The sequence below is a fragment of the Solibacillus sp. FSL R7-0682 genome, assembly GCF_038005985.1.
GTDB lineage: Bacteria > Bacillota > Bacilli > Bacillales_A > Planococcaceae > Solibacillus.
This window is the reverse complement of the sequence record NZ_JBBOUI010000001.1, coordinates 222,844-280,514: the sequence shown is the minus strand read 5'-3', so window position 1 is coordinate 280,514 and position 57,671 is coordinate 222,844. Positions and strand designations below refer to the sequence as shown.

At 36.3% G+C, this 57,671-nt stretch carries 57 protein-coding genes (2 of these 57 only partly in view); 14 read left to right on the top strand and 43 right to left on the bottom strand.

Features of this window, described 5'->3' with window-relative positions; translation table 11 throughout:
• From MKZ17_RS01440 to MKZ17_RS01415, 6 genes are all read right to left on the bottom strand, one after another.
• Nucleotides 1-219: the start of a heavy metal translocating P-type ATPase gene (locus tag MKZ17_RS01440; RefSeq protein WP_340722047.1), read on the bottom strand. It extends 1,899 nt beyond the left edge of the window; only the first 219 of its 2,118 coding nucleotides appear in the window; the start codon lies at nucleotides 217-219; the stop codon falls past the left edge of the window.
• Nucleotides 220-224: 5 nt separating this feature from the next.
• On the bottom strand, nucleotides 225-587 hold the full coding sequence (locus tag MKZ17_RS01435; protein ID WP_340722046.1) for an ArsR/SmtB family transcription factor: 363 nt from the start codon (nucleotides 585-587) through the stop codon (nucleotides 225-227).
• Nucleotides 588-703: 116 nt separating this feature from the next.
• Nucleotides 704-3,091, bottom strand: coding sequence for a penicillin acylase family protein (locus MKZ17_RS01430; protein WP_340722045.1), 2,388 nt, complete (start codon nucleotides 3,089-3,091; stop codon nucleotides 704-706).
• 90 nt (nucleotides 3,092-3,181) lie between these two features.
• On the bottom strand, nucleotides 3,182-3,937 hold the full coding sequence (locus MKZ17_RS01425; RefSeq protein ID WP_340722044.1) for an exodeoxyribonuclease III: 756 nt from the start codon (nucleotides 3,935-3,937) through the stop codon (nucleotides 3,182-3,184).
• An 85-nt stretch (nucleotides 3,938-4,022) separates the two neighbouring features.
• Nucleotides 4,023-4,934: a UDP-N-acetylmuramate dehydrogenase gene (gene murB, locus MKZ17_RS01420; protein WP_340722043.1), complete on the bottom strand. Its 912-nt coding sequence runs from the start codon at nucleotides 4,932-4,934 to the stop codon at nucleotides 4,023-4,025.
• Nucleotides 4,935-5,016: 82 nt separating this feature from the next.
• Entirely contained in the window at nucleotides 5,017-5,322 is a 306-nt protein-coding gene (locus MKZ17_RS01415; RefSeq protein WP_340722042.1) for a winged helix-turn-helix transcriptional regulator, read from the bottom strand.
• Between the two features lie 180 nt (nucleotides 5,323-5,502).
• Between MKZ17_RS01415 and MKZ17_RS01410 the strand changes: the two genes are divergently transcribed.
• Complete coding sequence (locus tag MKZ17_RS01410; protein WP_340722041.1) at nucleotides 5,503-6,027, top strand: YceI family protein; 525 nt, start codon at nucleotides 5,503-5,505, stop codon at nucleotides 6,025-6,027.
• Nucleotides 6,028-6,095: 68 nt separating this feature from the next.
• Here MKZ17_RS01410 and MKZ17_RS01405 read toward each other — a convergent pair whose 3' ends face one another.
• A complete protein-coding gene (locus MKZ17_RS01405) occupies nucleotides 6,096-6,734 on the bottom strand; it encodes an FMN-dependent NADH-azoreductase (RefSeq protein WP_340722040.1) in 639 nt (212 codons plus the stop codon).
• A gap of 147 nt (nucleotides 6,735-6,881) precedes the next feature.
• Entirely contained in the window at nucleotides 6,882-7,586 is a 705-nt protein-coding gene (locus MKZ17_RS01400; protein WP_340722039.1) for a DsbA family oxidoreductase, read from the bottom strand.
• Between the two features lie 164 nt (nucleotides 7,587-7,750).
• Here MKZ17_RS01400 and MKZ17_RS01395 point away from each other — a divergent pair, with 164 nt between their 5' ends.
• Complete coding sequence (locus MKZ17_RS01395) at nucleotides 7,751-9,130, top strand: FAD-dependent oxidoreductase (RefSeq protein WP_340722038.1); 1,380 nt, start codon at nucleotides 7,751-7,753, stop codon at nucleotides 9,128-9,130.
• Nucleotides 9,131-9,145: 15 nt separating this feature from the next.
• On the opposite strand, the gene MKZ17_RS01390 is transcribed toward MKZ17_RS01395, so the two are convergent.
• Nucleotides 9,146-10,072 (bottom strand): manganese-dependent inorganic pyrophosphatase, encoded by a 927-nt coding sequence (locus MKZ17_RS01390; RefSeq protein WP_340722037.1) that lies wholly within the window; start codon nucleotides 10,070-10,072, stop codon nucleotides 9,146-9,148.
• Nucleotides 10,073-10,338: 266 nt separating this feature from the next.
• On the opposite strand from MKZ17_RS01390, the gene MKZ17_RS01385 reads away from it, so the two are divergent.
• Complete coding sequence (locus MKZ17_RS01385; RefSeq protein WP_340722036.1) at nucleotides 10,339-11,127, top strand: GNAT family N-acetyltransferase; 789 nt, start codon at nucleotides 10,339-10,341, stop codon at nucleotides 11,125-11,127.
• Nucleotides 11,128-11,173: 46 nt separating this feature from the next.
• On the opposite strand, the gene MKZ17_RS01380 is transcribed toward MKZ17_RS01385, so the two are convergent.
• Entirely contained in the window at nucleotides 11,174-12,022 is an 849-nt protein-coding gene (locus tag MKZ17_RS01380) for a MurR/RpiR family transcriptional regulator (RefSeq protein WP_340722035.1), read from the bottom strand.
• A 423-nt stretch (nucleotides 12,023-12,445) separates the two neighbouring features.
• Nucleotides 12,446-13,606, bottom strand: a complete 1,161-nt coding sequence (locus tag MKZ17_RS01375; protein ID WP_340725483.1) for an MFS transporter — start codon at nucleotides 13,604-13,606, stop codon at nucleotides 12,446-12,448.
• A gap of 282 nt (nucleotides 13,607-13,888) precedes the next feature.
• Here MKZ17_RS01375 and thrC point away from each other — a divergent pair, with 282 nt between their 5' ends.
• The 3 genes from thrC to MKZ17_RS01360 all read left to right on the top strand — a co-directional run bounded on the left by thrC (nucleotide 13,889) and on the right by MKZ17_RS01360 (nucleotide 16,635).
• Nucleotides 13,889-14,947: a threonine synthase gene (thrC, locus tag MKZ17_RS01370; protein ID WP_340722034.1), complete on the top strand. Its 1,059-nt coding sequence runs from the start codon at nucleotides 13,889-13,891 to the stop codon at nucleotides 14,945-14,947.
• The gene (gene thrB / locus MKZ17_RS01365; protein ID WP_340722033.1) at nucleotides 14,944-15,843 is read left to right on the top strand and encodes a homoserine kinase; all 900 of its coding nucleotides are present in this window, start codon (nucleotides 14,944-14,946) and stop codon (nucleotides 15,841-15,843) included. The genes thrC and thrB overlap by 4 nt, the downstream gene beginning before the upstream one ends.
• A gap of 144 nt (nucleotides 15,844-15,987) precedes the next feature.
• Nucleotides 15,988-16,635, top strand: a complete 648-nt coding sequence (locus MKZ17_RS01360; RefSeq protein WP_340722032.1) for an NAD(P)-dependent oxidoreductase — start codon at nucleotides 15,988-15,990, stop codon at nucleotides 16,633-16,635.
• Between the two features lie 51 nt (nucleotides 16,636-16,686).
• Here the strand turns inward: MKZ17_RS01360 and zupT are convergent, their stop codons facing one another.
• The 11 genes from zupT to hflX all read right to left on the bottom strand — a co-directional run bounded on the left by zupT (nucleotide 16,687) and on the right by hflX (nucleotide 28,350).
• The gene (gene zupT / locus MKZ17_RS01355; protein ID WP_340722031.1) at nucleotides 16,687-17,508 is read right to left on the bottom strand and encodes a zinc transporter ZupT; all 822 of its coding nucleotides are present in this window, start codon (nucleotides 17,506-17,508) and stop codon (nucleotides 16,687-16,689) included.
• A gap of 132 nt (nucleotides 17,509-17,640) precedes the next feature.
• Nucleotides 17,641-18,252, bottom strand: coding sequence for a phosphatase PAP2 family protein (locus MKZ17_RS01350; RefSeq protein ID WP_340722030.1), 612 nt, complete (start codon nucleotides 18,250-18,252; stop codon nucleotides 17,641-17,643).
• Between the two features lie 157 nt (nucleotides 18,253-18,409).
• Complete coding sequence (locus MKZ17_RS01345; RefSeq protein ID WP_340722029.1) at nucleotides 18,410-18,742, bottom strand: antibiotic biosynthesis monooxygenase family protein; 333 nt, start codon at nucleotides 18,740-18,742, stop codon at nucleotides 18,410-18,412.
• Nucleotides 18,743-18,806: 64 nt separating this feature from the next.
• Nucleotides 18,807-19,850, bottom strand: coding sequence for a siderophore ABC transporter substrate-binding protein (locus MKZ17_RS01340; protein WP_340722028.1), 1,044 nt, complete (start codon nucleotides 19,848-19,850; stop codon nucleotides 18,807-18,809).
• Nucleotides 19,851-20,033: 183 nt separating this feature from the next.
• Nucleotides 20,034-20,801 (bottom strand): iron ABC transporter ATP-binding protein, encoded by a 768-nt coding sequence (locus MKZ17_RS01335; RefSeq protein ID WP_340722027.1) that lies wholly within the window; start codon nucleotides 20,799-20,801, stop codon nucleotides 20,034-20,036.
• On the bottom strand, nucleotides 20,798-21,754 hold the full coding sequence (locus tag MKZ17_RS01330) for an iron chelate uptake ABC transporter family permease subunit (protein ID WP_340722026.1): 957 nt from the start codon (nucleotides 21,752-21,754) through the stop codon (nucleotides 20,798-20,800). The genes MKZ17_RS01335 and MKZ17_RS01330 overlap by 4 nt, the downstream gene beginning before the upstream one ends.
• Nucleotides 21,741-22,697: an ABC transporter permease gene (locus MKZ17_RS01325; protein WP_340722025.1), complete on the bottom strand. Its 957-nt coding sequence runs from the start codon at nucleotides 22,695-22,697 to the stop codon at nucleotides 21,741-21,743. Before MKZ17_RS01325 ends, MKZ17_RS01330 begins: the two co-directional genes overlap by 14 nt.
• Nucleotides 22,698-22,986: 289 nt before the next feature.
• A complete protein-coding gene (gene menC / locus MKZ17_RS01320) occupies nucleotides 22,987-24,099 on the bottom strand; it encodes an o-succinylbenzoate synthase (RefSeq protein WP_340722024.1) in 1,113 nt (370 codons plus the stop codon).
• Nucleotides 24,100-24,119: 20 nt separating this feature from the next.
• Complete coding sequence (locus MKZ17_RS01315; protein WP_340722023.1) at nucleotides 24,120-24,953, bottom strand: GNAT family N-acetyltransferase; 834 nt, start codon at nucleotides 24,951-24,953, stop codon at nucleotides 24,120-24,122.
• A gap of 363 nt (nucleotides 24,954-25,316) precedes the next feature.
• Nucleotides 25,317-26,801: a peptide MFS transporter gene (locus MKZ17_RS01310; RefSeq protein WP_340722022.1), complete on the bottom strand. Its 1,485-nt coding sequence runs from the start codon at nucleotides 26,799-26,801 to the stop codon at nucleotides 25,317-25,319.
• A gap of 271 nt (nucleotides 26,802-27,072) precedes the next feature.
• Nucleotides 27,073-28,350, bottom strand: coding sequence for a GTPase HflX (gene hflX / locus MKZ17_RS01305; protein WP_340725482.1), 1,278 nt, complete (start codon nucleotides 28,348-28,350; stop codon nucleotides 27,073-27,075).
• Between the two features lie 151 nt (nucleotides 28,351-28,501).
• On the opposite strand from hflX, the gene MKZ17_RS01300 reads away from it, so the two are divergent.
• The 4 genes from MKZ17_RS01300 to MKZ17_RS01285 all read left to right on the top strand — a co-directional run bounded on the left by MKZ17_RS01300 (nucleotide 28,502) and on the right by MKZ17_RS01285 (nucleotide 33,737).
• The gene (locus MKZ17_RS01300) at nucleotides 28,502-29,665 is read left to right on the top strand and encodes a class I SAM-dependent methyltransferase (RefSeq protein WP_340722021.1); all 1,164 of its coding nucleotides are present in this window, start codon (nucleotides 28,502-28,504) and stop codon (nucleotides 29,663-29,665) included.
• A 202-nt stretch (nucleotides 29,666-29,867) separates the two neighbouring features.
• On the top strand, nucleotides 29,868-30,488 hold the full coding sequence (locus MKZ17_RS01295) for a DUF47 domain-containing protein (protein WP_340722020.1): 621 nt from the start codon (nucleotides 29,868-29,870) through the stop codon (nucleotides 30,486-30,488).
• Nucleotides 30,489-30,505: 17 nt separating this feature from the next.
• A complete protein-coding gene (locus tag MKZ17_RS01290) occupies nucleotides 30,506-31,522 on the top strand; it encodes an inorganic phosphate transporter (RefSeq protein WP_340722019.1) in 1,017 nt (338 codons plus the stop codon).
• Nucleotides 31,523-31,625: 103 nt separating this feature from the next.
• Complete coding sequence (locus tag MKZ17_RS01285; protein ID WP_340722018.1) at nucleotides 31,626-33,737, top strand: MMPL family transporter; 2,112 nt, start codon at nucleotides 31,626-31,628, stop codon at nucleotides 33,735-33,737.
• 140 nt (nucleotides 33,738-33,877) lie between these two features.
• On the opposite strand, the gene MKZ17_RS01280 is transcribed toward MKZ17_RS01285, so the two are convergent.
• The 7 genes from MKZ17_RS01280 to ypfJ all read right to left on the bottom strand — a co-directional run bounded on the left by MKZ17_RS01280 (nucleotide 33,878) and on the right by ypfJ (nucleotide 41,523).
• Nucleotides 33,878-34,102, bottom strand: a complete 225-nt coding sequence (locus tag MKZ17_RS01280; protein WP_340722017.1) for a hypothetical protein — start codon at nucleotides 34,100-34,102, stop codon at nucleotides 33,878-33,880.
• Nucleotides 34,103-34,121: 19 nt separating this feature from the next.
• The gene (locus MKZ17_RS01275; RefSeq protein ID WP_340722016.1) at nucleotides 34,122-34,583 is read right to left on the bottom strand and encodes a hypothetical protein; all 462 of its coding nucleotides are present in this window, start codon (nucleotides 34,581-34,583) and stop codon (nucleotides 34,122-34,124) included.
• Nucleotides 34,584-34,684: 101 nt separating this feature from the next.
• The gene (locus MKZ17_RS01270; protein ID WP_340722015.1) at nucleotides 34,685-35,764 is read right to left on the bottom strand and encodes an AI-2E family transporter; all 1,080 of its coding nucleotides are present in this window, start codon (nucleotides 35,762-35,764) and stop codon (nucleotides 34,685-34,687) included.
• 189 nt (nucleotides 35,765-35,953) lie between these two features.
• The gene (locus MKZ17_RS01265; RefSeq protein WP_340722014.1) at nucleotides 35,954-37,651 is read right to left on the bottom strand and encodes a M3 family oligoendopeptidase; all 1,698 of its coding nucleotides are present in this window, start codon (nucleotides 37,649-37,651) and stop codon (nucleotides 35,954-35,956) included.
• Nucleotides 37,652-37,821: 170 nt separating this feature from the next.
• On the bottom strand, nucleotides 37,822-39,570 hold the full coding sequence (locus MKZ17_RS01260; protein ID WP_340722013.1) for a methyl-accepting chemotaxis protein: 1,749 nt from the start codon (nucleotides 39,568-39,570) through the stop codon (nucleotides 37,822-37,824).
• 211 nt (nucleotides 39,571-39,781) lie between these two features.
• Nucleotides 39,782-40,501: a YebC/PmpR family DNA-binding transcriptional regulator gene (locus MKZ17_RS01255; protein ID WP_340722012.1), complete on the bottom strand. Its 720-nt coding sequence runs from the start codon at nucleotides 40,499-40,501 to the stop codon at nucleotides 39,782-39,784.
• Nucleotides 40,502-40,665: 164 nt separating this feature from the next.
• Nucleotides 40,666-41,523 carry a KPN_02809 family neutral zinc metallopeptidase gene (ypfJ, locus tag MKZ17_RS01250; RefSeq protein ID WP_340722011.1) on the bottom strand — a complete coding sequence of 286 codons (858 nt, stop codon included), beginning with the start codon at nucleotides 41,521-41,523 and terminating at the stop codon, nucleotides 40,666-40,668.
• 214 nt (nucleotides 41,524-41,737) lie between these two features.
• On the opposite strand from ypfJ, the gene MKZ17_RS01245 reads away from it, so the two are divergent.
• Both MKZ17_RS01245 and MKZ17_RS01240 read left to right on the top strand, forming a co-directional pair.
• A complete protein-coding gene (locus tag MKZ17_RS01245; protein WP_340722010.1) occupies nucleotides 41,738-42,256 on the top strand; it encodes a sigma-70 family RNA polymerase sigma factor in 519 nt (172 codons plus the stop codon).
• Nucleotides 42,249-43,619, top strand: coding sequence for a hypothetical protein (locus MKZ17_RS01240; protein ID WP_340722009.1), 1,371 nt, complete (start codon nucleotides 42,249-42,251; stop codon nucleotides 43,617-43,619). Before MKZ17_RS01245 ends, MKZ17_RS01240 begins: the two co-directional genes overlap by 8 nt.
• Before the next feature lie 64 nt (nucleotides 43,620-43,683).
• Here the strand turns inward: MKZ17_RS01240 and MKZ17_RS01235 are convergent, their stop codons facing one another.
• The 7 genes from MKZ17_RS01235 to MKZ17_RS01205 form a co-directional block, all read right to left on the bottom strand.
• Entirely contained in the window at nucleotides 43,684-44,145 is a 462-nt protein-coding gene (locus tag MKZ17_RS01235; protein ID WP_340722008.1) for a low molecular weight protein-tyrosine-phosphatase, read from the bottom strand.
• Between the two features lie 105 nt (nucleotides 44,146-44,250).
• Nucleotides 44,251-44,853 carry a lysophospholipid acyltransferase family protein gene (locus MKZ17_RS01230; protein WP_340722007.1) on the bottom strand — a complete coding sequence of 201 codons (603 nt, stop codon included), beginning with the start codon at nucleotides 44,851-44,853 and terminating at the stop codon, nucleotides 44,251-44,253.
• A 68-nt stretch (nucleotides 44,854-44,921) separates the two neighbouring features.
• Nucleotides 44,922-45,806 carry an NAD-dependent epimerase/dehydratase family protein gene (locus tag MKZ17_RS01225; RefSeq protein WP_340722006.1) on the bottom strand — a complete coding sequence of 295 codons (885 nt, stop codon included), beginning with the start codon at nucleotides 45,804-45,806 and terminating at the stop codon, nucleotides 44,922-44,924.
• A 3-nt stretch (nucleotides 45,807-45,809) separates the two neighbouring features.
• Nucleotides 45,810-46,649 (bottom strand): putative RNA methyltransferase, encoded by an 840-nt coding sequence (locus MKZ17_RS01220; protein ID WP_340722005.1) that lies wholly within the window; start codon nucleotides 46,647-46,649, stop codon nucleotides 45,810-45,812.
• Between the two features lie 98 nt (nucleotides 46,650-46,747).
• Entirely contained in the window at nucleotides 46,748-47,707 is a 960-nt protein-coding gene (locus tag MKZ17_RS01215; RefSeq protein ID WP_340722004.1) for a polysaccharide deacetylase family protein, read from the bottom strand.
• A gap of 192 nt (nucleotides 47,708-47,899) precedes the next feature.
• Nucleotides 47,900-48,562: a nuclease-related domain-containing protein gene (locus MKZ17_RS01210; RefSeq protein ID WP_340722003.1), complete on the bottom strand. Its 663-nt coding sequence runs from the start codon at nucleotides 48,560-48,562 to the stop codon at nucleotides 47,900-47,902.
• 138 nt (nucleotides 48,563-48,700) lie between these two features.
• Nucleotides 48,701-49,411 carry a YjjG family noncanonical pyrimidine nucleotidase gene (locus MKZ17_RS01205; protein ID WP_340722002.1) on the bottom strand — a complete coding sequence of 237 codons (711 nt, stop codon included), beginning with the start codon at nucleotides 49,409-49,411 and terminating at the stop codon, nucleotides 48,701-48,703.
• 300 nt (nucleotides 49,412-49,711) lie between these two features.
• Here MKZ17_RS01205 and MKZ17_RS01200 point away from each other — a divergent pair, with 300 nt between their 5' ends.
• Nucleotides 49,712-50,479 carry a TSUP family transporter gene (locus MKZ17_RS01200; RefSeq protein ID WP_340722001.1) on the top strand — a complete coding sequence of 256 codons (768 nt, stop codon included), beginning with the start codon at nucleotides 49,712-49,714 and terminating at the stop codon, nucleotides 50,477-50,479.
• A gap of 38 nt (nucleotides 50,480-50,517) precedes the next feature.
• Here the strand turns inward: MKZ17_RS01200 and MKZ17_RS01195 are convergent, their stop codons facing one another.
• The 7 genes from MKZ17_RS01195 to MKZ17_RS01165 form a co-directional block, all read right to left on the bottom strand.
• A complete protein-coding gene (locus tag MKZ17_RS01195; RefSeq protein WP_340722000.1) occupies nucleotides 50,518-51,189 on the bottom strand; it encodes a DUF554 domain-containing protein in 672 nt (223 codons plus the stop codon).
• Between the two features lie 74 nt (nucleotides 51,190-51,263).
• Complete coding sequence (locus MKZ17_RS01190; RefSeq protein ID WP_340721999.1) at nucleotides 51,264-51,734, bottom strand: DinB family protein; 471 nt, start codon at nucleotides 51,732-51,734, stop codon at nucleotides 51,264-51,266.
• Between the two features lie 77 nt (nucleotides 51,735-51,811).
• Nucleotides 51,812-52,312 (bottom strand): DNA-deoxyinosine glycosylase, encoded by a 501-nt coding sequence (locus tag MKZ17_RS01185; RefSeq protein ID WP_340725481.1) that lies wholly within the window; start codon nucleotides 52,310-52,312, stop codon nucleotides 51,812-51,814.
• 113 nt (nucleotides 52,313-52,425) lie between these two features.
• On the bottom strand, nucleotides 52,426-54,021 hold the full coding sequence (locus MKZ17_RS01180) for a glutathione ABC transporter substrate-binding protein (RefSeq protein WP_340721998.1): 1,596 nt from the start codon (nucleotides 54,019-54,021) through the stop codon (nucleotides 52,426-52,428).
• Between the two features lie 180 nt (nucleotides 54,022-54,201).
• Nucleotides 54,202-55,782, bottom strand: coding sequence for an amidohydrolase (locus tag MKZ17_RS01175; protein ID WP_340721997.1), 1,581 nt, complete (start codon nucleotides 55,780-55,782; stop codon nucleotides 54,202-54,204).
• A gap of 18 nt (nucleotides 55,783-55,800) precedes the next feature.
• Nucleotides 55,801-56,271, bottom strand: a complete 471-nt coding sequence (locus MKZ17_RS01170; protein WP_340721996.1) for a fructose-2,6-bisphosphatase — start codon at nucleotides 56,269-56,271, stop codon at nucleotides 55,801-55,803.
• Between the two features lie 114 nt (nucleotides 56,272-56,385).
• Entirely contained in the window at nucleotides 56,386-56,955 is a 570-nt protein-coding gene (locus MKZ17_RS01165; protein ID WP_340721995.1) for a hypothetical protein, read from the bottom strand.
• Nucleotides 56,956-57,510: 555 nt separating this feature from the next.
• Here MKZ17_RS01165 and MKZ17_RS01160 point away from each other — a divergent pair.
• On the top strand, nucleotides 57,511-57,671 hold the 5' portion of the coding sequence (locus MKZ17_RS01160; RefSeq protein WP_340721994.1) for an ABC transporter ATP-binding protein. 1,582 nt of this gene lie beyond the right edge of the window; only the first 161 of its 1,743 coding nucleotides appear in the window; it begins with the start codon at nucleotides 57,511-57,513; its stop codon lies beyond the right edge, outside the window.

Sequence of the window (57,671 nt, the reverse complement as noted above, 5' to 3'; positions counted from 1 at the left end):
TTTTCTTTCAGAAGCTAATGACACTTTAATGCCGTCAAAAGCACCTGCCTCTTCAAGCTGATTTACAGTAACTTGCCCTTTAACAGTTAATTTGGCCGCACCAAAATTTAATTGCACATCTTCTACTGTCTCTATTTCACGTATATTTCGCTCAAATTTAGCTGCGCAATTTGCGCAAGAAAGATTTTCAAGCCGGTATTGCTCTGTGTTTTGTGCCATCCTACTCACTCCCTTGAATGTTCATACGCTATCTTCACAATTTGATAAACATGATCATCTGCTAATGAATAATACATTAGCTTCCCTTCACGCGTAGATTTTGCCAAGCCGTGCTCCTTCAAATATCGTAAATGATGGGAAGCAGTCGCGGTACTTGACCCAATAATTGCTGCAACATCACAAACGCATAGCTTTTCTTCAATTGTTAATGCATACGTAATTTTCAAACGGGTCTCATCAGCTAATGCCTTTAAAAATTGGGCAACTTTTGAAAGATCAGGCATTTGACTTTTTACATGCTCCACTGCTTCTTCATTTACCTTTATAACATCACAAGTATCCTTTTCCTTCACTTCAACCCACCTCATTCAAATATTCATTTGAATGTATTATATCTTATGCAGACTAATCATTCAAATGATTGTTTGAATGAACTAAAAAAATAAAACTACTTCAATTTGACACGAAGTAGTTTTATCCAAATTTAATTCGCTTTTAACAGTAATTCATGTTCGGTATCAATTTCACCTTTAATTTTTGTCTTACTATAACTTCCCGATACCCAGTTCGTTACTTGATTTTTATACCACTTAGATTTTACATGTCCACTTTGCCCTGGACCAACAATATGCAATGCGCTAGAAAGGTCATTTAAATCTGCAACAAAACGCCACGAAGCGCCATGGTTTACATTTCCATCTCCTCTTTCTGCTGCCGCTTGCACTGTGACACTCGAGCCACCAACTGGTACTTGTTTTGGATTTAAATAATAAGCTAAAATGTTTGAGGCACTTGATAATGAATGTTTGAATGTTAGCTGATTATAGTTACCCCATAGCCATTTGGCTACGTTTGATCCGTATTGATCCTCCAGTTTTTCAACAGTATCTTCAAAAGCTTTAAACACAAACAGTTCTAATCCGCCTTCTTCTTCAATCCAAATTCCTTGATGCCCTGCATACGCATCTCGTAGCATTTGATCGGTAATTTGTGATTTCCCTGGCATTAATTTATAAATATCTTCTGGCATCGCATCTTCAAACAAAGCCTTTTCCATATTTTCAATTAAAAAATGGTAAACAAGGGGGGCAGCCTGATCTTGATCGTCAAAGTAATTCCATTCTTCTAAAAGGGCTATAGTTTTTTCATATTTCCCTTCTGAATCCCTTAATCTAATTGTTTGTAGAAGACTTGGCAAAAATTCTTGCGCATGCAAATTTTTCTTATCCATTTGAATCATTTTCATATCTTCTACACTTAATTTATTGTCTGCTGTTTCTATCAATTCGGCAATCCGTTCATAACGATATGGTTGTGCCCATAAGTTGGATAGGTGGTATGGATACTCCTCGCCTATAATTTGATTGTTTGCAGTAGCAATATAGCCTTCTTGTGGATTGATGACTATCGGTAATTCATCAAAAGGAATATAGCTGTCCCATCCATAATCCGAAGAGTCTCCTGGGACTGGGAGGGCTCCTGTACCTTGTTTACGAATTGGCACTAACCCATTTGCCTTATAAACAATTGTTCCATCTACAGACGCAAATACAAAGTTTTGAGCAGGTGCTTTGAAATCTTTTAATGCCAAATCAAATTCTTCCCAATTTTTCGCCTTGTTAAAGCCAAGTATCGCTTTTAACTCTTGTGTTGATTGTAACGCTGTCCATTGCATAGCAAACTTCTCTTTCACTATTGTATCTTTCGTCATGATGTCCGAGATAATTGGACCATGCCGTGTTTCTACAACTTCAAACTCAATTGTGTTACCGCCCTTTACCTTAATTGGCTCCTTACGCACGGTAGCATCTTCCCATTGTCCGTCATATTTAAATTGATATGGATCTTCAGGGTTTGGTATTTCAATATATAAATCCTGTACATCTGGGTTGACATTTGTCACACCCCATGCAATTTCCTCGTTATGCCCTAATATAATGCCAGGAATCCCAGCAAAAATAACTCCACTTACATTTTGTTCTGGTGATTGTAAGTGCATTTGATACCACACAGATGGCGTACTCAGTCCGAGATGTGGGTCATCTGCAAGAAGTGGTTTCCCTGACTGTGTTAAATCACCACTTAGTACCCAGTTATTACTACCATTGAACTCAGATGGTAAATAATTTGGCGTAACTAACGTAGCAACATCCGTTTCCAACTTTAAATTGGCTTCAATAATTGACTTTGCATTATCTGGATATTCGATAAATAACTCTGCTGCCTGCTGCTTTGTATAATTTTGTAATGCCCAGGAACGGAATGCTTGCTGGTTCCAGTTACCGCCTAAATCGTAGGCCATGTATTTCCCTATTGATAAGGAATCAATTGGCGTCCAGCGCTCTGGTACGTAACCGAGTAACTTGAATTCATAAGAAAGCTTACTTGTCCCCTTTACTTCATCGATGAATGCGTTCACGCCTTCAGCATACCACTCTAATATTTGCCTTGACTGTGCATCATAGTCTTCCCAAGATAACTCTGCTGCATGGCGTAAACTAAATGTACGGAAATATTTATCTGTCTCAACTGCTGCTTCTCCAATTACTTCTGCTAACATGCCGCCCGCTTGGCGACGTGCTAAATCCATTTGAAACAAACGGTCTTGAGCTTGGACATACCCTTGTGCGCGATACAAATCTGCATCCGATTTTGCATTAATGTGGGGTACACCTGAGTCATCTCGAATGACTTGTACATCATCTTCTAAAATTGATACTACTACCTCACCTTTAATTAAAGGTTTCGAATTTGCAAGATATAAATTAACACCTACTAATGCTATCACTACTAAAATAATAAGTATCCCTATTACCCATGCAGTTGCTTTTAAAATTGTACGCTTTTTTGATTTTGTTTGATGCTTTGTCATTGTTTCGCCCCATTTCTTTACAGATACATGTCAAATCAGATTGGTTTAATATATCTATATGAAATTTTACAGGCGCATAGTATTTTATAATTAAATATTAATAACCAATTCAATCGGACAATGATCACTACCTAATACGTGGGAATGAATGTTGGCCTTTTCTATATGATCTAGCAGGCGGTTGGATACGATAAAGTAATCAATACGCCAACCAATATTACGCTCACGTACTTTACTCATGTACGACCACCACGTAAAATGATCCGGTTCATTAGGATGAGTATAACGGAATGTATCGGTAAAGCCACTTGCGAGAAAATCCGTCATCTTCCTTCGTTCTTCCGCTGTGAAACCAGAGTTACCTTTATTAGATTTCGCATTTTTTAAATCCAGCTCTTCATGAGCGACGTTAAGGTCCCCACAAAAAATAACCGGCTTTTTCTTATCAAGCTCTTTCAAATAAAGAAGCATACGGTCTTCCCATTCTAGTCGCTCAGATAATCGGGAAAGATCACGTTTAGCATTTGGTGTATATACATTCACTAAATAAAAATTTGCATATTCTAAAGTAATAATTCGACCTTCATTTTCCTCTAATTCTTCACCGACACCGTAATGAACTGCTAATGGTTTATGCTTTGTAAAAATAGCGGTACCAGAATAGCCTTTTTTCAGAGCATCATTCCAAAATTGAGTATAGCCGTCTAGTTGAAGGTCAATTTGTCCAGTTTGACATTTCGTTTCCTGAATACAGAAAAAATCGGCATCCATTTCTCGAAAATATTCTAAAAACCCTTTGTTCACACACGCCCGGATGCCATTGACATTCCATGAAATAAACTTCATTTACTTTCTCCTAACTATCTATGTATTTTTTCTTTTTAAAATGGAAATAAGTGCCCCTCGCATAAACGAAGGACACTTAAATTATTTAGTCTTCACCGACAATTTTTACTTCCATTTCTAAATCTACATCAAACTTTTCTTTCACAACTTTTTGTACCATTTGAATCGTCTCGATATAGTCTTTTGCCGTCGCATTGTCTTTATTTACGATAAAACCTGCGTGTTTCTTTGAAACTTCCGCACCACCGACACCTTTCCCCTGCAAATCACTATCTTGAATAAGCTTACCAGCAAAATGACCTGGAGGACGCTTGAAAACACTACCTGCCGAAGGGTATTCAAGTGGTTGTTTTGATTCACGTTGGAATGTTAAGTCTGCAATTTTAGCATCGATTTGCTGTTGATCGCCTTTTGTTAATTCAAAAGTTGCTGATAGAACATAATACCCCTTTTTTGTAATAATACTTTTACGGTACGAGAGTTCTAATTGTTCATTAGATAGCACAAGTTTTTCACCCTCTGGTGTCAATACCGTACAAGATGTTACGATATCTTTAATTTCTCCACCATAAGCTCCTGCATTCATCGCCATGGCACCACCAATCGATCCTGGTATACCACAAGCAAATTCAAATCCTGACAAGCTTTGCTCCGCTACTCGCTTTGACACATCTTTAATTAAAGCACCCGCCTGTGCATAGGCTGTAGTACCTTCGATACGAATCGCATTTAATAATGCAAAGTGTAATACAATACCGCGCACCCCACCATCACGTACAACCATATTTGAACCGTTACCTAGCATTAATAATGGTATTTGATTGTGAGCTGCATATTTTACTACTGCTACAGCTTGCTCCTCTGTTTCAGGTAGTACAAGCACATCTGCCTGCCCCCCAAGTTTTGTCATCGTATATTTTTTTAATGATTCATTTAATTTTACATTATGTGAAGGAATCCACTGTGAAAGATCCTTTTCCCATTTTTGAATTGTCATAAATGTCCGTTCCTTTCTTGTAAAGCTCAGTACCTCTTTAGTATCTGTTTTTACCGTGCTTTTTACAAGTAAAACACAACTGCTACAGCCAGGTTTTGGCCCAAACTTCGATTTCTCTTACGACTTTTTCAAGGGAAAGACCCTTTTCTGTTAAATGATACTCTACACGGATTGGTACTTCAGAATAAACTTTTCTTTCAACAATCCCTTCTTTTTCTAATTCCTTTAGACGTTCCGAAAGTAGTCGGCCACTTATTGGTAATGCTGCCTCTATCGCGTTAAAACGTTGAGGCCCCTCTAGCAACTGATAAATAATCAACGCTGTCCAACGTTTTCCTACTAATTCCATCGCTTTTGATAAACGAGGACATAATGCTGTTTCCTTCAATTTTTTCACCTCTATATTAAAATTCATAAAAATCTATTCTTCGTAAAAATTACTCTCTTCTATTTTACCATCGTAAACAAATTACGAAAAGTAAGTAGCTTACTTACAGGCGTTGTAATAATTATCCATATAATTTATGATGGAAATATAGATTTATTTACTCTTGCAGGAGGGGGTAACATGACAACATACGTAGTAGATATACTACACTCATCCATTAACTTTTCAATTAAGCATATGATGATTACAAAAGTTAATGGTGTATTTAATTCGTTCTCTGCACAAATTGAAGCAGAACAAATTGAAAGCTTCAAAAATTCTGCTATCCGATTCGACCTTGATGTTGCAAGTGTTAATACACATGATAACTCACGAGATCAACATTTAATTTCTGCTGATTTCTTTAATGCGGATCGTTATCCAAAAATTACATTTATTAAAAAAGCGGTCGAAGGTAGCTGTAATTCATTCAAGCTTTTTGGGGATTTAACAATCAAGGGGATTACAAACCCGGTAGTTTTTGATGTTGTTTATACAGGTCATGTAACAAATCCTTGGAATGTAGATACATACGGTTTCTCTTGCACTACTTTCATTAACCGAAAAGACTTTAATTTAACATACAATGCTATCCTCGAAAAAGGTGGGTTTTTAATCGACGAAAATGTCCAAATAAATGTCGAACTACAACTAAATCCAATTTAAATAAAAATGAGTCCCGTACACAATTTGCACGGGACTCATTAACGTTCTAATACTATAAAGTTTTACGATTAAGCTGTTACTGTAGCTAATTTTTGAGCTACATCTTTCACTTGCTCTAAACCAGCAGCGATAATATTTGCAGCTTCAGTTTGGTTCGCATTGTGACCTTCGATTACTACTTCAGCCACTTTTTCCATACCGTATACGCCACCAATTACATTGTTGATATAGTTTACAGCCATTTCTAATGGCGCCATTTGTGGATTTGAGTAAATACCACCACGAGCGTTTAATACTACATATTTTTTATCAGTCATTAAGCTCACTAATTGTCCATTTTCATCGTATTTGAATGAATAACCTGCTCCGTAAGTGTAATCAATGAATGATTGTAATGCAGCTGGAATAGTTTGGTTCCATAATGGGAACGCAAATACTACTACTTCTGCAGCAGTTAATGCTTCACGAGATTTATTGAATGATTCGATTGAAGCTTGCTCAAGATCTGTTAATGCTTCACCATTTTGCATTTTACCGAAAGCATTGAATAACTCTTGACCGAAGTATGCTAAATTTTCTTCAAATACATCAAAAGTTGAAACATTTAATCCTTCCACTTTTGCAACTTCAGCCATGAAAGTTTCGTACATTTTTGTTGATACGCCGTCTGGACGGTTATTTGCTTTTACTACTAATACGTTTGTCATATTATAAAAACTCCTTCGTTAAATGTTTAATTTTATTGTTTGGAAGATGTATCCCAATTTCATATATCTCAAATTCAAAATACTTTTATATAATAAAAGAGTTATCGTAAAAAATCAATACGATAGCTCTCATACTTTAGGCTGAAATTAAATTTCGCAGGAGTCGTCCGTACATACAACTCCACTATCCCCCTGCATTTTTAAAGGTTTACGTAGTCCTGCTTCCTGTGCGGCTTTTTCAATTGCTTGCTCAAAAACTTGTTGTGGTTGCGCTCCTGAAATACCATATTTATTATCAATAACAAAGAAAGGTACACCACGTACCCCTAACTGCTGAGCAATAGAGATATCTTGTTGCACATTTTCCATATATTGATTGTTTTCTAATACTTCTTTTGCACCTTCACTAGATAAGCCCACTTCTTCAGCAAGTGTTTGTAAGACATTTGACTGCCCGATTGCTTGCCCTTCCAAAAAGTAGGCCTTTAAAACGCGCTCTGTAAATTCTTTCTCTTTGCCTTTAGTTTCAGCCCATTTCGCTAAACGATGTGCTTTTACTGTATTAGCAGTTTTCATATCATCAAAATTGTAATCTAATCCGACTTCCTTCGCACGTGACGCAACATTCGCAGTCATACCCTTTGCTTCTTCTAAGGACATATTATATTTTTGCTTCAAACTATCAATCACAGGACCTGTCGCATCTTCTGGAGTTGTTGGATCTAATAAATAGCTTTTGAACTCTACTTCAATTGCCTCTTTGTAACCGGTTTGCTGTAACGCAAGTTCTAATTGTCTTTTCCCAATATAACAAAATGGACATACATAATCTGACCATACTTCAATTTTCAATTCAAACACTCCCCCTTTCTTGTATTGTAGCGAGCATTTATAAAAATGTATACTTGGAGCAATCGAATAGCCAGTATATGTAAATACTTCCCCTTTATAATTCTAACTATTTTGTATAAAATTCGTTTTACAATCCCATTCTGAAAAATAAAAAGGTGATATTTTTGAAGAAATCGCTTTGGCAAAATGACGTTCAGTCTATTTCCGCTCCTACGTTACAACAATCTATGAAAAGTGATATTTGTATTATTGGTGGTGGTTTAAGTGGGGTTTATACAGCCTACTTATTAGCAAAGGAAGGCTATAAAGTTGTATTAGTAGAAGCACTTCATGATTTTGCAGAAGGGACTACCGCCTACTCTACTGGAAAATTGACTGTACAGCATAATTTAATTTACACTAGTTTGTCGACCGAACAAGGAAGAGCGTATTACGAAGCCAATCGAGGGGCAATTGAGCGAGCTCTATCTACCAATCCTCCTAGTGTTTCTCGTGCTACATCCTATTTATATACGGCGTCTGATGATGGAAGAGAGCAATTACTTCAAGAAGCTGAATGCTATAAAAAAATAGGCATTCCATTTATCGCAACAAATGAAATTGAAATCGCAACCCCAGTCAAATTAGCAATCGGAATTGAAAATGAAGTGCAAATTAATCCGGTAGAATTTACTCGCCACTTCGCACAGCTTGCCAAAAAAATGGACGCACAGCTCTTTTTAAATACTCGTATTACAAATATTCAACCTTCTGATAATGTAATCACAACAAGCAGAGGTCATAAGATTCATTATAAAAAGCTCATCTTATGTACGCATTACCCAATAGAATCGATTAAAAACTTATACAGTGTCAAACTTCAGGTCAACCGCTCATACTTATCTGCTACGAAGTGTACACAACTTTTAGATGGGCAATATTTAAGCATCGATCCACAAAGTCGAACAATACGAACAGCACTTATCAATAATCAGCCATACTTCGTTTATGGAGGATTCGCCCATTCAGCTGGTACTGTCGAACAAACAGACCTTTATTATGATTCCATTGAATCGGAGCTACAAAGTCAATTTGAACTTCCCAAACCAGAATTTAACTGGAGCGCACAAGATGTTATGACTGCCGATCAAATACCTTACATTGGGCAGTTAAATTCACGAGATGAAACATTATATATTGCTACTGGCTTTAATAAATGGGGACTTTCTTCTTCATTAGTTGCAGGGGAAATTCTTCTCGATTCAATTAAAAAAATAGCTAGTCCTGCATTAGAATTGTATTCACCTAATCGTTCAAGCTTCGGGCGACAAGTTTATTTCATGCTTCAAACAGGTGGCTTCATTGGTAAAGAATTTATTAAAGGCTATGTTACACGAACATCCGCACCTCGTTGTACACATTTAGGCTGTAAAACGAGATGGAATGAGTCTGACCACACTTGGGATTGCCCATGCCATGGTTCTCGCTATAATGAAAAAGGCGAAGTAATTGAAGGTCCTGCAGTTTATCCATTACAATTTAAAAAATCCGATGCCTCTCCATGAGCATCGGATTTTTAATTATTTTAGACCTTCTGTTAAAACCGGTACAATTTGCTTTTTACGAGATACAACACCCGGTAAGTTAATGCGTCCGTTAATGATTTCCGCTCCGAAACTTCGAGCTGCTTCTTCCGCTACTTGACCAGCTGCAACTGCTGTTGAATCATTATTTAAAATATCTGTTACAACAAAGAAGAATAAATCTAACCCGTTGTCTGCAACATTCTTATTTAATAAGTTTTCAAGTTCTTCTTGGCGACCTAATACGTCTTCGACATCTACTGCATTTACTTGAGCAACTGTAGCTTTATACTCACCGAACTCGAAACCTTTTGCATCTAACGATAATAAATCTTCTAATGATTTATCTGAAAGATCTGCACCTGCTTTTAACATCGCTAAGCCGTACTCAGCTGCGTCAACGCCCGCAATTCCAGCTAACTCTGCACCTGCTTGTACGTCTTGCTCTGTGCAAGTTGGTGATTTGAATAGTAAAGTATCTGAAACAATTGCTGACAGCATTAACCCTGCAATATTTGCGGGTACTTCAACGTTATTTTCTTTGAAGATTTTATTTAAAATTGTCGCCGTACAACCAACTGGCTCTGCACGGAAGTAAAGCGGATCTGCTGTTTGGAAGTTTGCAATACGGTGGTGATCAATTACTTCAGAAATTTGTACTTCATCAATACCATCTGCGGATTGTTGGAATTCATTGTGGTCAACAAGAATTACCCGCGCTGCTTCATCCTTTACATTGGCAATAAGACGTGGTGCTTCAAAACCAAATTTGTCTAAAGCGAATTGCGTTTCATTATTTACATCCCCAAGGCGTACTGCCTCAGCATCTACACCTAATTGTTGTTTTAAGAATGCATATACAATTGCTGAAGTGATTGTATCTGTATCAGGGTTTTTATGTCCAAAAACTAAAGTTTTACTCATACGAGAGCCTCCTATATTAAATGCTTTTCGTTCTTCATTTTAACATACCGATGTCGGAGAGAAAAATAGAAGATTTCTTGTAAAATTCTTTCAAAAAACGTATAAATTTTATTAATTTTATGCTATTTTTGATAGATACGCACTATATTTAACCTTTAATCAACGGAATATCATAAATTAGTTGTCTCACTTACAACAACTAATTGATACACCTTCCACATTTAGGAAAATTAGACGTTTGAAATGATAGAAATGAGGATTATGAAATGAAAAAGATGGAAAAGAAATATATTCCATTAGCCCAATTTTTTGAGCTTTGTACACAGAATACTTTTACCCTAACATACGATGAAATTCAAAATATTATGGGGCATGAGCTTCCAAACGCTGCTTATTTAAATTTAAGTTGGTGGAAAAAAACAAAAGCTCCTTCTACCCATTATTTTGCTTGGACAAATTCTAACTACCAAGTCGTCCATGTAAATTTAGGACACTCTGTAACATTTTCGTGTGCACAGTTAGAAGAGTCAATTGATCAAAAGGCTAAAAATACTTTTATAACAAGACAAATTGAAGCCAATGATGCTCGTGCATTTATTAATTTACAAGAAGAAATTTTTTCACAATCCGAATTTGGATATTATGCGCCAGAGGAACAAGGTTTAACCGTGCAGCATGTTCGTAAAAAGATTGCCGAATGGCGAAAGCAAAAAACAAGCACGATTCTTTTATGTATTTATGATGGTAAGTTCGCAGGCTATTCAAAAATTATAGGGAATGAGGCTTCTCGTACAAAGCATATTGCCTCTGTACGAATTGCAATTCTCGATGCATTTAAACAAAAAGGACTTGCAGAAGCGCTACTAAAAGAAACTGAAAAATGGGCACGTGCAAATAATATTTCAAGACTTGAAGCAAATATTATGGCGCATAATGAAGCAGCCGTGAAATTATTTAACAAAATGAACTATCAAACAGAAGGTACACGCAAAAACGCCGTTCTACTTAACGATGAATTTATCGATGAAATACACTGCAGTAAAATTATTAAATAAATTTAATGTTAAAAAACGTAAAGGCCAAATTGACCTTTACGTTTTTTTACCCTAATGCACTAATGTTTTCTATATTAATTACTTCTCTTTTTTTTTGACGAAATTTTTCATACTGCTGTGGGTTTTGCTGTACCATCGACTCTACTAATACATGTAGTAATGCATAGATCGCAATCGTACGAGTAGCGCCACCTTCTAGCGCTGACTGAACAATTAACACTTCATTGGCTGGTTCTTTCATTGACACTAGTTTCTTATCTCGGATTGCTACAATCTTCACGTTTTTCCGTTTTGCAATCTCAACTGTCGTTACAATGTCTTCATATTCATCATTTAATGAAATCACAAATAACAGGGAGTCTTCATCCATAATTGCAAGCTGTTGTGCAATTTTATCTGCCTCATGCTGAATGAAAAATACTTGGTCTCGTAATGCAGAGAGATTGTTATAAATCCATAATGCCGCTGGAGCAGATTGTCTAAATCCTAAAAAATGAACTCTTTTTGCTTTATGTAATTGTTGAATTACTTCCTCTAAACTTTGTTCATTTAATTCATTAAATGTTTTGGTAATTCCTGTGATGTCTTGTTTGACAATGTCTGCACCAAGGGAATTTTTACCTTTTTTAGAAGGCGCTATTTTTTTGGTTTCCGCTATTTCCCCCTTATTAATCAAATACCCTCTTATTTTCTCTTGTAATTCACTAAATCCCGATAAATCCATTGCATAGCAGAAACGAATTACAGTTGACTCACTTACATCTGCAAGTCTCCCTACTTCAGAAGCAATATGTGTCGCAACTACGTTCGGATTATCAACCACAAATTGAGCTACTTTTCGTTGCCCCTTTGATAAACGAATATACTTTCTTTTTATCTCCTCACAAATACACACTTACCTACTACTCCCCTTCTCATATCAAATTTTTACAATTGAACTATTTCTCTTTTTTTTGCATTAAAAAATGGCCACAAAAAAAGAGCGACAAAATCATTCGCTGTCTTATCCGAGCAGTAAATTCTAATAATTAAAAAATACATTATCATGAATATAAATTGAATTCAATGAGTTTTCAGAAAAAACTTTAGTATACTAAAGAACTTCTACTTTTATGTAGAAAAATGACATGGTTTCGTAATATTTATGAGTAAAAGAAAAAAGTTTACCAAAAAATTTACTATACCCATTATATTAATAAGGATTAATTTAATGCATATTAACATAGTAGAGGTTCCTATAACTTATTAGTTCTAAAGCATTCTTTTACACAATAAAAGTAACCCTTTGCATAAGACAAAGGATTACTTTTTTGATTGTTTATTGTAATTCTGTTTGTTTTGTTTCTTTTCCTAAAAAGATAACAGCAGTTACTCCTATAACAATTGCTACACAGAATACTGTGAATACAACGCTAATATCATAACCTTTTGTTAACATCGTACCAACTAAGAGTGGACCAAAAATCCCTCCAACCCGACCAACAGCAGCAGCCATTCCTGCACCCGTCCCGCGTACAATTGCCGGGTATTGCTCTGGTGTATAGGCGTATAAGGCACCCCAAGCCCCTAAATTAAAGAACGACAAAAGCATCCCTGACACTAATAAAACAGCCATTGTTTCTGCACTACCAAATACGAAGGCACTTGCTGCAGTTCCTAATAAATACGTTACTAATACAAATTTACGTCCAAATTTCTCAATAAACCAAGCTGCTGTGAAATAACCTGGTAATTGTGCAAGGGTCATGATTAAAACATATTTAAAACTTGTAATTAGGTCGAATCCTTTTCCAACCATTACACTTGGTAGCCATAAGAACATTCCATAATATGAAAATACTACCGCAAACCATAAAACCCAAAGCATGAACGTGGAGCGCGCATATTTTTTCGACCAAACTTCCTTTATATTTTGAAAAACTGAACGCTGTTTTGACTCCGCTTTCACTGCAAATTGTGGGGAATCTGGTAATTTCATTCGAATATAGATCGCATAAAATGCGGGAATTGCTGTAATAATTAATGCCACACGCCACCCTTCAATTGGCCAGAAATCCGCCGGTATAACAAAGTACGAAATAATTGCTGCAATTAACCAACCAGCTGCCCAAAAGCTTTCAAGTAAAACAACGACGCGACCGCGTTCTTCTGCTTTTACACTCTCTGATACTAATGTAGATGCGACAGGTAGCTCACCACCAAGTCCCATACCGATGAAGAAGCGCAATATTAAAAACGCAGCTAAAGTGGTTGTTAATGCAGATAATCCACTTGCTACTGAAAATAAAATTAACGTCCACATGAAAATTTGTTTTCGACCAACTTTATCTGCAAGTACGCCAAATAGTAATGCCCCTACTGCCATACCAATCGAGTTTACACTACCGATCCATCCCATTTGACTACTATTTAATCCCCAATCAACGGCTAACGCGGCAATGACAAAAGAAAGAATTCCGACATCCATTGCATCAAACATCCAACCTACACCGGCTACGCCTAATAATTTATTACGTGAAATCGGTTGATTTTCACTTTTACCTTGACCCACTTTACCCCTCCGCCTTCCATCTGTCTTTACACCTGACTTAACGTTAATTATCATACATTTGTTTTTTAACTGTGACAACTACAATTTTATTTATCTAATAGTTTAGACAATTTACCTTTCCCTATTGAAATAGATGGCACATAGGTTTAAAATGTCTTGTATATAAAAACAACTGTTCATCTAGCGAGAACAAAAGGAGCTAAATTGTCTATGTGGAAAGGTCTCATCGAAGAATATAAACAATATTTACCTGTAACAGAAAATACACCTGCATTATCTTTAAATGAAGGGAACACACCGTTAATTCCTTTAGTGAATTTATCAAAGGAGCTTGGCATTGAATTATACGGCAAAATTGAAGGCGCAAACCCAACTGGTTCATTTAAAGACCGTGGGATGGTTTTTGCTGTAGCAAAAGCGATTGAAGATGGCTCAAAAGTCGTTATCTGCGCTTCTACAGGAAACACATCGGCAGCGGCTGCAGCCTATGCGACACGTGCTGGTATTCAATCCATCGTTGTAATTCCAAAAGGCAAAGTTGCTCTTGGAAAGTTAGCACAAGCTTGCATGTATGGCGCTAAAATTATCGAGATCGACGGCAACTTTGATGACGCCTTAAATATTGTTCGTAAAATTGGTGAAACTACGCCTATTGCTCTTGTAAATTCAGTCAACCCTTACCGTATTGAAGGTCAAAAAACTGCGGCATTTGAAATTGTAGATCAACTTGGTCATGCACCTGATTATTTATGCATCCCTGTAGGTAATGCCGGAAATATTACTGCATATTGGAAAGGTTTTAAAGAATATAATGATGTTAAGCAATGTGGTCTACCAAAAATGTATGGCTTTGAAGCAGAAGGTGCTGCTGCTATCGTAAAAGGCGAACCAATTGCGAATCCAGAAACAGTAGCAACAGCAATCCGAATCGGTAACCCAGCAAGTTGGAAATTTGCTGAGGCAGCTCGTGACGAGTCCGGCGGTATTATTGATTCAGTAACAGATGAAGAAATTTTAGCAGCCTACCAATTAATTGCTGGTAAAGAGGGCATTTTCGTAGAGCCTGGATCAGCTGCATCATTAGCTGGTGTAATTAAATCTGTTAAAGCAGGAAAAATTGCTCCAGGTAGCCGAGTTGTAACAGTATTTACAGGTAACGGTCTTAAAGATCCTGACACTGCAATGAACGTATCTACTGTTGATCTTGTCTCATTAAAAAATGATGAAGAAGAAATTCGCAACTATATCGAAGGCGTTTTCAATCTATGAGCAGTAAATGGCAAATCAAAGTCCCTGGAAGTACGGCAAATTTAGGACCTGGATTTGACTCGATCGGACTTGGACTTTCACTTTATTTAACGTTAGACATATCTTTGCAAAATGAGTGGGAATTTATTCATCTTGGAGAAAATGTCCCAGCAGATACAACGGTAGAAACTCATTTAATTTATAAAATTGCCCAACAAGTTGGCGAAAAATTTAATGTCACATTACGTCCTTGTAAAGTAGAAATGACAAGTGAACTACCGCTAGCTCGTGGTCTTGGAAGCAGTGCAGCTGCAATTGTTGCAGCAATTGAATTAGCGAATATTTTAGGTGATTTAAACTTATCGACACAAGATAAGCTGAATATTTCCTCTCAAATTGAAGGACATCCTGATAACGCGACTGCCTCTGTATTAGGAGGATTAACTGTATCTTCAATGGATGAAGAAGGTATTGTTGATACAATCCATATTGCAGAAGTCGAAGCGGCATTCGTAGTATTTATTCCAAATGTAGAACTGAAAACAGCAGAATCTCGTAGTGTATTACCTGCCCAATTTGAGCGAGGCTATGCTGTTCGAGCAAGTGCTCATGCCAATATGCTTGCAGCATCATTAATTGCTAAAGACTTTGAGCGAATTGGTCGTTATATGGAAGCAGATCTTTTCCATGAGCCTTATCGTTCTCAACTTATTCCTGATTATAAAGAAATTCATGAAGCAGCTAAAAAAGCGGGTGCATTTGGAACTGCCTTAAGTGGAGCTGGTCCAACTTTAATTTCAATTGTACCGAATGACATCGCTGAACAATTTGTAGTTTCAATGAAAAATCAGTTTCCTGCACATCAAATCGTATTAACAAAAGCCGATCCAATTGGCTCCACTGTAACTGTTATTTAATTTATCCTGCCCGACGAAAGTGTTTCCTCATACTTTCATCGGGTGTTTTTTTCCTCATCTTTTTTCTTCTCCACTTTCAACACGCATACTTTAGTCAATTTAAGGGTATATTATATTTTCTACTGTTAGAAAGGGGTAATATTTATGAAACTTGCAGTAATTGGAGCTGCTGGGAAAGCAGGTACACATATTTTAAGAGAGGCCATAATGCGCAACTTAGATGTAACAGCTATAGTGAAAAATAAATCAATTCTACAAATTTCGGACATTCCCGTCATTGAATCGGATTTATTTACTTTGACAAAAGATCAGCTTACGCCATTTGATATTATTATTAATGCCTTTGCTCCTCCAACAGGGGAGGAACACTTACACATATCCGCAGGGCAACATTTCATTTCTTTATTAGAAAACACCTCCAAAAAAATAATTGGTATTGGGAGCCCAGGATGCCTTTATTTAGATAAGGAGCAAACGAAACGATTAATGGATCACAAAGACTACCCAAAAGAACTAATCCCAAATGCAAAAGCACAGCTTCAATGTTTAGAAGACCTCGAAAACTCATCTATTCATTGGACATATATGATTCCGTCTGCAATGTTTGATTCAGATGGTCCTCGTACTGGACATTATCTTAAAGGTGAAGGTCGACTTTTAGTAAATTCTCAATTTAATAGTTATATTAGTTATGCTGACTTTGCAGTTGCATTACTTGATGAAATCGAAAACAATGAACATCATAATCAAAGCTTTACGGTTGCTTCTGAAAATGTAACGACCGCTTCATAATTGAAATTCATAACAAAAGGAGCCTCCCGATGGAAAGCTCCTTTTTAATCATTAAATTAATAACACTAGACTAATTGCCATCACGGCCATACCAGCAACTAAACCATATATTGAAGAGTGCGCCTCATCGTATTTTTTAGCTGCCGGCAACAGTTCATCAATAGAAATAAAGACCATAATACCTGCTACCCCTGCAAAAACAACACCAAACAGGGTATCTGTCATAAATTGCATTAATATTAAATAAGCAATTAGTGCACCTAGAGGTTCTGATAATCCAGAAGCGAATGACCATTTAAAAGCCTTCATACGCTTCCCTGTTGCGTAGAAAATTGGAATAGCTACTGCAATACCTTCAGGGATATTGTGAATTGCTACAGCAATTGCTATAGCGATACCAACGCTTGGATCTTGTATAACAGACATAAAGGTCGCGATACCTTCCGGGAAGTTGTGTATAGCAATAGCTAATGCAGTAAATAATCCCATCTTCATCAAACGATCCGCTTCTATCTCATCGTTGCTTTGCATTTGTGCCTTCTGAACATCCTCTACAGACTTTACTTCATGAGGATTATTGCCCTTTGGAATGAAACGATCAATTAGAGCAATCAACAACATCCCTCCAAAGAAGCCAGCCAATGTTAACCAATATCCTTTTGTTTCACCATGAACATTTGTCAAAGCATCCTTTGCTTTCACAAAAATCTCTATTAATGACACATATATCATGACACCCGCTGAAAAGCCTAATGCAATTGACAAAAACTTTTTATTTGTACGAGTTGTGAAAAAGGCAATTAAACTACCAATCCCTGTAGCAAGCCCTGCAAATAATGTAAGGCCAAGTGCTAATAAAACATTTTCATCCATACAATTCTCCCTTTTTCTTATAACTATTACTCTGATTATAAATCATTTGTTTCCCTTGGACAAATTTTTTTAGTCAAGTAACATCTTATGTCAGAAACCAACTTTTAGCTTAAAAAATGAACTCCTTCCTATTTAGGAGCTCATATTATTAAACGCTCGTTTTCTTGATTCATACCATAAAATACAAATGATAAACCATGTATAGCCTATGCTCCACCCTGCAATTACGTCCGTAGCAAAGTGACGATCACCTGCTATGCGTGACAAGCCTATAAAGCAAACTAACAAAATGGCGGCAATCCAGAGGATTCTAATTTTCTTCTTGTTTGATAGCATTTCAGAAAATAAATACGCTAGCGTCAGCAAGTAAAGTATGCTCATTTGTGAATGTCCGGAGGGGAAACTAAAGGATGTTAATTGATCAATTATTTCTGGTCTTGGTCGTGCAAAATATAGTTTTAATGATTGATTCAGTGAATTCCCTACAGCAAATGTTAAAATGATGAGTAGCATCCCTCGGTAATTTCTTTTTCGAACCCATAAATAGATCGACATCACAATTGCTACAGCTACGATAAATTTGGGCTCCCCAAGATGATGAAAAACAAGGAAAAATGAGTTGCCCCTTAAAAGAGATGCCATCTTATCATCAAATGAAAGAAACGACGGATTGTTAATGTTCAATGCGATACCTATAAAAATAAAAAAGGTAGCTAGAGCTAACGGATATGCCCATTTTTTCATTTACATTTCTCCTCACATATACTCTTTTTCATCTTATTATCACTTATATATGAAAAAGGGAGCTTTTTTAAACATAAAAAAGTTGTTCCTTTAACTAGATGGTTAAGTGAACAACTTTATTATTTATCTACCTTTTCTTACCCTACTATACACGAGCTCATTCTACTACTGTATAATTTCCATGTTCCATTGAAATGACGAACTCTGGTTTTGGTGGCTTTCCACCATGCTCTTTAATTTTAGCTTTATGACCAGCAATATGCTCAGGGCTTTTTTCCCAAGCTTTCCATGCCTCCTCAGAGTCCCAGCGGATGATCATTATAACTTCTTCTTCACCACGGCGGACATTTTTTACTAGTAGCTCACGACTAATAAATCCTTCACGTTGTTCTAATAAAGATGGTCCTTGATCTGGCTTTTTGCTAAAGCGCTCAATAATTTTTTGTGAATTGCCTTCAGTTACAATCCATTTACGAATTTGTACGAACATATAACCAGCTCCTTTTATTAAAAAAGAGCATGCCTCCCGTGAGACATGCTCCATATTCATTGAATTATTTTAATTCGTTTAGAATCTCATCTAATTTATCCGCTTCAGTTGTTACACCGTTTGAAGAGAAGTACCAGTTAACTCCGTCTAAGTATACGATTTTACCTTCTTTGTAAGCGCGAGTTTTTTTGATGATATCGTTTTCGATGTCAGCTTTGATTGTCTCTACGTCAGAAGCTGTACGGTCGATTACTAATAATACTTCTGGGTCTACAGAAAGGATCGACTCATAAGAGAAGTCTGAACCGTGAGCTGAAGCTTTGATATCAGTTGTTGCTGGTTTGAAGCCAAAGTCATTGTATACATATGCAAAGCGAGAATCTGCACCGTTATCAAATCCAGAGATTTTTTTGTCGTTATACATTGCTACTAAAGCGTTCTCGTAGTTACCTGCTTTTGCTTTTACTTCGTCAACTTTAGCTTGTAAGTTTGCTTTTAACTCTTCCGCTTTTTCTTGTTTACCGAAGATATCAGCCGCTAAATCAACTGTTTCATAAACAGCATCAATGTAATTTTGGTTATCAGAACCGATGAAAACTACATTTGGTGTAATTTCTTTTAATTCTTCATAGAATTGAGTTTGGCGTCCAGAAATAAAGATTGCATCTGGATTTGCAGCTGCTACTTTTTCAAAGTCGATTGCTTTTAATGTACCAACGTCAGCTACTGAGTCAGTTAAATATTTTTCTTTTAAGTGCTCTGGGAAGTTACCTTTACCGCCGTTTGCAGCGATACCTACAATCCCTTCAACACCTAATGCATCTAATGTATCTAAGAAACCATAATCGAATACAACAATATTCTCTGGCATTTTATCGAAAGTTACATCTTCAAATACTTGTTTTTTTCCATCTTCGCCTTCACGCTCAGCAGATAATGAAGAAACTGTCATAGGGAATACTGGCGCTTCTGCTACTTCTGATCCTGTTGTTTGCTCTGTTTCAGCAGGTTCATTTGTGTCACCTGCAGTTGATGTTTCTTCATCTGAACCACACGCCGCTAACATTAATGTTAAAGCTGCAGCAGTTAAAAATTTCCACTTTTTCATTATTTCTTTCTCCTCCTAATTTGCATCACTCTAAACGAGAGTGATAATCGTTTTCATTAAGCTAACGTTATTCTAATCTAACTGTTTAATGTTGTCAATTAATTTCACGAAATTAATTTTCATTCTCATTTAAATTAAGGAAAGAAATGTATATGTAATAACTAGTTATACATTTCCTAACCATTATGTGTGAGAGTTAAAATACACACAAATTCGACAACCATCCTGCTCTTGAACTGGTATATGCATATCGTATACATCACGTAAAGCTTCTGAATTAATAATTTCATTCGTTGGGCCATCTTTTACTAGACGGCCATCTTTTAAAGCAACAATTCGATCTGAGTATACTGAAGCAAAGTTAATATCATGTAGCACAATTACAACCGTTTTCCCTAACTCATCCACAAGCTTGCGCAAAATTTTCATAATTTGAACCGAGTGTTTCATATCTAAGTTGTTTAATGGCTCATCTAACAAAATATATTCTGTATCCTGTGCGATGACCATAGAAATAAACGCACGCTGCTTTTGACCGCCTGATAGCTCATCTAAAAACTTATCTTGCATGTCCTCTAAGTTCATATATTCTAAAGCTTGATCGACAATTTTTTCATCCTCTGCATTTAAACGACCTTTTGAATACGGATAACGACCAAATGATACAAGTTCACGAACTGTTAAACGTATATTTAAATGATTTGCCTGTTTTAAAATTGCAACACGTTTTGCAAATGCATCGGATTTCATTTTTTTAACGTCCGTTTGATCTAAAAAAACTTCGCCAGTATCTGCATCTAATAGACGACTCACCATCGATAATAACGTAGATTTACCTGCACCATTAGGACCGATGAATGAAGTAATGGCTTTTGGCTGAATTTGTAACGTGACATTTTCAACAACTGGTTTTTTCCCAAAGCTTTTAGAAAGTCCTTTTATTTCAATCATCCTGCTCTCCTACTTTCTTTTAGTAATAAGTAAATAAAGTAAATACCACCCACAAAATTAATCACGACACTAATTGTTGTATTTAAATGGAAGATATGCTGTACAAGGAACTGTCCACCGACTAATGCAATAATACTAATTAAACTCGCACCAATAATTAAAACTGAATGCTTGTACGTAGCTAAATATTGATACGCTAAATTTGATACTATTAACCCTAAAAACGTTACTGGTCCAACAAGTGCAGTTGAAACAGCAATTAAAACAGAAGATAAAATTAATACTTTTAGCACAATTTTATCATAATTCACACCTAAATTAATGGCGTTATCGCGTCCAAGTGACATTACATCTAAATCACGTAATAAACGATAGCCGTAAATAAACGCTAGCCCTAAGATTACGACTGCAATAAGCAATAGTTCCGTTTTTACGTTCATAAAGCTTGCAAATAGACGCCCTTGTAAACTTTCGTACTCGACTGGATCAATTAAAACTTGCATAAAGGTTACTAAACTTCCTAAAAGTGTACCAATAATCATTCCCGCTAATAATAAGAGGAAGATTGGGTATTTATCTGCTCGGAATAGGAATCGATAAAGTAATAAGGCGAATAAAACCATTGCAAAAATGGCTGTTCCGAAGTTTAAATAACGACTCACTACAAAAATCGAGGCTGAACCAGCTGTAAAATAAATAACAGTTTGTACGACCTCATACATTGAGTCTACACCCATCATAGAAGGGGTTAATAAGCGATTGTGTGTAACTGTTTGGAATATGACAGTTGCAAATGCAATGGCTGTACCTGTAATAACCATCGCAAATAGTCGTTCCAATCGTTTTGGAAAGGCATAACTGAAGCCACCTTGAATGTTATAAAAGGCAAATAACGCCATAAAAATCAATGCAATAACTGCTAGTATTATTAGCTTTGTACTATTTTTTCGCATATGCTTTCCCCCTAAATAACATAATTAAGAAGATTGCACTACCTATTACAGCTACCGTTGTATTCACTGGAATTTCAAACGGATGTACAATTACTCGGCTAATAATATCACAAGCTAATAAAAATGCTGAACCCATGAAAATCGTATGAGGAATTGTTTTTCTTAAATTATCTCCTAAATAAAGTGATACAAGATTCGGTACAATTAAACCTAAGAAAGGAATAATCCCTACTGTTAAAACAACTGTTGTTGATATGATTGTAACGATAACTAATCCAATATTTAAAACTGTACGATAACTTAAGCCTAAGTTTTTGGCAAAGTCCTCCCCCATACCTGCTACAGTAAACTTATTCGCATAAATATAAGCAAGTATAATGGCTGGGACCGCTACATATAGCAGCTCATAACGACCCGATACAACTAAAGTAAAGCTACCTAGGAAGAATGAGTCAACATTTTGTAAAACATCTGCTTCATACCCTAAAAAGGTAGAAATAGCTCCAATAATATTACCGTACATAATACCGATAAGTGGAACGAAGATGACATCCTTAAATTTAATTCGCTCTAATAGCTGCATAAAGATAAATGTTCCGATTAAAGCAAAAGTAAAACTAAATATGATTTGTCCCATATAAGACATACTTGTAAAGAAAATCATTGATACAATTACACCAAGTTTTGCTGCATCAAGAGTACCCGCTGTTGTTGGTGATACGAACTTGTTGCGACTTAAGCTTTGCATAATTAAACCAGCAATACCCATCCCTGCCCCTGCAAGTATAATCGCCATTAATCGAGGTAGACGGCTCATTAGAAAAATCTGCGTTTTATCAGAGTCCCAATCAAGTAAATCCGTCGGCTTAATATCAATTGCCCCGATAAATAGTGATATAAAGGATAAGATGATGGTTGCTGTCACTAGCATCCAAAGTCTCATTTCATTCTCCTACTATTATATATATTTTTAATTCTCATTGAAAATGATTATCACTTTTTCCTATTCAATTATAGCGAGCTAGTGGATGAAAATCAAACCGCCATTCAATACCTATAAAAATATTTATCTATCTTTCTAACATTCATGTAATTTCGAGATTATTTTCATTTATCCGAGATTCTATGTACCATCAACATATTGTCGAAAGAAAAAGGTTGTATAAAAAGGAGTACCCCTTTTTATACAACCTTCCCTATGCTGTAACACCTTTTATAACACTTGATACCACTCAAACGGCACGTATTGTTTTTTTATAAATCGTATGTTTTTGCAATACTTGACGATTTATTTCATGTCCGAACCCCACTTCTGATGGAACCGTAATATAACCATCTTGAACTGTCACTTCGGGTGTAATAATATCCTCATACCAATAGCGTGAAGAGGCAGCGGTATCACCAGGCAATGTAAAATTCGATAAACTTGTTAGCGCTACATTATGTGCCCTTCCAATTCCTGCTTCTAGCATACCACCGCACCAAACTGGTATTTGATGCAATGCACAGAAATCATGAATGCGTTTTGCTTCACTAATGCCACCTACTCTTGCAATTTTAATATTTATAACACCACAGCTCCCAAGCTGGATCGCTTTACGTGCATCTTCTAATGAAGTGATACTTTCATCTAAGCAAATTGGCGTTTTGATTTGTTTTTGCAATGTCGCATGATCGATTAAATCATCATGAGCAAGCGGCTGTTCAATCATCAATAAGTTAAATTGATCAAGTTGCCTTAATAAATCAATCTGTTCTAACGTGTAAGCTGAATTTGCATCTGCCATTAATGGAACATGAGGAAACGCTCGACGAATCGTACGTAAAAGGTCGATATCTTTACCTGGCTTAATTTTTACTTTAATCCGTTTATAACCTTGCTCTAAAAAGCTGTGGATTGTTTCAATAAGCTGCTCATCCGAGGGTTGTAGCCCAATACTAATTCCAACCTCAATTTGTTTTTGCACACCTCCAATTGCTTCAGCTAATGACTGCTTTGTCAGCTGTGAGTAAATATCCCAAACTGCCCCTTCTATCGCTGCTTTAGCCATGTTATTACGTCGAATCGGGCGAAATCGTTCATATACCTCATCCGGATGCGTTAGCTCAACTTGAAGAAGCTGTGGAATTAAAAAATCTTCTAACAGATGAAGCGATGTTTTGAACGTTTCCTCCGTATAAGTTGGCTCCTCAAAAGCCACGCCTTCTCCCCATCCTACTATGCCTGTCTCGTCTGTTGCTTCCAATACAATAAAACGTTTATTTTGCATCGTTCCAAGGCTCGTAGTGAACGGAGTTTTCATTTTCATTTCTACTTGATAAATTGTTACCTCTACTAGCTTCATTAAATACAATCGCTCCTATTTTATAGAGCAAATAAAGAACGCTTTACAAGCACGTATTCACAAATATGCTCATTTTGTTTTGATAAATGAATGATTTTATAGTCTTGCTCAAATAATGACTGTAAAATATGGCGTGTTTTGTATCGCCAATCTTCTGCAAGCGCCGGGCTTTCAACCTTGATTTTTTGGAAATTAGCTGGAATAGGTAATATATAGGCATCGTTAATAAATGACTCGTCTTTGTCAAAACGTTTTTCCTCATCTAATAATGGTAAGCCTTGTTTCGTTAAAGACCAATTTACAATCGGCTTTGCTTCGTCGAGAATTTCTTCTACTTTCGCATTCCATCGTAAGTAATCATTATCGACAAGCTGCCATTCTACACAAAGTCTGTCCGTTGGCAAATCACGGTTAAACGGATCTTCCATTTCCCCATAGCAGTTTGGAATGTACGTATCACTATAGCTACGTAGTTTAGAGAAATTTATAAATCCACTGCGGGCCTCTAATGGATCAAATGTCCATCGGCAATTTCGATATCCACGTTCAGTTGCAATGTCTTTTAAATAAATTTTCATGAGTTCGCCAATACCCTGCTCACGATAATGTCGTTTTACACCGAGCATATGGGAATATAAATAAACTTCTTCATTCATATATCCCGGGCAACTATAATTAAAACCAACAAGTTCATCATTCAAATAAGCACCTAAAACAATTCCACCATTGCGAATTGTTGCAATCGTCTGGTGCACAGGAATACTACCTACCGCCCAAATATCATGTTCTAGCTTTCTTGCTTCTTCAATTTGCTCAATTGTAGTCAATTCCTTTACTGTCACTGATTCTAACATAGTTTCCGTCCTCTCCTAAAGGTACTTTTTGTAAGGCTAAGCTCACTACTCTTAAAAATATTTCAGCTCCAATAATAAGTCGTTCTTAAATGAACGACCTAGTTGGATGGTGTAACCGTGACAATAATCTTCATCCAAAATTAAGCATGGATGCCGTTATATCGGGAGTGCTTTTTTGTATATAGTGTAAATCTTCCCCACTTGAAGTATGAATAGCCGGTTTTAAATATGCTTTCCCCCGACGGTTTTATCCCATTATATACCACTTTCATAACTTTAAAGTAGTTATCTTTTATTATTCCTTTTTTCACCCAATAAAAAACCCCCTATTTATAGAAACAACTATAAATCAGGGGTCAAAAACTATTTAATACCGCGCATTGCTTTTGAAATAATCGGTGAAATAAATAAGATGATAATACCTAAAACAATCGATAAACCACCTAATACACCAAAGTACATTGTTTCTGAAACAACTTCGTAAACACGTACTAATTGTGCGTTAATTGCTTGTGCAGCCGCAGCAGCTAAGAACCATAGCGCCATTGTTTGACCAGCAAATGCTGCCGGTGCAAGTTTCGTTGTGGCAGATAATCCAACTGGTGAAAGTAATAATTCGCCTAATACTACTAGGAAGATTGAGAAGACAACCCATAAAGGATTAACTAATGTATCTTCCGGTGTTAAAACGATTGCAGCAATCATAATGAGAAATGATGCACCTGAGAAGAATAATGACATAGCAAACTTCTTCGGTGTTGAAGGACCACGGTCACCTAACTTCGTCCAAAGAATCGCAAATAATGGTGCAATTGCAATTATAAATAATGGATTAAATGATTGGAACCATGCTGCTGGAATATCAAAACCCCAAAGGTTTAAGTTTGTACGTGTATCAATGAATGTCGCTAAAATTGTTGAAGACTGTTCAGCGATTGCCCAGAACATTACCGCACAAAGGAATAATGGTACGTAGGCTAATAAACGAGATTTTTCATCCGCATTTGTTTTTGGACTACGGTACATATAAATAATAAATACTGTAGGTATTAAAATACCTAATGCTGTGATTAATAATGAGAAGTTTTCAATGCTTGCATGCCCTGTCTTATAAGCGATAGCACCTAAAATAACAATAACGATACCACCAATTATAAAGTTACGGGCAGATGTTTTCTTTTCTTTAGCAGTTAATGGATTCGGCGGCATTGAACCCGCTAATCCTAAGCTTTTTTGTGACATTAAATAAACAACGAGACCAATAAACATACCAACTGCCGCTACTGCGAATCCAGCATGGAAGCCCCAGTTTTTTTGGAATAACCCTACTAATAAAGGTGCTAGGAAACCACCCATGTTAATACCCATGTAGAAAATAGAGAACCCTGAATCACGACGTGCATCGTTATCTGAATATAAATCCCCTACTACTGATGATACGTTTGGTTTTAATAACCCTGTCCCAATAATGATGAAGAACATTGATAAGTACAATGCGGTTACCCCTAAAGGTAATGCAAGTAAAATATGGCCGACCATAATTAAAATACCACCGTAGAATACGGCTTTACGAGTACCTGTAATGCGGTCAGCAATCCAACCCCCAATAATACCTGACATGTAGATTAATGATCCGTAAATCGACATAATAATACTTGCCTGTGTACGATCTAATCCTAATCCACCATCTTTAACGGCATAGTACATATAGAAGATAAGAATGGCACGCATACCATAGTAAGAAAATCGTTCCCAAAACTCTGTAAAGAATAATGTAAATAAACCTTTAGGCTGACCAAAGAAGCCGGTTTGAGGAACGGATTTCACGATTTCTTCTTTTGAATACATTTGAAATTTCCTCCAATTAATAAATATTCCGACAATTCAACTCATTGTCAGACGTCTGATAAATGCATTTAAACACTTTAACGCAATAGTTTGTTAAAATCAAGAATTCAATAATATGTTATAATTTTACGTATTTTCTTTATAATCAGATAAAATTAGAGTATCTCTAGCATCTTTACCCAAAGTTATTCGCTTTAGAACATTATTCAACTAAAAAATTTAAAGTAAAAAAGCACAGCTAGTAACGAAATGTTACAAACTGTGCTTTCCTTTATTTTACGACGTATTGTTCGTATTTATTGTAATCGGCTTCTTTTATTTCGACTTTAACAAGTGTCCCTTCTTCTTCATAGGACGTTGCCAAAATAGTAGCATACTCATTTAAATATGAAACAACGCCGCCCTGGTCATAAGGGATAAGCATGTCACATGTTTTGTAGTTTGCAAAAATTTGCTTACGAATTATTTCTACTAGCTCATCTAATCCTTTACCTTCCCTTGCAGAAATCCAAATATTATCGCCACTTACAAGCGGATATTCTACATTCGCTATATCCGATTTATTGTAAACATAAATTGTTGGAATGTCCTCTACGTCAATCGCTTTTAACGTTTCGTTCGTTACATCCATCATAAAACGGTAATCATCGTTGGATACATCCACTACGTGTAGTAGAAGATTTGCCTCACGGGCTTCCTCTAGTGTCGAACGGAATGCCTTAACTAAATGGTGAGGTAGCTTACTAACGAATCCAACCGTATCGGTTAATAGGAATGTTTTGTTATCTTCTAGCTCAATATTTCGAACAGATGTTTCAAGTGTTGCAAACAGCATGTCTTTTTCGAATACTTGCTTCGTATCATCTTGCCCCATTTTCGCAAGCAGTTGATTCATAATCGTTGATTTCCCTGCATTCGTGTAGCCTACAATAGAGACAACAGGTACTTCATTTTTACGTCGCTGCTTACGTTGTGTTTCGCGTTGTTCCTTTACAACTTCTAAATCTTTTTTGATTTTTGCAATTTGGTCTTCAATTTTACGGCGGTCCAGCTCTAACTTTGTTTCACCTGCTCCACGGTTTTTAAAGCCTCCACCGGTACCTCCACCTTGACGTGAAAGCGAAGCGTGTAGCCCAACTAAACGCGGTAGCATATATTGTAATTGAGCTAGTTCTACTTGTAGCTGAGCTTCTCGAGTTTTTGCACGTCGACTAAAAATATCTAAAATGAGCATCGTACGATCGATTACTTTACATTCTAAATCACGCTCTAAATTACGAATTTGAGAAGGTGACAACTCATCATTAAAAATAACAATATTGGCACCTGTTTCATCAAAAAAAGCTTTAATTTCTTCGATTTTTCCTGTACCTACATAATGAGAAGATGTGACACGCTCTAAATTTTGCGTCACAGTACCAACGACTTCTACATTTAGTGCCTCTGCTAAATTTGCTAGTTCTTCCATTGAATAATCAAAATGGTCATCCTTTTGTAAATTTACGCCGACTAATATGCCTTTTTCAATTAAAACTTCAACGTCTTTCATTAAATTCAATACTGTTGCCTCCTTAAAAATAACAAACGTCTCTTTATTTGCTAACATCGTAACATACAAAACAAAAATGTGTACAATCGCGCCTCTAAAGCGCATTATGATAAAATAATAAGAAATATTACTGAAAGAAAAGGCGGTTTTTATGGAATTCGAGCAAATGAAAGAGCAGCTACTTGCACTTTTTACTAATAAAACATTAATTCAAGCAACGATTAGTCAACCACGTCAAAAATCTAATGACTTAAAACGTGTAAAACTAAAGCCCGTCGAAATACGTGGCGAATATATGATTCAATTGGAATACCAATATGAACGCATTTTAAAGCACAGTAACATTCCACTCGCTGAATTAAATAGACAGTTCGACGAATTATTTGAACAGTTCCGCCAAGCGCATGTAGAATTTACAGAGCAAACAGTTCAAATTCAACTGTCGAAAAAAAACAAGGTTCTTTGGAAGACGGATAGAAGTACATCTTCTAAGCAACTTAACCTGTCACATAACCGCAAAAAACAATACTTATTAGATGATTCCCGAACGTATCCTTTTTTAGTACGTCTAGGTGTTCAATCAGATGACGGTAAAATAAAAAAACAAAAATACGATAAATTTAAGCAAATTAACCGATTTGTCGAATTTATCGATGATTCTTTAACTTACTTACCGAAAGATAAGCAAATACGAATTTTAGATTTTGGTTCAGGCAAGTCTTATTTAACATTTGCGTTGTATCATTATTTAAAAATCGAAAAAGGGCTTAATATCCGTGTGACAGGGCTAGACTTAAAGAAGGAAGTTATTGAAGAGTGCAATCGTATCGCACATGACCTACAATATGAGGATTTAGAATTCCTTGTTGGGGATATTAATGATTATAATGAGGAAACTGCTGTGGATATGGTTGTAACTTTACATGCATGTGATGTTGCAACAGACATGGCCTTAGCCCGCGCTGTTAGATGGGGAGCAAAGGTAATCTTAAGTGTGCCATGTTGCCAGCATGAATTAAACCGTCAGCTTCAAGCACCAGCGCTATCCATTATGACTCAGCATGGCCTTATTAAAGAGCGTTTTGCTGCACTAGCGACAGATTCAATTCGTGCAGAGCTACTATCACTTGTTGGCTATGAAACACAATTACTAGAATTTATCGATATGGAAAATACACCGAAAAATATTTTAATTCGTGCGTATTACACAGGTAATATGCCTACGAATGAGCAACGCGCGAAATATGTCGAATTTGTGCAGTTTTTATCCGCAAAACCATTTTTAGAAAATGAGTTACAAGATTATCTTAAATAAAAAACCAACTTTCTAGCTTATGACACTTTATTTCTAACGATCTTTTAGTACACCTTCTATTCTAATCTTTTCGTTATGTTACAGAATTGTAAAGTTTAATACCGTTCAAGTAAATTTTATGTAGATTTTTCAAAGATTTTGTTATGATAAGTGAGGTCATTTTTTTAAATCATTTTGATTATATAATTTCAGGAGGCATTCCATGTTTAGTTCAAAAAAACAAGATCCATTTTTCGCATCGCTTCTAAAGATTGCTGAAAACATGCGTGAAGCAGTACATTACGCAAATGATTTCCGCATCGAAACGGTTGCTGATTTAAAGGAAATTAGCGTTCGTATGAAGCAATATGAAACAGCCGGAGATAAATTAATTCATGAATTAATCGTTATGTTAAATAAGTCATTCATGACACCGATTGAGCGTGAAGATATTCTGGCATTAGCGATTCGTATGGATGATGTTTTAGATGGTGCAGAAGGAACAATCGGACATTTTGAAATGTTTTCATTAACAGATATCGATGAATCAATGCGCGATTTCCTAGTTTACATTGCAAAATCAACGGATGAAATCGTAAAGGCAATGGAGTTATTAAATAAAAAAGATCTTGTTGGAATGCGTCAGCACGCAATTTTAATTAAAGATTATGAGCGTGAGTGCGATGAAGTATTACGATCTTCAATTAAGCAGCTATTCTTAAATGAAAAAGATCCTATTCGCTTAATTAAATTTAAAGACATCTATGAACAGCTTGAAGAAATTGCAGACTACTGCCAAACAGTAGCCAATACAATCGAAACGATTATTATGCGTAACGCATAATTGGGGAGTCTTACTAAATGAACACACTATTAATCATTACTGTATTAGTTGTCGTATTCGCTCTAGCTTTTGACTTCATCAACGGTTTTCACGATACGGCAAATGCTATTGCAACGTCTGTCTCTACACGTGCATTACCACCTCGTGTGGCAGTATTAATGGCTGCGATAATGAACTTCCTTGGTGCAATTACATTTGTAGGTGTAGCCAAAGCGATTGCTTCTGATATCGTTGATCCATTTTCACTTTCAACACCTGAAACACCATTAGTCGGCTCTGTTGTAATTTTAGCTGCTTTGCTATCAGCAATTACATGGAATTTACTTACTTGGTATTTTGGTATTCCATCAAGCTCCTCACATACATTAATTGGTTCCCTTGCAGGCGCTGCTATCGCCGCTGCTGGGTTTGGCGCATTAAATTACAATGGCTTCACTAAAATTATTATTGCCCTTCTTGCTTCACCAATTATTGCAATTTGTGCCGGCTATTTAATGATGACATTAATGAAATTTATCTTTAAAAATATGAATCTGTATAAAACGAATAAAGGCTTCCGTATTATGCAAATTTTCACTGCTGCGATTCAATCATTTACACACGGTACAAATGACGCGCAAAAAGCAATGGGTATTATTACAATGGCATTAATTGCTGCAAGCTGGCAAACTACCGATGATGTTCAAGGGTGGGTACGATTTGCCTGTGCACTTGCAATGGGTCTAGGTACTTCCATTGGTGGTTATAAAATCATCAAAACAGTCGGCGGCAAAATTATGAAAATTCGACCAGTTAACGGTGCTGCAGCTGACCTTTCTTCTGCATCGATCATTTTTGGGGCGACTTTAATCCACCTACCTGTATCGACTACGCATGTTATTTCATCAGCGATTATGGGTGTTGGTGCTGCACAAAACGTAAAAGGCGTAAACTGGGGAATTGCCCGAAAAATCGTTACAACTTGGATTATTACGATGCCAATCTCCGCTGTAATGGCCTCTATTATATACACCATTCTAAATATTTTCTTTTAAATACAAAGAGCTTGTCTAAATTTTTACATTTTAGACAAGCTCTTTTACTTTTTTCCTCACTATCTATTACACTATATATAATGAAATAGAAAGGCGGTATTATATGAAACATTTTGCAGCATACGTAACAAAATTTGCAAAGCCTATTATCGCAATTTGGATTGTCCTATTTGTCCTACTCGCTTATTTTGCGATTCAACTTCCTTCTAAATTACAAGGAGATGGATTTTTTGTTGATGACGAACATGTACGGGTAACAGAGCAGCTTTCTGAAACATTTGATTTACCTGCCAAAACCATTTTCGTTCTTTTCCAAAATCAATCGGATGAACAAATTGAAGCATTATTAACTGAACTAAAAAACATAAATGAAATTTCGAGCATTACTTCTCCAATAGGTGTAGCAAATTTGAATAAAGATGGCTATGCATACGCACTGCTCGATTTTGATAATACGATTACAGATTTTTTCCCTATTATCGATGAAATTCGTAAAGTTATTGGAGAAAACCCTTCTGTTTCGATTACTGGTGAGCCTGTTATTTCAAAGGATATTAATACAGCAAGTCAAAAGGATTTAATGAAAGCTGAAGCAATTGGAATTCCGATTGCACTAGTTGTTTTATTACTTGCTTTTGGAACCGTTGTCGCATCTCTTCTACCTATTTTAGTAGGAGGAGCAACGGTCATTATGGCTCTTGGTATAGTTGCTTTATTAGGTGATACTTTTAACCTCTCCATATTCGTTTTAAATATTGTTCCAATGCTCGGTTTAGCATTAAGCATTGATTTTGCTTTACTTTTTATTAACCGTTATCGAGAAGAACGCAACATGGATTCAGTCGAGTCTTCAGTGCAAACTGCGATTCAAACTGCAGGACGTTCCATCATTTTTTCTGCACTCTGTGTAATGATTGGACTTGGGGCGATGGTCATTATTAACGTTGAAATCTTTCAAAACATTGCACTCGGAGGAACGATTGTTGTATTTTTAGCAGTAATTACAGCACTAACATTGCTCCCTGCTTTAATTGTTCTACTTGGAGATCGCATAAATAAGGGTCGGCTATTCCGTATTAAACCGACTGCATCACGTTGGCAACGATTTGCTGCTTTAGTTATGAAGCGTCCTGTTATGATTATTGTAATCGCACTTATTTTATTAATTATTGCGATGGTACCAATAAAGGATATTAAGCTCACGATCCCTTCAACGGAATCACTACCTGCATCTTATGAGTCGCGCCAAACCTTTGATACGCTAGATGAGCAATTTGGAATTGCTTCAGAAACACCCGTATTTTTACTAGCGGAAAACTATGAGAGCTGGAACTCTACAGAAGGACGGGAAAAAATCTTTGATATTCAGCAAAAACTTTTGGATGATCCTTTAGTTGAACGTGTAACATCGATGTTCACAGCTGCAAATATCGATTCTGTTGAAATGTGGGAAATGACTAACAATCAACCACAAGCACCTGGAGTTTTGGATGCAGTTGCTGACAATTTTATTCAAGACGATAAAATGTATTTAATCGCCTATTTAAATGCGGATAGTGCTTCTTCAGAGGCACAGGCCTTTGTACGTGAATGGCAACAAGCAGATTTAGGTGTCGACTTTGGTTTATCGGGTCGCGCTAAATTTAATCAGGAGATTTTTGATGAAATTGCGGATAAAATTGGGATTGCTTTAATAATTATTTTAACCTCTACCTTTATTATTTTAATGATTGCGTTTCGTTCTATTTTAATTCCACTAAAAGCAATTATTATGAATATTATTGGGCTTGGTTCGACATTTGGAATACTCGTATACATTTTCCAATACGGACATTTTGGTATCGCCGAAGGAACAATTGTCTTAATTATTCCGGTTATCGTCTTCTGTTTAGTATTTGGCTTAAGTATGGACTATGAAGTATTTTTAATTTCTCGTATTCAGGAGGAGTATTTAAAAGGTTCAAGTAATACGAGGGCAACAGTAGATGGGCTTGTCTCAACTAGTAAAATTATTACTTCCGCTGCACTCATTATGATTGTAATTACCGGTGCCTTTGCTTTTACTGATGTTATGCCAGTAAAGCAAATCGGGATCGGCATTGCGATTGCCGTTGCGATAGACGCAACAATTATAAGGCTTATGCTCGTCCCAAGCTTTATGAAGTTATTTGGTGATTGGAACTGGTGGCTACCATTTAAGAAAACAAATCGATAAATAACTAAATTACACAAAAGTACGCATGAACGAAAGAATCCCGCTTACCAAAAATCAATAAGCGGGATTACTTTTTCGTTTATGAAGCTTTTATTTGGCAGCCGAATCGGATATAGCCTATTATTATCGACTACATTAAGTTAACTCAGACGAAGTAGCTCATCTGCTTGATAGAATGCCGACTTTGAATAGCTCGGCTGTTCGGTTTCATCTTGCTCAATTTGCTTACGTTCCTTTGGTTCCCATAACACATAAAAAGATTGAATTACAATAACGATAAGGATGGATGCAACAACAATTGTACCCATTATAATCTTTACCATTTTGTTGCCAGACATTTCTTTCCCTTGGTGCTCTTGTGCCATACTTCATACCCTCACTCATTTATTTTGAAAGTCGGAAACCTTCCTCACGTAAATAAGCAACGGCGTCTTCACGTGTACCAAAAGATTCCTCTAAATTCCCTTGGTGATAAATATTCCATGCACGATTATTAAATTCCAGCTCTAGCTGTGTACCTTCTCGAGAAGTCCACTTTTCAATAATCGGTGAGTCATCAATTTCTTCTGATAAATAATCAATTGCATCTGCTATAATTGCTCGTAACGTTACTTCATCGTAATCACGAATATTTACTAACCCTTTGTCGTTTGCTTCATTTTCGTATTTCAATAAATCTCCAACGAATACAAAACCATTACCATTAGGATGTAGCTTTTCGACAACGATTGTTTTTTCGTATAGGCTTTCTTCAAAATGATAATTTACACGTTTAAGTGAAATTTCCTTTTTCGACAATTGTGGAAAAGATTCAATAATTGATTGTTTTTGTTCAAATGTTAGCATTGTCTGCTCCTTTAATCGTTCTTTCTCAATAGCTCTAAGTATACTATTTTCCTGGGAAATAAAAAAGGCAGAGCATAGGCTTGTCACATATGCTCCACATTTTATACTGTTTTAGTGGCTGCCTCTTTAATTTTCTTACGTTCATGATAAATATTTTGCACAATTACCTTTATTACGGCATACGTAGGAATCGCCACAATAATACCGATAAATCCTGCAATATTACCTGCTGCTAGTACAAGTGAGATAACTGTTAGTGGGTGAATATCTAGCGATTTACCCATAATATTTGGTGTGATTAAATTACTTTCTACTTGTTGAGCTATGAGGGTAATGAGACATACCCAGATGACTAAAACCGGCTTTTGAATTAATGCGACAATGACCGCCGGAACGAGAGATACCCACGGTCCGATAAATGGAATCATATTCATAAAGAAGGCGAACATTGAAAGTAATAATGAATATTCTAAGCCGATAATTAAATAACCGATTAACATCATCACCGCAAGTAAAAAGCTAATTAATACTTGTCCTTGTACATAGCTTCGTAACACGCGATCAATATCCTCTAATGTCTCTTTAATCCATGTACGACGGTCACCGGTAAAAATATCGTAAATTTGCGGGGCGAATCTTTCATGGTCTTTCAACATAAAAATGAAGAAAAACGGCACTAAAATTAATGTAAATGTTGCAGAAACAGCCCCACTCACAACGTTCATTAACCACTTACTACTGAAAACCGCGATATCTTGAATAGAATTTATAATAGAGTTTATAAAATCTTCAATTTGCGGTGGTAAATTCTTACGATTATCCATAACAAATTGAATTGTTTCTTCAATTTGATTTGCAAGTGTTGGTGCATTTGTTACAAGACGATTAATTTGGTTGGCAATAGGTGTACCAACCAATAGTAAAAATGTCGTTAACCCTGCTGCTAGTAATAACACAATCGTCGTTAAGCTTCCCCATCTCGGCATACCACGCTTTTCTAACACACGTTGCAAAGGTTCCGTAATATAATACAAAACCCCACCAAGTAAAAGCGGGATTAAAATCGTATTGAAAATGATGATGATTGGATTAAAAATCGATTTAATTTCAATAAAATATTTAATGATTAATAAAGAAATTAAAACTCCTATTCCAACCTGAAACCAAAGTTTCTTTGTCATCGCTTCACTCCCTTTCGATATACTTCTTTATTATTTATTCTGTATACAACTATGTACGTTTTATAATGCCCTAAAGTGTCACCAAATGCAAAAGAGTTTGTGATTAAAGTCTGTTATGAGCAAACTTTGGTTAGATTTTGAATAACTGAAGGGGCTGCATGATAGATTCTCTCATACAGCCCCAACAAATTATAATGACTTATCGTCTACCGAATTTAAATATGCTTCAATCGTACCAATTACGGACTCTACACATCCGTCTTCAAACGGCGAAACTAAGCCGGCTTCTTCTACTAACTTTGTAAATGAGTATGATCCACCAAGCTTACATAAATGCACATAATCTTTCCACGCAGACTCAAAATCTTCTCGTGAACGCTTCCAGAACTGGAACGCACAAATTTGGGCTAACGTATAGTCAATATAATAGAATGGACTTGCATAAATATGTCCTTGACGTTGCCAAATCGCACCCGATTCTAAATAGTTATGGCCGTCATAATCACGGTGTGGTAAATATTTTTTCTCAATTTCCTTCCAAGCCGCATTACGTTCAGCTGGCGTCATTTCTGGGTTTTCATAAACAACATGCTGGAACTCATCTACTGCTACACCATAAGGTAAGAATAATAAAGCGCTGCTTAAGTGATCGAACTTATATTTCTCTGTTTGGTGCTTAAAGAATAGCTCCATCCAAGGCCATGTAAAAAATTCCATACTCATAGAGTGAATTTCACAAGACTCATACGTTGGCCATAAATACTCTGGAATACCAATATTGCGGCTAGAATATACTTGGAAAGCGTGACCTGCCTCATGTGTTAAAACATCGATATCTCCAGATGTTCCATTAAAGTTTGAGAAAATGTACGGAGAGTCATAATCCTCGATAAACGTACAATAACCGCCACTTTCCTTGCCTTTCTTCGCCACTAAGTCCATTAAGTCATGTTCAATCATGTAATTGAAAAACTCCCCTGTTTCTGGTGAAAGCTCTTCATACATTTTTTTACCGTTGTCGACAATCCATTGTGGATCACCTTGAGGTACTGCATTTCCAGTTAAAAATGATAATCCTTCATCATAAAACTTGAATTCTTCTACGCCAATACGCTCTGCTTGACGCTCATATAATTTTGATGCGATTGGTACAATGAATTCACGTACCTGTTCACGGAAATTCGCCACCATTTTTGCATCATAATCCACGCGGTTCATATTCACATACCCAAGCTCTACATAGTTTTTAAAGCCTAGTTTAGTAGCAATTTCGTGACGTAATTTTACTAATTGATCATAAATCGAATCAAATTTTTCGTTGTTTGATGCATAAAAGTTTGCACTTGCTTCACGCGCTGCTTTACGCACTGTACGATCTGTAGATTCACCATAAGGGCCTAATTGTGCAAGTGTTAATGTTTTCCCATCAAATTCAATTTGCGCCGAAGCAACAAGTTTACTGTATTCAGAAGTAAGCTTGTTTTCCTTTTGCATTAACTCGATTACTTCAGGTGAGAAGCCTTTTAATAGATTTTCTGCTAATGCAAATAGCTGCGAGCCCCATTTTTCTTCTAATTGTGGACGGAATGGTGATTTCACTAGCTCTTTATAGTAGTTAAATACTAGTTCATCTGCAATTGGGCTTACTTCATCAAAGTAGTCACGTTCTTTTTGATAATACTCATCATTTGTATCAATTGACGCACGAATATAGACAATATTTGCCATCGTAGAAAATGTATTACGTAGTGCATTCAATTTTTCGATAACAGCACTTTGCTCTTCCACTGTTTTTGCAGCAGTAAATTCTACTAGTAAATCCGCTGATGCCTTTTTCATTTCTTCTAAGTCTGGGCGCTTATATTCAAATTCTTTAAACGTAACCATTATTTCACCTCATTTAAATTTTTCATCCTTAAATTACCTTTTAATTATTCATGATTTACTAGTAAATTGCAATATTATCAGAATATTATTTCAATAGGGGGGGTTACAATACGATAAAATCACATTACCAAATTAACAGTAATGTGATTTCAATTGCTCTACTTAGTTTTTTATAAATTAAACTTTTTCATCTCTATCACAACTTGCTTCGAATTTTCATCGAGTTTTTGAACGACGCCTTTTAAGTCATCCATCGCTTGTGTTTGAATATCAGATGACTGAGCTAATGATTTTGTCTGTGTTGAAATTTCATTGACTAAATGATTCATTTCTTCAGTTGAGGCTAAAATTTCCTCTGCACCTGCGGACATCTGTTCCACAACTGCCGAATCGTCCTGAATTCGATTGTTTACTTCATACACAGATTTTAAAATTTGGTGCAATTGTTGCCCAATTTCATTAACAGAGGCTGTGCCTGCTTTTACATCAGTTGTTGTCGATTTCATTTCGACTAAAGCTTGTTCTGTAATTTGCGTAAAATTTTGTAGATGTTCTGAAATTTCATCTGCTGAATGGCGAGACATTTCTGCTAACTTTCGTACCTCATCCGCTACTACCGCAAACCCTTTTCCAGCTTCACCAGCACGAGCAGCTTCTATTGCCGCATTTAAGGCGAGTAAATTGGTCTGATCCGCAATATTTGTAATAACTCCTACCATTTCCTTAATTGATTGGAAGTTTTCACCCATATCCGCTACAAGTAGCGATGTTTGTTCCACCGAATGTTCGACATTTTGAATTTGTGTTACTACAAATTTTGAGTTATTCGCCCCGTTTTCTACAAGACCCGTCATCTCATTTGAAATTTCCGCAATTTCATTCATTGTATCTGCTAGTCTTTGAATACCAATTGCCATTTCACCCATTGCAGTAGTTACTTCATTGTTACTTTCTGCTTGTAATTCGCCACTTCCGGAAATCGCTGCTATGTTTTGAATCATTTGCTCATTTGATTTATTGACACTCTGCGTTGAGCTTTCCATTTGATAGACAACTTGTTCTAAATCCTCCGTACGTTCCTTTAATACTGAGAATGTTATAGAGAGTTCAGTCAATGAATTTTGGAAATTCTTTGCAAAATCCGTAATTTCATTATTTGCCTTCAAGTTCATTTGTTGAACAATTTCTTTTGATTGAAGGATATCGCCAGATGCCAACTTTTCTACAGAGCTATTTAAAATTTTTAATGGCGATAATGAACGATGAATGAATACATATACACCAATCAGCGCGATAATAATAATTATAATAAACATGATCACCATTATCGGTACAACTTGCTTCGCAACACCATTACTTAATTCTTGAATGTATGAAGCGTCAATATCAACACCTAAATAGGCAACTGTTTCACCTGATGAATTTTTTACAGGAACAATGCCTGTTACGTATTCACCAAAATCGCTACTTAATACTTCTGTAGCATAACTGCCGTTTTCTATTACCTTTTCAATATGCTCATACTTTGTAGAGCCTGACTCATCACCTAATGCACCTGCTCCCTCAATATCATCTGCAGGCATCCCGTCTACTAAAAATTGAACAGCACCTTCTTTTTCTGGTACTGAATATGTATAGGCATACAAAACGCCATTAAATTCACGTAATGAATTTAATTGTTCTCGTAGCTCCCAATAAGTATCATTTTCCTCTGGGTCTTCTATTAATTCTTCATATTTCGCTATATCGATAAACTGAACTATATTTGAGGCAATCTCTATTGTACGTTCTTTTACTGCCGATTCAACCGAACGCATAGAGTTGTTAATCATCATATAAATGTTTAACACTAAAATGCCTATAAAGATAAGGGCAATCATACCGATGATGCGAACACCTAATTTATCCATTTTTTTCATACTCATTCTCCAAATATAATATTTTATTATAATATATTTTGAATTATTAGAACATTTATTTCAAGTTATTTGATTGTTGTTGGCATATAAATATGAAAGATAGTTATAATGATACTCATACCTTCCATAGGGAATTTGCATTAGAACTTAAATTGGTACTTTTTTATCAAAAAAAGATCCAAGAGTTTGCGCTCTTGGATCAATTTATCGATTATTCACCTAAATCTGCATTATGGTAAACGCGTTGAACGTCTTCTAAATCTTCTAATGCATCAATCATTTTTTCGAATTTCACTAAATCATCGCCCGTTAATGCCACATCTGTCATTGGGAGCATAGTTAATTCTGCAACTGTGAACTCTTCGATTCCTGCTGCTTTAAATGCTTCTTGTGTTACGTGGAATTGATCTGGCTCAACGTAAACGATAATTGTGCCTTCTTCATCCATAATGTCACGCATATCTAAATCTGCTTCCATTAAGATTTCAAGAATTTCATCTTCTGTTTTATCTTCAATACCAAATACGGCTGTATTTTGGAACATATGTGCAGCTGAACCACTAACGCCCATGTTCCCACCATTTTTACCGAACGCTGCACGAACTTCTGAAGCTGTACGATTTACGTTGTTTGTTAATGCATCAACTATTACCATCGTTCCGCCAATACCAAAGCCTTCATAGCGTAGTTCATCAAAGCTCTCTTCACCGCCACCCTTTGCTTTATCGATCGCTTTTTCAATGATGTGCTTAGGTACAGAATATGTTTTCGCACGCTCTAAAACTGTTTTAAGTGCACGGTTAGATTCTGGATTTGGCTCTCCAGATTTAGCTGCTACATAAATTTCACGACCAAATTTTGCATAGACACGGCTGTTTGCTGCATCTTTCCCGGCTTTTTTCTCTTTAATGTTATTCCATTTACGACCCATTTTTTCCACTCACTTTCATTCATCTATAAAGGAAACGTTTCTAAAAAAACGAAAAAATATTTTTTAACCTATTTATTATACATAAAGCGCAAAAAAAGATAAATTACTCTGCCAAAAAAAAATAAAAAACCTCTAGTGAATTAAGACCCACTAGAGGAAATTAATTACAAATCACTTGCTTTAAAAGTATTTCCGCCTTCAAGTGTTCCAAACTCAAATCCCCTTTTAAACCAACGCATTCGCTGCTCACTTGTACCATGTGTGAAACTTTCTGGGACAACATAGCCCTGTGCTTCCATTTGTAATGTGTCATCTCCAATTGCATTAGCCGCAGATAATGCCTCTTCAAAATCTCCCGCTTCTAAGTATCCCTTATTTTGAACATGATGCGCCCATACGCCTGCTAAATAGTCAGCCTGCAATTCCAAACGCTTTACTTGCTCATTATACTGAGCTTGCGATACTTTACCGCTTAATGCGTGAACTTCTTGAGATGTACCAATTAAAGTTTGAACATGGTGCCCTACTTCATGGGCGACAACATATGCCATAGCGAAATCACCCGGTGCTTTAAAGCGTGTTTTTAATTCTTTATAGAAACTCAAATCGATGTACAACTTATAATCTGCTGGACAATAAAATGGTCCAACCGCTGCGTTTTGTAAGCCACATCCTGAACTCACACTATTTGTAAATAAAACAAGTGTTGGGTTTTGATAAGTCATCCCATTTTCTGCAAAAACTTTCTGCCAAACATCTTCTGTATCTGCTAATACAACCGATATAAATTCTGCCAGCTCCTCTTCTTCGGCAGTTGGTTCATAATTTTCCGTTGTTTGGCCATTTTGCGTAATACTTTTTGTCACTGTATCTAATACATCACCCGTGTCCCCACCATTTAATAATGTAAAAATAATAGCAATTACGATTCCAATTCCACCTAGTCCCCCGCCTATTTTCCCTGCACTCATACCTCGACGATCTTCTACATTACTACTTTTCCTTCTACCTTTAACTTCCATCAAAGTCCCTCCAGTATAGCTCCCTACTTTTTCCTATTCATACCCCTTTTAGTATCGGAATTAACTTTAAAATATAAGCAACAATCCTTTCTAAAGATACCCACCATTTCTTAGAAAACAAAAAAGAAGAGAAAACTTTATCAATTCAGTAAAACGCAACCAGTTGTTGTCTCGTCTAATGTTAAAGAACCTTTCTAGAAAGGAGGAATGCTTTATGCTACTTTCAGAAGAACTTGCTTTCCAAGAAATTATGAAGTCTTATACAGAACCATTATTAAAAATTGCATACTTATATGTAAAGGATTGGCACGTGGCAGAGGATATCGTACAGGATACGTTTTTATCCTATTACGAAAAATTTGAGCAATTTGAGGAGCGCTCTTCATTAAAAACCTATCTCGTTCGAATTACAATTAATAAATGTAAGGATTATTTAAAAAGCTGGAGGTATCGGAAACTCTTTTTGACTAATCGATTTTCTTTAACTAAAAAAGAACAGGCACACCTCGTACAACAAGAGGAACGATTAGATATTGCTAACGCTGTACTAAATTTACCACTTCATTTAAGAGAGGTCGTAATTCACTACTATTATGAAGAGCTATCTATCTTAGAAATATCTACGATACTTTCCTTATCTGATAATACAGTAAAAACAAGGCTGAGGAGAGCCAGGCAGTTGCTAAAGGAGCAATTGTCAATGGATGAATGGGAGGTGCTTTCAAATGAATGAAGTAAAAAGGCAATTGGAAAAAAAAATGAGCGATACAAAAAAACGGGCGGAATCTGTCATGGCTAAAGTAGAACAACAAAAACGGCTTCAAAAGCCTAAAAACAACGTGAACAAACGGTATTATATAACCTTTGCGTCGTTTATAGCACTATTAGGTGCGCTTTTATTTGTCTTGAATCCTTGGGAGTCCAGTCTTTCTAACACTGTAGCAAACCCACCTCCGAATGAAACAATCACACACCCTCAACTCAATGAGGACGACGGAGACTTGACGAATTCATTACGAAAATATTTTAAAGCGGATGGAGATGTTGCTTACTTTTTGGGTAGTGGGAATGAATATGCTACCTTTACTGAAACAACAACATGGTTGAATGAAGATTTTGTTGAAGTAATGGAGAACAACAGTGGTGCTACTATGCGCAACATATATCATATTTCTGAGGATGCGATAGAACTCGTTTTTGAAGAAATGGTCGATGCAAGTAAAACAGAGCTCACTATTAATCAACTCAAAACATTTGCACCCATTTCCACTCTTTTAAAATGGCCACTACAAAATGGGGAAACATTTGAAGGGAAAACGGTAACTTTCCATTCACAATTTAAAACGCCCTACACAACCTTTGAAAATGTCATACAAATTACAGAGCCTTTAGAAAATGGAGAAAATCAAGATTTCTTTGCTGAAAACTATGGCTTAATCGCACAAATTTATAAAACGGAAGATGGCTATGAAGTAATATCTCTACTCGCTTCTATTAATGCATCCCCTAATCAAGTTTCAAATGAAGTCATTCCTTTTCAAAATGTTACAACGGGGCATGAAGAGCGTCTCCCTCTAAGTAAGTTGAAGTTTTTAGATCCTCTGATTATGTATCGGTCAGATGCAACTTCGTTTTCAATGACTTACGAGCCTTTATTTGACTATGAAGATTCAGAAATTGGGGTATTTAGCTATTTTTGTGACAATTTAAACTGTGAGCTTGCCATCGTACAGCGAAAAAATGAACAAGTTTCAACCATTGCTCAAACTTGGGGCACCCTTGGGCAATATGAATTATCACCAAACGGTCAAAAGGTAATTTTCCCATTCGTAAACCAAGATTCTTACGGGAAAGCATCCATTTCAAGAACAATGTTACAACTTGTCAATTTAAATTCGTTACTTACGGAAGTACCAGCCTCAGGAGATTTTTATTTTAGTGGCTATTTTTATCCGGTACGGGATTTTAGTTGGCAAAACGATCAGACGATTCTACTCGAAGTTGCCGATATAGAAAATTATGAAAACGAATCAATTTTTCATTGGCAAAACAGCAAGACACAACAAACAAAAGAACTTACTGTGCACCACCCATAAAGTGTTGCTAATTTTACTAAAAAAGCGGTATGGAATAGTAATTTCATACCGCACACATATCTTATTAAAATCCTTCACTCACTATACGTGCTAGTAATGCCTCGCAGCCTTCTACACACAACTCATAAGTTTCTTTAAAATCTCCTGTATACCATGGATCTGGTACGTCTTTTTTATGGGATGTTAAATCTAAAAAACGGTAAATTTTTGGATGATCTAATGCCCTTAACATTTCCTTTGTATTTGATACATTATTCGCATCCATACAAGCAATATAATCAAATTCCTCTAAATCAGAACTACGTAACTGGCGCGCCTTCATTCCACTCGTCGTAATATTGAATTCTTGTAATTTTGCCATTGTACCTCTATGTGGTGGCTCTCCTATATGATAATTACTCGTTCCCGCCGAATCTACCTCAATTCGATCACTCAAGCCTCGCTTTTCTACTAAGTCACGCATCACCGCTTCGGCCATTGGTGAACGACAAATATTCCCTAAACATACAAATAGCACTCGCTTCATCTATACTCCTCCTCTAGAAAAGAAACTGTACCCAACGTGGAAAAAACGTTAAGTACAGCTTTTATTGTCGGTATCTCAATATGAACGATTAATAAGAAATCTTCGCTAGCGAACTTCAGGATGCATTTCCTTTAGTTGATTCGTTAATCGCGTTAGCTCCGCCTCTAAAAATTGGATAGACTCATCGCGCCCTTCTTTTCCACCTTCTACTGTGAAGGGCTTACCATAAACTAAATACCCCTTTTGACGTTTAAATACCCCTTTAGCATTTTTAGGACCAATATAAGCAGCGGGCACAATTTGTGCCTTTGATAATTGCGCAATCGTCACAGCCCCTGCCTTTAGCTCGCTATTTTCTGAGCTACGTGTACCGCTTGGGAAAATCCCAACAATTTTGCCATCTTTAATAAGCTGACGTGGAATTTTAATTACACTTGGACCTGGATTATCACGATCTACTGGAAAGGCATTTAAATTTTTAATGAGCCAACCTAATCCCTTCATTTCAAACAATTGCTTTTTTGCCATAAAATGAATTTCACGCGGGTAAATGGATACACCCAAATTTAAAATATCAATATAGCCATTATGTGTACATGCTATAACAAATCCGCCTTCTTTCGGCACATTTTCAAGTCCATAAACTTTAGCCTTTGCACCATTAACCTTTAAAATTGTATTTACAACACTTGCAATAAATTTATACACGTTTTATCCTACCTTATTCTTAATCTTATTGTATTGTAATCGAAACTAGTAAGTTCATTCAACGCCCACTATTTTGCACTGGATTCTACAATTGCTTCAACTAATGATGGAAGCCAATCATTTAACTCACTAAACGTAAAACCTGCTTTTTGTGCTTTTTCGGTCGTCATATACCAAGAAGCGGGCACAGCATACGGTGAACGAATTTCATCTGTTCCCAGTAATGCAATTTTTGCACGTTTTTCTGTTTTTTCTTCAATGAGGGCAATTAAGTCTTTCAGAGAAATAACCCCATTTGCTGTTGCATTAATTGGTCCTTCAACTGCATTCATTCCAGCCCACTCTAAAAAGCGGGCAGCTTCTGTTGCTTGGATAAAAGACATTTCAGCATCCATATTGACAAATCCAATTGGCTCATCCTGTAAAATACGCTCAACGTGGAAATGTAGGCGACGTGTATAATCATCGTCCCCCATTACAATTGGGAAACGTACCGCTACAACTGGGAACTCGGCATATTTATAAAAGACTGCCTCTGCTAAACGTTTGCCTTCCCCATAAGTGAAATCTGTTGTATTTCCCATCACAATCTCATATGAATACGGATCAAAATCAGCCTCATCATGTGCCTTTCCAGTTGCTTCATATGTAGATAAAGTAGAAGTAAAAACAAGCTTTCCAATCGAACCATTAAAAATTTCACAAAACTGCTTTGCTTCATTCGGTGAATAGCAAATATTATCATATACAACATCAAATTTTCTTCCTGCTACTGCAGCTTTAAATGCTTCTACATTTGTTCGGTCAACTTGAATATGCTCTACTTGAGTGCCAAATGAGTTTTGAGATTGCCCTCGTGTCACAATCGTTACACGGTGATTTGCTTCAAGTAATCTCTCTACTAACTTCCTCCCAAAGAAACGTGTGCCACCTAATACTAATATGTCTTTCATCCGTTACCTCTCCATTCCAATTAATAAATCTAAATCAATCGTAATTTCCTGTAGGTGAATGTTTTCTTTATTATCAATATGCCAGCCCATTGGTGTCATTTCAAGTAGCTTTTGCACAAGTTCTGAAGGTAATGGCATTGTATACGTTATACGCTTTACTTTTACGATATCAAAGCTTTCTATAAAGCGTTCAACAGTTTGTGTGTTCGTATAGCTTTCCTTCTCTGAATCCGCAAATGCTTGCACCCGTAATTCCTTTAAATAGTTTTCTTGTGGTACAACTTTAATTACCTTTCCACCCGGCTTTAATAGACGTTTAAACTCATCATAATTAGCTGGGGATAAAATATTTAAAATAACATCAAAGGACCCCTCATTAAATGGGCTATTTGCTAAATCTCCTACACACCATAATTCTTCTGTGTAAAACTTTGCTGCTGCTATAATACCTTCCTTTGAGATATCAATCCCGACACCTATTGAACGAGGCAGTTGCTCGCATATACGGTGTAAATGTGACCCTTCTCCTGAACCTGTATCGAGTAGTACCGGTGATTCTACTGTTACTTCATTAACAATTGCATTTTGCAATTCATCATAGATGCCTGCGTTAATGACAGCATGACGTGATTCAAACAGTTCTTTGCCATACATTGAATTTACAGGTCGACTCAACAAATATAAATAGCCTTGCTTTGAGACATCAAAAGAATGTCCATTTGAACAGCTCATTTTCCCTTCTTCACTGATGTCCATTTGCTCACTACATATCGGACACGCAAAAATTTCTATATATTGTTGCAATTGCTTAATACTTAACGCACGTTTTGATAATAGACCCATCACGGATCCTCCTTCTTTCATGTTCGATTGTATCGTAACATATTTCCGAACAATAAAAAAAAGGAAATAGCTATTGCTATTCCCTAAAAATTATTAATTTAATAATTCATTAATTCACTCGTAGTTACAAACTCATATCCTTCATCAATTAAAAACGTAATGACAAGATCTAGAGCTTGTGCTGTTTCCGCGTGAATATCATGCATTAGTATTATTCCATTATCCTTTACTTGCTGCTTTACTTTTTCTAGCGTTATAGCCGGTGTTCTATGTTGCCAATCAAGCGTATCAACATTCCATAAAACAGGTATCATTTCAATTGCAGATCTGACATGGTCATCTATTGCCCCATATGGTGGGCGATATGCTTTTGGGTACGTATGAATCGCATCGAAAATAACCGCGTTTGTTCGATTAATTTCCTCACTTATTTCTTCTTTTGTAAGTCCCTTTAAGTTTTTATGACTCCAAGAATGATTTGCAATTTCATGACCTTGTTCATTAATTCGATGTAATACATCTAAATTTTCTACTACATTTTCCCCAAGCACAAAGAACGTTGCTTTTACTTGGTGTTTTTGGAGTATTTCCAAAATCGCATCTGTAATCGTGCGATGTGGACCATCATCAAAAGTCAGCGCAATTTTCTTTGGCGTTTCTTGTGGATCCGTCATAGGGTCTGGCTCTCGCTCTAGATTTACTTGTGGCTCTGGATTTCCTTGTTGCTCTGGCTCTTTTTCAGCTGGCACCTTTTCTTCAACTGGAATGTCATTTGGAACAAGTAGCTCTTTTACCTCTATGTATGCTTCACAGTCGCGAATCAGTTTAGGTAAACCTCCATTTGCAAAAAACGGTTTATTCCAAGTAGTTGTGTTCGGTGCTGCTTGCTCATTCAAATGATGAATAAATTCAGCAAATGCTTTTTGTTCGGTATAAGTAGGAATCGCTAACACTTTCTCTTTATTTGCCAACGTCACATTAGCCGATACATTCCACTGATTTACGATTAAAAAGAGTACCCCTAAAACAATGCTAATTACTGCTACGATTCTACCCATCTTCCAAACCTCCACAAATCTATACTATTTAATAGACGTATGAAGGATATCAAAAAGTTGATAGTTTTTAAATACAAATCCCGAAAATTTTTAAGATCCAAATACATAAACAACATTTGAAATACCTATTAAAAAAGACCACATGAAAGTTATACGTGACTTTCATGCAGCCTTTATCTACATTTTAATTTTTTATGCCATTGAGTTTTTTAATTTTAATGTTGTATCTTTTACATTCATCATACCTTCAAGTGCTGTATAAACCGACTGAATTTCAGTATCCGATAAACGCTTTCCATCTAAGGTGTTCACCCATTTTTTTAGATCGGAAGCTTTAATTACTTCCGTACCTTCAGAATGTAATTCAATCTGTTGGAACGCACAATCATTTGTAAAAATTACAAGCGTGTCGAATAATTCTTCATTCATATCCGGTAGTTGATCTTGTAGCGCATATTTGAAACGCTTCGCTTCATGGATTGGATTGCCAAATAAGTTCGACTTATTTCTATGTAGTAATTGTGTCCAATGAATGTCTTGCTCACGGCCATTAATCCAACCTGTCATTTCTTTTACATTAATTACATAAATTCCTGATTCATGTAATAGAACCACATCAATTTGATGTAATTCTCCATTTGAAGGCACTTGCAAATTAACTAAAACTTTTTGAGAGCCATTTGTTGTATCAAATGCATTTACTAATTTATTCGTTAATCTTACTTTTTTCTTCGTTAGTAAATCAAAATAAGAATAACCCGTTAATTTGTAAAATGACGTATTATCATGAAGATAAATATTAATCGAAAAATAACCAATAATAGCAATAAATACAATTAGAAAAAATAGTGTCATTATACTCACTCCCTGCGTGAATCGTTAACTACTATTTTATCAAACATCGAAATTCTTTACTATGCACCTATTGACTATATTTGCTATATCATTTGACACTCAAGATTAGATGAACTATCAAAAAAGTACTATGATTAACTATTTATTTAAGGCCATTTCACTTTGTTCTAAAATAGGAAGTAATTGCGCAAGCTTTTCGATTGTATAAGTTGCTTTAATTTCGTGTGTTGCCTCCTTATGTAAAGGATTGAGCCAACATGTATCTATTCCAGCACCAGCACCGCCAATAATATCAGCGCTATAAGAGTCTCCAATTATAATCGCTTTTGCTGGGTCAAAATGTGGAATTCTCTCAAATACATAATCGAAAAATTGCTTCATCGGCTTTTGAAAACCTGTATTTTCAGAAACAAATACTTGTTTAAAATAAGGCCCCAAGCCTGTCACTTCTAATCGTTTATTTTGCGTATCCGAAATACCATTCGATGTAATATATAGCTCATATTTTGGCGCTAGCGTCTGGATGACTTCTAAAGCCCCTTCCACAAACACCTTACTTTCTGCTAAATAGCTACGGTATTCTGCATCGAGGGCAAGACCGTCTACTTTTCTACCGAAATGTTCAAATGTTTTTCCAAAACGAGTTTCCAATAATTGCTCGCGTGTAATTTGTCCCTCTTCTAATGCCTGCCAAAGTCCAGCATTAATTTCTTTATAAACACTATGAATTTCAGGCGTAAGTGGAACCTGATGCGCTTCAAATAGCTTTGGTAAGGCAAGTGTTTCAGCTGCATGGAAATCTAGTAATGTATCATCTAAATCAAAAAATAAAAATTGATATTGCTTCATGACAAATTCTCCATTTCAAATTGTTTCATTCCGTTACCATATCATACCTAATTTAAAATTTTAACTATTTCTACTTCTTCTATTTACTTTATGTTATATTTCCGATAGCATTTCTATATCTCGCGATGACGGGCAGTAACATATAATGCCCATAAAAGCACGATTGGTAAATAATAGTGGTGGGTGTGGTTGGTTTAAAGTGGCACATCCTAGGTAAAGAAGTCGGCGTTCACATAGCGGTGCCTAAAACCCCCCACTCTTTGTAGCTTCACTTTAATACATAGAAGGAAGGTTTACTTTATGGGTTTTGATTTAGATCCCCAGCTTGTCATTATATTAATTTGCTTCGGGTTTTTAGCAGCATTTATCGACTCTGTCGTTGGTGGTGGTGGTCTCATTTCTTTGCCTGCGCTAATGTTTACAGGATTAAGTCCATCAGCAGCTGTAGCTACGAATAAACTGGCAGGGACAATGGGTTCTTTAACGAGCACAATTACATTTTATCGTTCAGGAAAACTCGATGTGAAATCTGTGTTTAAATTTTTCCCATTCGTTTTTATTAGTTCAATGATTGGTGCTTGGATTGTACATTTGCTTGATCCGAGTTTATTGAAGCCTCTCATGCTTATTATGCTGGCGGCTGTTTTAGTTTATACGCTTTTCAAAAAAGACTGGGGAAGCATATCCGCTGTAAAGGAACTTTCTAAGACGAAGTTCATCTTATTTTTAGTTGTTATCGCATTTATAGGTTTTTATGATGGTTTTTTAGGACCAGGGACAGGCTCATTTTTAATTTTTGCTTATTTAATGGTTGGATATGATTTTTTAAAGGCTGCAGGAAATGCAAAGTTTTTAAACTTCGGCAGTAATATTGGTGCACTCCTTATGTTTATGTATTTAGGTCAGATCAATTATGCTTATGGGTTCATTATGGGTGCTGCGCAAATTGTCGGTGCAATTGTTGGTTCTAAATATGCCATTAAACGTGGAAGTGGTTATGTACGCGTCCTATTCATTATCGTTACCGTAACATTACTTGCTAAAAACACATATGATTATTTCTTTTAAAAAAAGAGAACTGCCCTTAAAATTGGCCGTTCTCTTTCCTAATTTATAATAATAAACCATATAACTGGTACGAGAAGTGCTGGGAGCATATTGAGCGTTTTGCTGTCTTTGATTTCTAAAATAGATAACCCGGATGCAAAAATTAATACGCCTCCTACAATTGATACTTCTGTCATAAGAGCTTCTGTTAAAAATGGCTCCAAATTTTGTGCGAGTAAATAAATGCTACCTTGCCAACAAAATAGAACAATCGCAGCAAACATAATACCGATGCCATATGTTGCAGCTAATGCAATAGATGTCACAAAATCAAGCGTTGCATTCGTCAGTAAATATGTATGGTTATTATATAAAGCACTTTCAATTGGACCTAAAATAGATAACGTCCCGATACAAAATAATAAAATTGCCGTTGAAAGCCCCTTGCTTAAATTGGAATGACCAAAACGTCCAACTAATGAATTGAACTTCCCATCTAAATCAAGTAATGCGCCTACGAAGCTTCCGATTGCCAAGCTCACGATAAAGAGCACAGGGTACTTACTATTCGGCATATTTTCAACAATTGCATTTGCACCTAGTGCTAATGCGGCGAATCCCATCGCGTTAAATAGTGCCGTTTGGTATTCTTTTCTAATCCCCTTTTTTACTGCTGCTCCAATTAACGTGCCTAAAATAATAAGAACTGTGTTGACAATTGTTCCAAACATTTATTTTCTCTCCCCAGTGCAAATTGCATACAATTTATAAAGAAAAACTCCGAAACGAGTTCGGAGCTGTTCCATTATTGCATTTCTTGAGTTGGTCCCATTACTGGTGGTACTTTTAAGCCCGTTTGGCGTAATAAGACTGTCATTTGACCAACATGATGTGTTTGATGGTTAATCACAACACGTAATAACTGACCGCGCTTCATCATGCCACCAAATGCTGGCACTTCTTCTTCTAATTGCTCAGATGTTAGACTGGCTACTTCTTTATTAAAAGCTTCAATTACCATTTCGTATTTTTCAATAATTTCAGCCATTGTTCCAGGCTGCTTCATATCAGGACCTGGTGCTGGAATTTGTAATCCTGCAAAATGGCCAAATGCACCTGCAACACTTACTAGATGCCATGAAAGCCATCCTAATGAATTGTGCCCTTCAACAATTGATACTTCCATTTTAGCGTCTGGAATAGCTTGCATGACCTTTAAAGCACCTTTTGAAGAATTTGCCCAATCAAAAATAAAATCCTCTGCAACACGGTACATATATCCATCTCCTTTTATCTCTTTACTACTATCATACCGAACTCTATTTGTACAGGCTATAGGAATGCTTACAAATTTTACTCGTCTAGTGCGTGCTTAAGGATACGCCATGCGGCAACCTTTTCCTCAAATGATTTAATATTTTTCCCTGGAATTGGGCTAGTGGATGGCATTTTTTCAAACTCTCTCCCATTAAGTATTGATAAACCAATATGTTTCTTAAACACATTGAAGCTTTTTCCACCATTAAATAGTACAAGCTGGATTTGTGGATATTGCTGAAAAAGCCATTCAAAATCATTGGGGATTTCATTTTTTATCGTTGCATCTAGGCTGCCTTGTCGCTCACAACTTTGAATAGAATCCCACAGTCCAATTTTTCGGATACGTAATAACTCTATTTTCTGTTCGTACTGCTCTGGAATTGTTACATTTAAGAGCTGTCCTATTATTGGCCAAAAATGATTGCGTGGGTTACCGTAATATTGTTGTTTATCTAACGATTGTTTCCCTGGCATTGACCCGATGATTAATACTTTCGTCTCGTCATCAACAATCGGTGGTAGGACGTTTTGAATTGGCTACATTTCCATTGGCTGTCACCCTCTCTATAGTTTCAGTATACAAAATGGCAGAAAAAAGCGCCGCTCACAACTGTCTATGAACAATTGCAAGTAGCGCTTTGAATTAACTATTGTGTAATTTTCACTTTTTGAATTTGGTAAATTCCCGTTGCATCTACTGAAAAGCCAGAGATGTTATTTGCATAGCCTGTTAAATAAGCTTGGTGGTGAACGAATGCTGCTGGTGCTTGTTTAGTAATAATTTCCTGTGCTTCTTTGTAAATACCCATACGTGTTGCATCATCCGTTTCAACACGACCAGCCTCCAGTAATTTATCTAATTCTGAATTATTAAAGCGAGTACGGTTGTTGTTGCCAATATCTGATGAATGGAATAATGGATACAATGCCCCATCCGCATCACCTGTCGAAGGTGCCCACCCTAATATGAACATATCATGCTCATTTTTAGATGTTTTCTCTAAGTATGCGCCCCACTCTAGCACTTCAATTGAAACTTCAATGTTTAATTGTTTTAATGTTTCTTGTAATATTACCGCAATTTGTTGACGCTGAGGATTGTCATTTGTCCAAATTGCCGTTTTGAAGCCTTCTTTCAATCCTGCTTCTTCTAATAGTTTTTTAGCTTCTTCTATATTTGTATCCTGCTTCGTTATATCCTCTGTGTGTCCCCAAACCATTGGTGATAATGGACCAAATGCTGCGACACCAAATCCATCATAAACCCCTTGAATAATGGCCTCACGATCTAAAGCCTTTGCAATTGCTTGACGCACCTTTACGTTATCATATGGTGCTTTTTCTGTATTAAATCCAACATAGGAAATCGATACAGATGGCTGTTTAATTACTTGAGCAAATCCTTCTACAAGTGGTACCTCAGTTGGTTGAACAGGATCAATTATATGGGCGTATCCTGCTTCTAAGTCTGCAGCACGCGTTTGACTTTCAGGCACAGTTTTAAAAACTGCTAAATCATATGCTACTTGCTCACCCCAGTACTCTGTATTTTTAACTAAGCGAATTTCCTGACCAGATGTCCATTTATCTAACTTTAAGAAACCAGTGCCAATTGGGTTTTCATTGACATACGCACGAGCTTCTCCACCACTTTCCATACGCTTATAGTCTTCTGCAATAACAGCCGGGCTAATTATATTTCCACCTGGGTGTGTTAAAGCAAATAATAACGGACCATATGGTTGTTCCGTTTTAATTTGTACAGTATATTCATCTACTACGACAACTTCCTTAACTGGCTCAAAATTAGATAAACGTGGTGAAGCAATAGCTGGATCAAGTAAACGGTCTAAATTAATTTTTACTGCCTCAGCGTTGAAGTCTGTACCATCATGGAATTTTACGCCTTCACGTAGTTTTAATTGTAATGTTAATTCATCAACATATTCCCATGATTGTGCTAATAATGGTTCAATGTCACCCGTTTCGAAGTTTCTAACAACAAGCGTCTCAAAAATATTACGTTGAACATTGGAAGAGGGGACATCATTTGAACCATGTGGATCTAACTCAACCGCCTCTGATAATACTTCAATGATTAATTCTCCTCCCTGTACGACTGCTTCTGAATTTGTTTTTTTACTTGCACCTTCTGATGATGCATCTTCCCCCTCATTACTACACGCGACTAATAAGAAAATAAGTGAAAATACGAATACGAGCCATAAACGGTTTGCTTTCATCTTTTAACCCTCCTCCACTATAAAACTGAATTTTCAGTTTTTTATATCGTAACGTGTCCTGAATCAGAATGCAATATTTTTCTTATAATAGTAATCTGTTTACTTGGTATTTATTCCTTTTTCTATTGATCTTCCTAAAGTAAAAAAGAATCACCATTAATTTGTGATTCTTTTTAATAGTTATTTTCTTTCAAAGACAATTTTTCCTGCTACAACAGTTTTTAGCACCTTTGCTTGAAGCATTTGCTCTGAAGTTCCTTGTAATAAATCCTGATCAAAAATAGAAAAATCCGCATCAAATCCTGCCTTAATTAAACCGCGTTCATGCTCCTTACAGATAGCCTGTGCACTCCCGACAGTATACATCCTTATTGCTTCAAAGCGAGTTAGCTTTTCCGATTGGATATAGCCATCATGCGTCGCATTGCTTTTTTTGCGCTCTACTGCAGCATAAATATTTTGTAATGGACTTATTGCTTCAATCGGGGCATCTGTTCCCGCCGCGCACATTAGTCCTTCATCCATGAATGTTTTCCATGCATACAAATATCCGCTACGATTCTCACCTAACTTTTCGAGTACCCATGGGAAATCTGATGGTACAAACGCTGGTTGTAAATCTAATATGACTGGTAGCTTTTTAATACGTTCTAATTGAGTTTCCGTCACTAAGCAACAGTGAATTAGTCGATCGCGCTTCCCTTCTGGGACAGGGTATTTTTCTATACAATTTAGCACTTGCTCTACACCTGCATCTCCAATTAAATGGATGGCAACTGCTTCATTATACTTTCTTGCGAGTTGAACCAGTTGTTCCATCTGTTCATTTGAATGTATTAACATTCCATAATTACCCTCTTCATTTGCATAAGGTTCGAGAAGCGCTGCTGTTGAACCACCATATGATCCGTCTGCAAAAATCTTCATTGCCCCCGGTTCTACAAACGGGCCTTCAAAATGTGCTTCCTGCTCCATCATTTCTTTAAACACATGGTGATGACGGAGTAAGTTAACCCGGAAGTTTTGCTTTTCTCCGATGACACGGTTGTATGTCGATAGCGGAAGTGAGTATGCACCAAAATAACTCATTTCCTCGGTATGGCCACCTGTTAACCCATGACTTAGCATGTCTTCCACTGCCAACGTTAATGATTTCTCAAGTAATTGAATGTATTCTTCACTTTCTTTATTTAGGGCAGAAGCCACTAACTCCGTTGCCTGTTCATAAAGTAAGCCATTTAAATCGCCATTTGGATCTCGCCCTATTTTTCCACCTTCTGGATCTATCGTATCATTCGTAACATTTCCTATAGCTAGCGCAGCCGAATTGACTAACACGACATGGTGACAAACACGATTTAATAAAATTGGATTCGTTGATTGTGCGTCCAATTCATTTCTCGTCGGAATACGACTATCGGTGAATTGATTTTCATTCCAACCTTCGCCAATTAGCCACTCACCAGGCTTTAACGTAGCAGCTACTTCTCCCACAACGCGAAGTAATTCATCTGCGCTTTTTACAGTTGTCAAATCTAATCTTTGTAGCTTTGCCCCATGTCCAATCATATGTAAATGACTATCTACAAAGCCTGGATACATCGTTGCTCCTTGTAAATCGATAATTTCTTCTGCAAGCGGCTGAAGCTCTTCAAATGAGCCAACCGCTTGAATTTTCCCGTTATTTACAAGAACCGCGTTTACTGTTTCCATTTCATTTTCCATCGTATAAATTGTACCGTTCGTCCATAATTGTGTCATCGTCTAGTATCCCCTTTGCTACATATCAAATTTCTCACGAGAATATGGTTCTCCGATATCCATATGGTCTAAAATAGATTCATATGAGCCTTTATGAATGAACGTTATTTCTTTAATTTCTGGCATATTTTCAAAATAAGAACGAGCTAATGTTTCAACAAACATGGCAGCACCTGCTGAACCTTGGATCGTATACACATCGTCCCCTAAATTTAATACTAAACTCGTATCATTATTTTCCAATGTATAATCTAGCAATACAACATCATGTTCATTTACTTTTGAATAGATAAACGGTACTAAATCTGACTTGCCGTCATATGTCTCTTCAAAAGGCATTGTATACTCAGCATTGGCATCAGATTTATATAAAATAATAGTCTCTTCTTTTGCATTCCCTTCAGTTGTTGGGGAAGGATTTTCTTCTGTAGTCCCGCAAGCAGCAAGGGTCATCACACTTAATAAAACGAATAGCAGTAATTTTTTCATTCAAATCAGCTCCTTTTATTATGTTAATCTAACGATACCGAATCAGGCGCAAGATTTCAAATTATCAAACAAAAAGTCTTCCCTCTACAAAAAGTAAATGGAAGACTTTAAGATTTATTTAATATAGCTTTGAATTTCTGTGATAATTTCTTCTAGCTCACGGTTAGTTGTTTGAACACGTATAAATTCGCCTTCTAATGCATTAAATTCTTCTAAAAAGCGCTGGCGTAATGCCTCATCATTTAATTGATCATCTAAAAATCCGCGGCCACGAGCATCTAATCGAAGCTGGCGTTCTCCTTCTTCTACATCCAAATAAAAAATATAATCTGGTTGACGGATAGAATACAAATCTGTTTCATATTCATAGCGTACATTTACGCCTTTCGCACGATGGGATACAACTGTGTCAATAAAATGACGGATACAATAAATATTGTTATCATGCTCGGCCATTTTTTGATTAATGACTTCAGTTAAATGAACATTCGATGCTAAATAATATAAATAATGTGCCGTCGGTGATTGATGGAATAACTTTTCATCGATATCATGGCGATTTGATGAAAACGGGTATGGTGGTGATTTTAATAATGAAGAACCTGCGTCTTCACAATGTAATTGGTCAGCAACAGTGCTTGTCCCACTACCATCTAAACCTGTAATAACTACTAATTTCCCCACTTTAGTTCATCTCCTTTTAATCCACAAAAATGTACCATATTTTTAGATATCAGTAAATATTGGCAAAGATCGACCCCGAGCTTCTCAGCAATAATAATTTAACCAGAATATAAAATATTTTCAAAAAACATTGACAACAATAATTCACTCCACTAATATTAAGGAACACTAAATAAATTAAAAATGTAAAGGAGGCTTTGAATATGATGAACGTAATTTTAAAAAAACCCATTCAATCAAAAACAACATCATATTATCCTTGCCTAGATACTTTTTTAATTTATGCACATGCGCGTGATTAAAAATTGAGCTCAGGTATGGATGTACCTGTGCCCTTTTTCGTTATGACACCTTTTCGAAAAATCGGATGGGTGTCTTTTTTTTGGTCGATATGTAGAAATTTCCATATTCGACATTAAAAAACACCGTATTTTAGTGGATAACTAATTAGGAGGGCTTGAATATGTTAAATTTCATGCAACGAAAACTATTAAGAAACGATCGATACGATGATGGGTAGTAAACGCAACACAAAGAGAGAAAGAAGGTTGATTTATGTTTAATGTATTTGTGAAATTAAAATGGTTTTTTAAAGAGTATCGAAAACAATATACGATTGCGATTACGCTGCTCATGATTGCCAGCATTATTGAAGTGTTACCGCCATGGATTCTTGGTGAAGCCATCGATGTAATGACAAACGGTGACATGACAAG

Bases quoted from the DNA above. Each gene is read 5' to 3' on its own strand.
- MKZ17_RS01435 (WP_340722046.1), bottom strand. From the start codon at position 587: ATGAGGTGGGTTGAAGTGAAGGAAAAGGATACTTGTGATGTTATAAAG.
- MKZ17_RS01430 (WP_340722045.1), bottom strand. From the start codon at position 3,091: ATGACAAAGCATCAAACAAAATCAAAAAAGCGTACAATTTTAAAAGCA.
- MKZ17_RS01425 (WP_340722044.1), bottom strand. From the start codon at position 3,937: ATGAAGTTTATTTCATGGAATGTCAATGGCATCCGGGCGTGTGTGAAC.
- murB (WP_340722043.1), bottom strand. From the start codon at position 4,934: ATGACAATTCAAAAATGGGAAAAGGATCTTTCACAGTGGATTCCTTCA.
- MKZ17_RS01410 (WP_340722041.1), top strand. From the start codon at position 5,503: ATGACAACATACGTAGTAGATATACTACACTCATCCATTAACTTTTCA.
- MKZ17_RS01405 (WP_340722040.1), bottom strand. From the start codon at position 6,734: ATGACAAACGTATTAGTAGTAAAAGCAAATAACCGTCCAGACGGCGTA.
- MKZ17_RS01390 (WP_340722037.1), bottom strand. From the start codon at position 10,072: ATGAGTAAAACTTTAGTTTTTGGACATAAAAACCCTGATACAGATACA.
- MKZ17_RS01385 (WP_340722036.1), top strand. From the start codon at position 10,339: ATGAAAAAGATGGAAAAGAAATATATTCCATTAGCCCAATTTTTTGAG.
- MKZ17_RS01375 (WP_340725483.1), bottom strand. From the start codon at position 13,606: ATGTTTGATGCAATGGATGTCGGAATTCTTTCTTTTGTCATTGCCGCG.
- thrC (WP_340722034.1), top strand. From the start codon at position 13,889: ATGTGGAAAGGTCTCATCGAAGAATATAAACAATATTTACCTGTAACA.
- thrB (WP_340722033.1), top strand. From the start codon at position 14,944: ATGAGCAGTAAATGGCAAATCAAAGTCCCTGGAAGTACGGCAAATTTA.
- MKZ17_RS01360 (WP_340722032.1), top strand. From the start codon at position 15,988: ATGAAACTTGCAGTAATTGGAGCTGCTGGGAAAGCAGGTACACATATT.
- zupT (WP_340722031.1), bottom strand. From the start codon at position 17,508: ATGGATGAAAATGTTTTATTAGCACTTGGCCTTACATTATTTGCAGGG.
- MKZ17_RS01350 (WP_340722030.1), bottom strand. From the start codon at position 18,252: ATGAAAAAATGGGCATATCCGTTAGCTCTAGCTACCTTTTTTATTTTT.
- MKZ17_RS01345 (WP_340722029.1), bottom strand. From the start codon at position 18,742: ATGTTCGTACAAATTCGTAAATGGATTGTAACTGAAGGCAATTCACAA.
- MKZ17_RS01340 (WP_340722028.1), bottom strand. From the start codon at position 19,850: ATGAAAAAGTGGAAATTTTTAACTGCTGCAGCTTTAACATTAATGTTA.
- MKZ17_RS01335 (WP_340722027.1), bottom strand. From the start codon at position 20,801: ATGATTGAAATAAAAGGACTTTCTAAAAGCTTTGGGAAAAAACCAGTT.
- MKZ17_RS01330 (WP_340722026.1), bottom strand. From the start codon at position 21,754: ATGCGAAAAAATAGTACAAAGCTAATAATACTAGCAGTTATTGCATTG.
- MKZ17_RS01325 (WP_340722025.1), bottom strand. From the start codon at position 22,697: ATGAGACTTTGGATGCTAGTGACAGCAACCATCATCTTATCCTTTATA.
- menC (WP_340722024.1), bottom strand. From the start codon at position 24,099: ATGAAGCTAGTAGAGGTAACAATTTATCAAGTAGAAATGAAAATGAAA.
- MKZ17_RS01315 (WP_340722023.1), bottom strand. From the start codon at position 24,953: ATGTTAGAATCAGTGACAGTAAAGGAATTGACTACAATTGAGCAAATT.
- MKZ17_RS01310 (WP_340722022.1), bottom strand. From the start codon at position 26,801: ATGTATTCAAAAGAAGAAATCGTGAAATCCGTTCCTCAAACCGGCTTC.
- hflX (WP_340725482.1), bottom strand. From the start codon at position 28,350: ATGAAAGACGTTGAAGTTTTAATTGAAAAAGGCATATTAGTCGGCGTA.
- MKZ17_RS01300 (WP_340722021.1), top strand. From the start codon at position 28,502: ATGGAATTCGAGCAAATGAAAGAGCAGCTACTTGCACTTTTTACTAAT.
- MKZ17_RS01295 (WP_340722020.1), top strand. From the start codon at position 29,868: ATGTTTAGTTCAAAAAAACAAGATCCATTTTTCGCATCGCTTCTAAAG.
- MKZ17_RS01290 (WP_340722019.1), top strand. From the start codon at position 30,506: ATGAACACACTATTAATCATTACTGTATTAGTTGTCGTATTCGCTCTA.
- MKZ17_RS01285 (WP_340722018.1), top strand. From the start codon at position 31,626: ATGAAACATTTTGCAGCATACGTAACAAAATTTGCAAAGCCTATTATC.
- MKZ17_RS01280 (WP_340722017.1), bottom strand. From the start codon at position 34,102: ATGGCACAAGAGCACCAAGGGAAAGAAATGTCTGGCAACAAAATGGTA.
- MKZ17_RS01275 (WP_340722016.1), bottom strand. From the start codon at position 34,583: ATGCTAACATTTGAACAAAAACAATCAATTATTGAATCTTTTCCACAA.
- MKZ17_RS01270 (WP_340722015.1), bottom strand. From the start codon at position 35,764: ATGACAAAGAAACTTTGGTTTCAGGTTGGAATAGGAGTTTTAATTTCT.
- MKZ17_RS01265 (WP_340722014.1), bottom strand. From the start codon at position 37,651: ATGGTTACGTTTAAAGAATTTGAATATAAGCGCCCAGACTTAGAAGAA.
- MKZ17_RS01260 (WP_340722013.1), bottom strand. From the start codon at position 39,570: ATGAAAAAAATGGATAAATTAGGTGTTCGCATCATCGGTATGATTGCC.
- MKZ17_RS01255 (WP_340722012.1), bottom strand. From the start codon at position 40,501: ATGGGTCGTAAATGGAATAACATTAAAGAGAAAAAAGCCGGGAAAGAT.
- ypfJ (WP_340722011.1), bottom strand. From the start codon at position 41,523: ATGGAAGTTAAAGGTAGAAGGAAAAGTAGTAATGTAGAAGATCGTCGA.
- MKZ17_RS01245 (WP_340722010.1), top strand. From the start codon at position 41,738: ATGCTACTTTCAGAAGAACTTGCTTTCCAAGAAATTATGAAGTCTTAT.
- MKZ17_RS01240 (WP_340722009.1), top strand. From the start codon at position 42,249: ATGAATGAAGTAAAAAGGCAATTGGAAAAAAAAATGAGCGATACAAAA.
- MKZ17_RS01235 (WP_340722008.1), bottom strand. From the start codon at position 44,145: ATGAAGCGAGTGCTATTTGTATGTTTAGGGAATATTTGTCGTTCACCA.
- MKZ17_RS01225 (WP_340722006.1), bottom strand. From the start codon at position 45,806: ATGAAAGACATATTAGTATTAGGTGGCACACGTTTCTTTGGGAGGAAG.
- MKZ17_RS01220 (WP_340722005.1), bottom strand. From the start codon at position 46,649: ATGGGTCTATTATCAAAACGTGCGTTAAGTATTAAGCAATTGCAACAA.
- MKZ17_RS01215 (WP_340722004.1), bottom strand. From the start codon at position 47,707: ATGGGTAGAATCGTAGCAGTAATTAGCATTGTTTTAGGGGTACTCTTT.
- MKZ17_RS01210 (WP_340722003.1), bottom strand. From the start codon at position 48,562: ATGACACTATTTTTTCTAATTGTATTTATTGCTATTATTGGTTATTTT.
- MKZ17_RS01205 (WP_340722002.1), bottom strand. From the start codon at position 49,411: ATGAAGCAATATCAATTTTTATTTTTTGATTTAGATGATACATTACTA.
- MKZ17_RS01200 (WP_340722001.1), top strand. From the start codon at position 49,712: ATGGGTTTTGATTTAGATCCCCAGCTTGTCATTATATTAATTTGCTTC.
- MKZ17_RS01195 (WP_340722000.1), bottom strand. From the start codon at position 51,189: ATGTTTGGAACAATTGTCAACACAGTTCTTATTATTTTAGGCACGTTA.
- MKZ17_RS01190 (WP_340721999.1), bottom strand. From the start codon at position 51,734: ATGTACCGTGTTGCAGAGGATTTTATTTTTGATTGGGCAAATTCTTCA.
- MKZ17_RS01180 (WP_340721998.1), bottom strand. From the start codon at position 54,021: ATGAAAGCAAACCGTTTATGGCTCGTATTCGTATTTTCACTTATTTTC.
- MKZ17_RS01175 (WP_340721997.1), bottom strand. From the start codon at position 55,782: ATGACACAATTATGGACGAACGGTACAATTTATACGATGGAAAATGAA.
- MKZ17_RS01170 (WP_340721996.1), bottom strand. From the start codon at position 56,271: ATGAAAAAATTACTGCTATTCGTTTTATTAAGTGTGATGACCCTTGCT.